The sequence below is a fragment of the Bradyrhizobium sp. UFLA06-24 genome, from assembly GCF_054967145.1.
On record NZ_JADFUE010000003.1, the window covers coordinates 172449 to 227968 of the forward strand.

The following is a 55520-nucleotide window of genomic DNA, read 5'->3' on the forward strand; positions in this document are numbered from 1 at the left end:
CAAGTACACCGGTCTCCGCCCGACCTATTACGGCGCGCAGGCCTATGACGCCGCGCAGCTCATCAACAGCGCGGTGGTCGCCGCCGGCGGCGACACGTCGAAGAAGGATGCGATGAAGGCCGAGATGGAGAAGGCCAACTTCAAGTCGCTGCGCGGCGCGTTCAAGTACGGCAACAACCACATCCCGATCCAGAATTTCTATCTGCAGGACGTAGTGAAAGGCGCCGGTGGCGAGCTTTCGCTGAAAACCGTCGCCACCATCGTCACCGATGACCAGGACCGCTTCCACGACAAGTGCCCGATGAAGTGAGGTCTTCTCCCTCTTCCCGCGTTTGTCCGTCGAAGCTTCAGCGAAGGCAGATGCGGGGAGAGGGGCTCTCAGTTCTCCCGCAATGACGACGTGGATAGAGCGCTACACCCGTGGCATGCTCGCCGGCCGCACCTCGCGGGCCTGCGCCGCGAGCCTGATGCCGGCATTGGCTGCGCCAAACCCCTGATAGCTCCTGCGCTCGACGATCTCGAAGAAGAAGCGCTCGTCGAAAATATGGGTGTAGACCTGGAAGAATTCGCTGTCGCCCTCGCGGTCGTACAGGATGTGGTTGGCGCGGAGCTGCGCCATGACATCGGGCGCGAGGTCGTATTTGGCTTCGACGTCGTCGTAATAATTATCGGGAATATCGAGAAAGCCCGCGCCGCGGGCGCGCATCGCGGCGACGGTGGCGAAGATGTCTTTGCAAGCAAACGCGACGTGCTGCACGCCTGAGCCGAAAAACTCCGAGATGAAGCGGGCCGGCAGCGTGCGATTGGCGGAGGAGCCGTTGAGCACGAAGCGCAGGCTCTGGTCGCCATTGATGACAGCCTGGCTCTGCACGAGGCCTCTGGGGTCGGCGATCTCGATCTGCGGCAGCCGCTTCAGGTCGAGGATGCCGGTGTAGAACAGCAGCCAGGACAACATCTCGTCGTAGGGCATCGACTGCGCGATGTGGTCGACCGCGAGCAGCGCATCGCCACTGGCGTCGCTTGCGATAGATGCGAAATCCGTGTCCCAGTTCTTGCCGGCCTGATCGAGGAAGTAGAGCAGGCTGCCGCCGACGCCGTGGATCGCGGGAATTTCCAGCTCGCCCGGTCCGACCGGCTGATAGAAGGTGCGCGCCTTCAGCGTCTCGGCCCGCTGCATGGCAAGGCCGGCATTGTCCACGTCGAGCGCGATGGCGCAGACGCCGGGGCCATGCGTGACATAGTGCGAATGCGCAAAGCCGTCGGTCTCCGAATTGATCACCAGCTCGACCTTGCCCTGCGACCAGCGCTCCACCGCCTTGCTGCGATGCTTACCGGTCTTCCGGAAGCCGAGCTGTGAAAACAGATGCGCGAGCTCGCCGGCCTTGGTCTCGTTGACGGCGAACTCGATGAAGCCGGTGCCGCGGCTCTTGGCCTTCGGCGCCAGCGGCTCGCCGACGAGCTTCGGCCAGTCCGGAGCAAGTTGGTCTTGCAGCAGGATCAGCGAGCGCAGTCCGTCGAGCGCGGTCTGTGCAGCCGAGCCGGCGCGGAATTGGTCGTTGAAGATTTCCAGCGACCACGGGCCGGAATAGCCGGTCGCGGCGATCGCCTGCATGAATGCGCCGACCGGCAGGTCGCCCTGGCCGGGGAACGAGCGGAAGTGCCGGCTCCACGACAGGATGTCGAGCTCAAGCTTCGGTGCGTCGGCGAGCTGCACCAGAAAGATCTTGTCGCCTGGGATCGAGGCCATCGCGCGGGTCGGAAAGCCCGGCGCCAGGGCATGAAAGCTGTCGAGGATGACGCCGATCGCCGGATGATCGGCGCGCCGTACGATCTCCCAGGCATCGCGGTAATCGTTGACGTGGCGGCCCCAGGCCAGCGCCTCATAGCCGACGCGCAAGCCGCGCTTGGCGGCGAGATCGCCGAGCTCACGAAAATCATCGGCGGCGCGGTCGATGCCGCCGAGCGAGGCGGGCGACACGTTGGAACAGATCAGCAGCAGATCGGTGCCGAGTTCCTGCATCAGATCGAACTTGCGCATCGCGCGGGCAAAGTTGCGCGAGCGCTGCGGCTCCGGCATGCCCTCGAAATCGCGGAACGGCTGGAACGCGCAGATCTCGAGATTGAGGTCCTTGCAGAGCTTTGCGATCTCGCGCGGGCCCGCGCCGAACGACAGCAGATCGTTCTCGAAGATCTCGACCGCCTCGAAACCGGCCGACGCGATGGCACGGAGCTTTTCGTCCAGCGCCCCGGAGAGAGAGACGGTTGCGATCGAACGCTTGTTCATGCTGCCTGCTCCATTAACCGGCCCGGCGATATCTTTTGACCCGTGCGTGCCGCCTCGCTGACGGCTTCGACGACCGCGAGCGTGCCCATCGCATCCTCCACCGGGATCAGTGGTTGTTCCCGACCCGCGATCACGGCAATGAAATGCCGGAGCTGCTCGGCCAGCGGATCGAGTGCCGCCGGCGCGATCGCCTCGCGCGACAGCGGCATATACCAGCCGGGCTGCTGGGCGTAGGACCAAAGCTCCATGTTCGGCACGGCCAGCGAGCCCGCGGTGCCGGAGAAGAAGTAACAAGGCTGGCCCTGCTTCGGATACGCAGCGTTCTCGCCCGAGGAGAGCTCCCAACTCCACGGCGCCGGCGTCGTATCCGACACGGTCACCGTTGCCAGCGCGCCGCCGGCGAAGCGCAGCAGCAGGGCGGCGGTATCCTCGACGGTGAACCCGCGCGCCTCGTTCGAGGTCATCGCCTGCACCTCGGTGATCTCCCCGCAGATGAAACGAAGATTGTCGATGTCGTGAATGAGGTTGATGAGCAGCGGGCCCCCGCCGTGCTCACGCCGCCAGGCCACGTTGAAGTAATCATCGGGCTTCTTCAGCAGCCATAGTCCGGCCACGGCCGTGAGCCGGCCGAGCTTGCCGTTCGCCACGGTCTCGCGCGCGGCCTTGATGATCGGATTGTGGCGGCGGTGATGGCCGACCAGCATCGGCACGCCGGTCCGCCTGACCGCCGCACACAGGCGCTGCGCGGCGGCGACCGTGTCGGTCACCGGCTTCTCGATCAGTGCAGGCACGCCGGCCTGCGCGCAGTCGAGCGCCATCTGCAGATGCAGTGCGTTCGGGGAGGCGACGACCATGCCATCAGGTTTTTCCTGCTCCAGCAGGGCCCGATGATCTGCGTACCATCCGACGCCGCAGGCTCCAGCAAGCTCCATGGCCGCTGGCGCGGGGTCGGCGATGCCGGCGAGCACGCAGTTCGGCGAAGCGTCGATCAACTCCAGATGGCGGCGCCCGATCAGGCCGGCGCCGGCAACGGCGATGCGCAGGGGCGCGTTCATGCCGCGCTCTCCTCCATGGCGCCGCCGAGGAAGAGCTGGCCGATCCTGGGATCATTCAAGATGCGCTCGGCCTTGTCGACCATGCGGGTCTGGCCGAGCTCGAGCACGATGCCGATATCGGAGATCTCCAGCGCCGAGCGCGCGTTCTGCTCGATCATCAGGATGGTGACGCCGCGGTCACGCAGGCTCTTTAGAATATCAAAAGTCTGCTGCACCATCAGCGGCGACAGGCCGATCGAGGGCTCGTCGATCAGCACGAGCTTTGGCTCGAGCAGCAGCGAGCGGGCGATCTCGAGCTGCTTCTGCTCGCCGCCCGACAGCGTCGAGGCCTGCTGCGCGGCCTTGCGGCGCAGCGCCGGGAACAGGTCGAGCGCGGCCTCGATCCGCGTCGGCAGGTCGATGCCTTTTCCGGCCGCGACGCCGCCGAGTTCGATGTTGTGGCGCACCGAGAGCTCGGGAAAGATGTTACGACCCTGCGGCACGTAGCAGATGCCGGCATTGAGCAGCGCGCGTTGGCTCAAGTTCGTCACGTCGCGGCCGGCGAAACTGATCTTGCCCTCGCGCAACTTCAACAGGCCGAAGATCGCCTTGAACACCGTAGACTTGCCGGCGCCGTTCGGGCCGATGATCGTGGTGATGGTCGCTGGCGGCACCGAGAACGTCGTGCCGTTCAGGATCGTCATCTTGCCGTAGCCGCCGACGAGGTTGTGAACCGAGAGGATGGGATCGGTCATCGTTTAATGTCCCAAATAGGCTTCGATCACGGCCGGATTTTTGCGGACCTCGTCCGGCCGCCCCATCGCCAGCACCTTGCCTTCCGCCATCACCATCACGCGCGAGCACAGCGACATCACGAACTCCATGTTGTGCTCGATCACGACGAAGGTGGCATTCTTCTCGCGATTGATCGCGACCAGCCGCTCCTTCAGGTCAGACAGCATCGTCGGGTTGACGCCGCCGGCGGGCTCGTCGAGCAGCACCAGGCGCGGGCCGCCCATGAAGGCCATGGCGGCATCGAGCAGCTTTTGCTGCCCATAGGAGAGGCCGCCGGCAGGCTCGGCTGCGAGATGATCGAGCTTGAAGAAACCGATCATCTGGTTGGCGGCATCCGTCAGCCCGGCGTCGGAGCGGCCGATCAGGCGCGAGGCCATGTTGCCCTGGTGCTCCTGCCCGGCGAGGATCAGGTTCTCGCGCACCGAGAGCTTTGGGAAGACCTGAAGGAGCTGGAAGGTGCGGCTGACGCCGAGCTTGTTCAGCTCCGACGGGCGCAAGCCGGTGACCACCTTGCCGTCGAGCTTGACCTCGCCGTCCGTCGGCGTGAGCTGACCAAGGATGCAATTGAACAGGGTTGACTTGCCGCAGCCGTTCGGGCCGATCAGGCCAAGGATCTCGCCCTCCCGCACGTCGAAGGACACGCCGTCGACGGCGCTGATGCCACCGAAGTTCTTCTTGATGTTGGTGACTTCGAGCACCGCGCTCATTGTGCCGTCTCCAGGCGGGACTTTGCGACGGCGCGCAGCGCCGAGGCCGCCTTGGTGCGCCGTGCGGCAAGGTAACGGTCGAGGATCCCGAGAATGCCGGTCGGCGACCAGACCAGCAGTCCCATCACCGCGATCGCGTAGAGCATCAGATAATAGCCTTCGGTGAAGCGCAGCCATTCCGGCAGCAGCACCGCGATCATCGCCCCCAGGAAGGGACCGAAATAGAAGCCGGCGCCGCCGACGATCACCATCATCAGCAGATCAAGCGAGAGCTGCAGGTTGAAGGGAACAGGGTCGATGTATTGCGTCAGCGGCGCATAGAGCGCGCCGGCGACGCCGCCGAGCGCCGAGCCGATCGCGAACGCCATCAATGTGTAGCGGCGGGTGTCGATGCCGAGCGATTGCGCGCGCAGCGGGTTCTCGCGCAGTGCCATGAAGGCGCGGCCCCAGGGCGAGCGGATCAGCCACCAGACCGCCACAGACACCATCGCGAGCGAGCCGAGGCAGACATAGTAGAACGGCAGCGGCTTGTTGGTTGCGATTCCGAAGATGTGTGGGCGCGGAATGTTGGAGATGCCGTAGATGCCGCCGGTGAGCCAGCTCTCGTTGCGGAACACCAGGAACGCCAGGGTCGAGAAAGCCAGCGTGACGAAGGCGAGGTAGTGGTGCTGCACGCGCAGCGCGGGATAGCCGAGCACCCAGCCGACGCCGAAGCTCAAGACGATCGCAATCAGGATGGCGACCGGCAGGGGCCAGCCATGCGTCGTCATGATGGCGGCTGCATAAGCCCCTATGCCGACGAAAGCGCCCTGCGCCAGCGAGACCTGTCCGGCATAGCCGAGCGTGAGGTTGAGCCCCATCGCGGCGATCGTCATCACCGCCCACTGGCTCAGGATGAACAGACCGTAGCGATTGAAGTTCATGGGAATGACGATCAGGCCGCCGATGACGATGAGCCCGAGCGCGATCTTCAGGGGTTTGGCAAAACCGCTCATACCGTGCGCTCCTCGGCGCGGCCGAGCAGTCCTTGCGGCCGGAACAGGATGACGACGATGAGGAAGATCATCGGCACTGCGGCGCGATACTGGGTCGAGACGTAGGCGGCCGCCAGGTTGTCGAGCACGCCGATCAACAAGCCGCCGGCGATCGCGCCGCGGACCTGGTTGAAGCCCCCGACGATCGCCGCGATGAAGGCCGCCTGGCCGAGCACTTCACCGGAGGAGAATTTGGCCAGATAGATCGGCGTGATCAGCAGCGAGGCCAACGCGACCAGGAAGGCGTTGATCAGGAAGGTCAGCAGGATCATGCGCTCGACGGGAACGCCGATGATGCGTGCCACGGTCGGGTTCTGGGCTGCCGCCTGCATCTGATGGCCGAGCGAGGTGCGGTTGAGCAACGCGGTCAGGCCGAACACGGCGAGGATCGCGACGACGAGGACGCCGATGCTTTGCAGCGAGACGACGTGTCCGAGCACAGTGATGTCGCCGGTGGGCACGATCGACGGGAAGGGCGAAGCCTCCGCGCTGAAGAACTGTTTCACGGCTTCCTTGATGCCGATCGCCAGCGCCATGGTCGCGATCGCCAGCGGCAGCACGCCATGGCGCATCATCGGATCGACCAGCAGCATCTTGAAGGCGAAGCCGAGCAGGACCATCGAGAGCAGGATGCCGAGGATGATCGCGAGCCAGAACGGTGCGCCGACATGCATCGCCGCCAGCATCAGAAACGCCGGCAGCATCACGAACTCGCCTTGCGCGAAATTGATGGTCTGCGAGGTCTGCCACAACAGGGTGAACCCAACTGCGACCAGTGCATAGATCGCGCCGGTGGCCAGTCCCGCGACCAGAAGATCGAACAGATTGGACATGGGTCTTCTTTGATCGTTGGAGCTCGAGTAACTTGACGCCCATTCAGGTCTATCGCTCCCTCTCCCCGCGAAGAGCAGGGAGAGGAAGAAGGTCAGAGCCTCACTTCAGCTTGGGCAGCACCTGCTTCACCACCTGCTTGCCTTCGACGACCTCGACCAGGAAGCTCTGGCGATCGATGTCCCCGTTCTGATCGAAGGTGACGTCCATCAGAATGCCCGGTTCGTCCGCAGCCTTGATGGTCAGGCCGTGCAGCGTGTCGGCGAAGGCCTTGGAATCGACCTTGCCCATCTTCTCGGTGGTGGCCTTTACCATGTAGACGGCGAGATAGCCCTTCAGTCCGTTGTGGTCGGGGACATAATTGTACTTCTTCGAGAAGCGCTCGCGAAAACCCTTGATCAGGTCGACCGGCGCATCGGTGGTGAGGCCGACATGGCCGCGGGCGCCGTTGGCGGCATCGCCGGCAAGCTCGATCACCTTCTGGCCGATCAGCGTGGTCTCGCCCATCAGCGGCGCAGTGACGCCCTGGCGCTTCAGCTCCTTGAGGATGCGCGCGCTCTCTTCCTCGTTGAGATAGATGAAGACGGCGTCAGGATTGGCCGCCTTGATCTTGCCGACATCGGCGGCGAAATCGGCCTGGCCCGCCTCGGTGGAGAGATCGGCCACGACCTTGGTGCCACGAGCTTCGAGGTCCTTGATGATGACGTCGCGGCCGCCCTTGCCGAAATCGTTGTTGACCCAGACGACTGCGACCGTCTTCGCCTTCATGTCGTCGTGGATGTATTTTGCGACTTTCGGCATCGACGACTGCTGGCCGAACGAGGTGCGGAACAGGAACTTGTTGCCGGCCTGCGTCAGCTCGGCGGCTTCGCCGCCCATGATCTGCGTGATGCCGGCTTCAGCGGCGAGCGGGGCGGTCACCTTCACCGAGCCGGAATAGCCGGGTCCGAGCAGCACATAGGGCTCGGCGTCGAGCGCCTTCTGCACCTGGGCGCGGGCAACGCCCGGGTTCGATTGCGAGTCGGCGTGGGTGACCTCGAGCTTGCGGCCGAGCACGCCGCCCTTGGCGTTGATCTCCTCGATCGCGAGGTCGATGCCGTTCTTCCAGTTGGTGCCGACGGTGGCGCCGCCGCCCGAGAGCTCGGCGACGTCGGCGAGCTTGATCGCCTGGGCGTGGACGCCGGTTGCAGTCGCGAAGGCCAGCAGGGCGCCTGCCAATAGTGTGGATTTCATCTCATTCCTCCCTTTCGATGTTCGGTTCTGGTGGCGGCCTTGTATCCGACCGCTTCGGTTACGCTGCGTAATAGGCAGAGCTTCTTGCCGCCATCACCTCGTCAAAAGCCTCTCCCATGACTTGGGTCGACGGGGCAAGGCCGGTGAACAGCTCGAACGCGTCAGCCGCCTGGTAGATCGCGAGCTCTCGCCCGGTCATGATCCGCGCGCCCTTGGCTCGGGCTGCGGTCAGCAGCGGCGTGATCAGCGGCGAATAGACGGCGTCGGCGACCCACAGGTTTTCGCGCAGCAGCGAGGCCGGCACGGGGGTATCGCGGTTCGGCAGCATGCCGACCGGCGTGCCGTTGACGAGGCCGGTTGCTCCGTCGAGCGCGTCCTTGACGCTTCCGGCCACCCGCGCGCCGCCATGCCGGGCCAGCAGCGCGGCGAGCTTTTCGGCGCGGGCCGGCTCGCTGTCGAAGATACGGAGGTCGGCCACTTTCAGGCTCGCCAGCGCAAAGGCGATCGCCTTGCCGACGCCGCCGGTGCCGATCACGGCGACCGCGTTCCCCGTGGGCGCCAGCAGCGGCGCGACGGCACGTGCAAAACCCGTGGTGTCGGTGTTGTGGCCGATCAGCCTGTTATCCCTGACGACGATCGTGTTGACCGCGCCCATTGCGGCTGCACCCGGTGCCAATTCGTCGAGCAGCGGCACCACCGCTTCCTTGTAGGGAAATGTGACGTTGACGCCGGCAAAGCCGAGGCGCCGCACGCCCTCCAGCATCATGCGGAGCCCGGCCGCGTCCGCGCCGGCGACCTCGATGAGCTGATAATGGCCGCGCAGGCCGAGGGCCTCAGCGGCGTGCTCATGCATGGCGGGGGAGGCGGAATGCGCGATCGGCGCGCCGATCAGGCCGGTGAGGAGCTTTTTGCTGGCGGCGTATCCGCGTTTTGACATGGTTCGCTATCGTCTGGTGGGCGCATTCGGACCCAGCATGAGTGGAGAAATCCGCGTTATTCCAAGGGCGACGATAATCATTCCCCCGGCTAACACAATTACCCTTTTGTCCCGCAAACCTAACGTCATGTTATTTCTTCCGTCCGCGCCCCGCAGCAGCCTTGCCGTTGCCGCGGGAAGGCTCGACCGCGCGCATCTCGGCGCGAAGGGATTCGATGAAATACTCGACATGCAGCGACAGCGGCGCGCCACGCTTGACCGCAATGTAGGTGTCGAAACGGGTCGGCTCGGTGATCTTCAGGAGTTCGATCCCGGGATAGCCGCCATGAGCCACCGTGAACTGGTCGATGATGGCGATGCCGAGCCCCGCCTTCACCAGCGCGCAGACCGTGGTGCCGAAGCGGGCGCGGATGGTGATGTTGTAGTCGAGCCGGTTGCGCGCAAAGATCTCGGCCATGATCCTGCCGTAGGGATCGTTCGGATCGATCCCGATCAATGGATAGCGGGTGATCTCGGCGGCCGAGACCTGCTTGCGGCCGGCGAGTTCGTGGCCGGGCGGTACGATGCAATAGAGTTCGCCGGAGGCGAGCGGCATGAAGTCGAGTCCGGAGTGCTCCAGCCGGTAGCTCATCGCGACGCACTCGCCGCGGCCGAGCATGAGATAGTCGATCGCTTCCTCGAGCTTGAGGATATTGATGTCGATGCCGAGATCGGGATAGCGGCGGCGCACGCGCTCGATCGCGCGCGGCACCATCACCTGCGAGATGCTCGGCACCGAGCCGATGCGCAGCTCGGACAACCCGCCGCGCCCGATCTTGGAGATGATCTCGGAGAGATCGTCGACCTTCTTGTAGACGCCGTTGATCTGCTCGAAAATGTTCTCGGCTTCCGGCGTCGGGAAGTAGCGGCCGTTCTGGCGCTGGAAGAAGCGGATGCCGAGCGAACGCTCGGTGTATTTGACCAGCCGGCTGATGCCCGGGGCCGACACGTTCAGCAGCTTGGCCGCGCCGCCAATGGTGCCCGTCACCATCACGGCACGGATCACTTCAACCTGTCGCAGCGTCATCATGGTCCTGGCATCCGAAAGACGATCGTGGCGACGATCATCTCACGACAGCCGTCATGTCATCCAGCGGCAAGTGGAGCCTTGATGGGAGGGAAGAAGGACGGGTAACTTCGCAGTCACGCTGTTTCGAGAAAGACCAGTCCTCACATCGAAGGGTATCGTCGCGCGACCGGTCGCATCGGCGTCGTCTGCTGCCGCCCGCGTGCTAGCGCGCAGGGCTTTCCGGCGAAGCGCTGTCGACGAGCCTGGGGCGCTCGCTCTGCAGCACCTCGCGCGCGAACTCGATGATCTTCTGCTTGTTTGCCGTGTCGCGGACGGCGAAAAACACGCGGTTCAATTCCAGGCCGAGCACGCTGTCGAGGGCGATGTTCTCGTCTTCCATCGTGGCTCTCCCACTCCAGACGCCGTAGCTGTATCTGCACGCCACTTCCTCCACAAGTAGATTAAATCTTCGGTGCCAGCGCCACACCGGGATATTACGGACGCGGTGAATTGAGGCAGGCCGCCAAGACGTGCTATAGGGAGCGACGAGGGGCAGGGAACGCACCGATGTCCGCCGTGGATTATGGCCGCGAAGCGCTGGACTTCATCGAAGGGCTGGGAGCCTATGACAGGGTCCCGGAGGCCATGGATGCGCTCGAAACCGCGTTCGGTCGTTTCGGCTTTGAAACCATCATCGTGACCGGTCTGCCGAATCCTGACCAACGGTTCGCGCAGATGGTGCTCGCCAAGCGCTGGCCTGCGGGGTGGTTCAGCCTTTATACCAAGAACAATTACGACCGGGCCGATCCGGTGGTGCGGCTATGCCGGCTATCGGTCAACCCGTTTGAATGGTCGGAAGCGCCGTATGATGCGGAACGCGAGCCTGACGCGGCCGAGGTGATGAACCGCGCCACCGATTTTCGAATGTCGCGCGGCTTCATCGTGCCGATCCATGGGCTCACCGGGTATGAGGCCGCGGTGTCGCTCGGTGGCGTCCATCTTGATCTCAATACCCGCAGCAAGCCGGCTCTGCATTTGATGGCGATGTACGGCTTCGACCACATTCGCCGTCTGCTCGCGCCGTCGCCGCATCCGTCGACCCGCCTGACCCCGCGCGAGCGCGAGGTGATCGCGTGGGCGTCGCGGGGAAAATCCGCCTGGGAGATCGGCGAAATCCTGCACATCACTCAGCGTACCGCCGAAGAGCATCTTGCAACTGCTGCGCGCAAGTTGGGTGCGGTCAACCGTACGCATGCAGTTGCGCTCGCGATTCGTCACAAGATCATCAGTCCTTAGGCGATGTACTGGGAAATTTCCCAATACCGAATCCGCGCCTTTTCGCCGAGGTTACCCCCATTGAGGCCGAATGGGGGATTTCATGATTCACGCAATTTCCGCGCTGAACCGCCACCTTTACGAAGACGTGCTTGAGCAGCATTTCCGGTTGCGCCACGACATATTCGTCGAGGAACGGCACTGGGAGACGTTGCGCAAGCCGGATCGCCGCGAGATCGATTCCTATGACAACGAGGACACGGTCTATCTGCTCGCGTTGGAAGGGCGCCGCGTTCTCGGCGGGCACCGGCTTTATCCCACGACCAAGCCTTCCATGATGAGCGAGGTGTTCCCGCATCTCGCGGCCGTGCGCGGCTGTCCTTCGAATCCGCTGGTCTGGGAGTGGTCGCGCTATTTCGTCGTACGCGAACGCCGCGACGGCGCCCTCAATTTGCAATTGATGGCCGCCGTGCAGGAGTTCTGTCTGCATCAGGGTATCGCACAGGTCAGCGCGATCATGGAGACGTGGTGGTTGCCGCGCTTCCACGAGGCCGGCTTCGTCGTGACGCCGCTTGGCCTGCCTGCGCTGGTGGAGAATGCCTGGACAATGGCGGCGACCATCGACATTCGCCAGGCGACGGTCGATGCCCTGCATGATCGCATCGGCATGGCCTCGGTCGTCCATCAGGATGGACCCCGCCTCAATTGCATTGCCCGTGCCAACCTCTGCGGCCGCACCGCCGCGCAACGAAAGAGCGCCTGAGATGTCGAACATGATGCGAGACAGCCAGATCATGGCGCAGACCAAGGACGAGAATCTCGGCTACATGTCCGACATGGCGCTCGAGCTGGCGCAGATGGCGGAGGACACTGGGCTGGCGACCCTGGCCTATCTGTTCCGGATGGCCGCGCTGGAGGCCTCCACCGCCAACAGCGAGCTCAACGAGCCGGACGATCTCCCTCACCAGGTCACGTCGCACTAGACGTTCCCATCGCTTCGACAGGTGAATCACCCTCTCCCCGGCAACGGGAGGGGGTGATCGTTTGGGTGCGGCAGGCTGACCCAGCCGGTGCGGCTGTCTTCTCGCTGGGCCGGGCTTCGCAAGGCGGGCTTTGATCACATGCATCGGCATGCAACAAAGTGCATGTTTGGTGTCGAATCGCTCTTGCCTCGGAACGATACTGCCATTACCCATTTTTCCGCCTTGAAGAGGCAGGGGGAGCTCTTTCACTGATGGCGACCGTGTTCGAACATCGGCGCGCGTGCGCATGCGCCTGAAAGAGTTTTGATGCTGCTCGTCGTCGAACAGTTCTTGAACGGATTGCAGTTCGGTCTGCTGCTGTTCCTGCTCGCCGCCGGCCTGACGCTGGTGTTCGGGATCATGGATCTCGTCAACCTCGCTCACGGCTCGCTCTACATGATGGGCGCCTATTTCGCCGCGACTTTCGCGGCGTGGACCGGCAGCTTCCTGCTTGGCGCGCTGCTGGCACTGGGTGCGACATTGGTGCTCGGCATCGTGCTGGAAACGAGCGCGCTGCGGCATCTCTATGGACGCGACCATCTCGACCACGTGCTCGCGACGTTCGGCCTGATCCTGTTCTTCAACGAGGCCGTGCGTCTGATCTGGGGGCCGGCCGGCCTGGCGCTGCCGCTGCCGGCCTGGCTCACCGTGCCGGTGCCGATCCTGCCCGGCATTCACTATCCCGCCTATCGCCTCGCCATCATCGTCGTGGCTCTGCTGGTGGCGCTTTTGCTGTATCTCGGCGTGATGCGGACACGCATCGGCATGCTGATCCGCGCCGGCGCCTCCAACCGCGAGATGATCGGCGCGCTCGGCATCAACATCAAGCTGCTCTATACGCTGGTGTTCGGCCTGGGAGCCGCGCTCGCCGGTCTTGCCGGGCTGATGCAGGCGCCGATTCTCACCGTGCAGATCGGCATGGGCGAGAACATCCTGATCCTCGCCTTCGTCATCATCGTGATCGGCGGCATCGGCTCCGTTCGCGGCGCATTCCTCGCCGCGATCTTCGTCGGCATGATCGATACGCTCGGCCGCGCCTTTCTGCCCAATTTGTTGCGGCAAGTGCTGAGCGGCGCAGCCGCTTCCACCGCCGCGCCCGCCCTGTCCTCCATGCTGATCTATCTCCTGATGGCGATCGTGCTGGTGGTGCGGCCGGAGGGGCTGTTTCCGGCCAATCGACGATGAAGAGCTTGCGTCGATGAAGGGTTTGAGTGTGAGCAAGGCCGTCACGGCCCTGATGCTGGCAGGCCTCGTGCTGCTGCCGCTCTATTCGCATCTGTCCGGCAACATCTTCATCCTGACGCTGTTCACCCGCATCGTCATCCTGGCGCTCGCGGCGGCCAGCCTCAACTTGATCATGGGCTTTGGCGGCATGATGAGCTTTGGCCACGCCGCCTATCTCGGCATCGGCGGTTACGCCGTCGGCATGCTCGCGCAGGAAGGCGTCGGCTCCGGCTTCATCCAGTTTCCGGTCGCGCTGGCAGCCTCCGCGCTCTATGCGCTGGTGATCGGCGCGCTGTCTTTGCGCACCCGCGGCGTCTACTTCATCATGATCACGCTCGCCTTCGCGCAGATGGCCTATTACGTCGCCTCGGGGCTGGCGCGCTACGGCGGCGATGACGGCCTCACCGTCTACAACCGCAGCGAATTCTCCGGCCTCGTCAACCTGTCGAACCGCACGCAGTTTTACTACCTCTGCCTTGCCTGCCTGTTTGGGGTGATCTTCCTGATCTGGCGCATCGTCAATTCGCGCTTCGGTCTCGTCGTGCAGGGCCTGCGCTCCAACGAGCAGCGCATGCAGGCGATCGGCTTTCCCGCAAAGCGCTATCAGCTCGCCTGCTTCGTCATCTCGGGGACGATGTGCGGCCTTGCCGGCGCGCTGCTCGCCAACAACACCGACTTCGTCAGTCCCGCCGTGATGTACTGGACCCGTTCCGGCGACCTCATGGTGATGGTCATCCTCGGCGGCATGGGTACGCTGTTCGGCCCCGTCATCGGGGCGGTGGTCTATCTGCTGCTGGAGGAGTTCCTGTCGCAGATCACCGAATATTGGGCCCTGATCATGGGCCCGCTCTTGCTGCTGATCGTGCTGTTCGGCCGCGGCGGCATCATGGGTCTGCTCGGGAGGGCCAGTCGTGGCTGAGCCGCTGCTCCGCGTCGAAAAGCTGGTGCGCCGGTTCGGCGGCATCGTCGCCACCGACCACGTCTCGCTCGACGTCGCGGCGGGTGAGCTGCACGCCATCATCGGCCCCAACGGGGCGGGCAAGACCACGCTGATCAGCCAGCTGACCGGACACCTCGAGCCGCATTCCGGTAGCGTCACGCTCGCGGGGCGCGACATCACCTATCTGCCGGCCTACCGCCGCTGTGCGCTGGGACTTGCACGTTCCTTCCAGATCACCTCGCTGCTGCTCGACTTCACGGCCGCCGACAATGTCGCGCTGGCGGCGCAGGCCCATGCCGGCACCTCTTTCCGCTTCTTCGCCAATGCGCGGAAAGAGCAGGGCCTGCGTGATGCGGCTCACGCGGCGCTCGACCGCGTCGGCTTGCTGGATCGTGCCGATGTTGTGGTCAGCAGGCTGAGCCATGGCGAGCGGCGCCAGATCGAGCTTGCGGTCGCGCTCGCCAGCAAGCCGAAGCTGCTCCTGCTCGACGAGCCCATGGCGGGCCTTGGTGTGACCGAATCCCAGCGCATGGTGAAGCTGCTCCAGGAGTTGCGCAAAGAGGTCTCGATCGTGCTGGTCGAGCACGACATGCCGGCGGTGTTCGCGCTCGCCGACCGCATCTCGGTGCTGGTCTATGGCCGTGTTATCGCCTCCGGCGATCCCGCCACGATCCGTGCCAACGAAGACGTCAAACGCGCCTATCTCGGCGACCAGCATGTGGTGACGCACCATGGCTGACACGCTGCTCGACGTCGAAGGCATCGAGACCTGTTACGGCCTGTCCCAGGTGCTGTTCGGCCTGTCCCTGTCGATCAAATCAGGCGAGATGGTCTCGCTGATGGGGCGCAACGGCATGGGAAAGACCACGACCATCCGCTCCATCATGGGCCTGACGCCGGCACGCGCGGGCAGCATTCGCTTTACGGGCACGGAGGTCAGGCAGCTCCCATCCTACCGGATCGCCAAGCTCGGCATCGGCCTCGTGCCGGAGGGGCGGCAGATTTTCCCGAACCTGACCGTCCGCGAAAATCTGGTCGCGGCCGCCGCGGATCGCTTCGGCAGCGCCAATCCCTGGACGTTGGCTGCGATCTACGTGCTGTTCCCGCGACTCGCCGAGCGCGCTTCCAACATGGGCAACCAGCTCTCCGGCGGCGAGCAGCAGATGCTCGCCATCGGCCGCGCGCTGATGACCAACCCGAAGCTTCTCATCCTCGACGAAGCCACCGAAGGACTGGCGCCGCTGATCCGCGAGGAGATCTGGAGCTGCCTGTCGCTGCTGAAGAGCAGGGGGCAATCGATCCTGGTCGTCGACAAGAACGTCGACCATCTCGCCCGGATCTGCGACCGCCACACCATCATCGAGCGTGGCAGGACCGTGTGGAGCGGCACGTCGGATGAGCTGATGGCCGAGCCTGATCTGCAGCATAAGTATCTGGGAATCTGAGCTCCTGCTCTCTCCACCCGTCATTGCGAGCGCAGCGAAGCAATCCAGACTGTCTCTGCAGTGACAGTCTGGATTGCTTCGTCGCCAGCGCAAAATTGCTTCGCAATTTTGTCGCGTTCTCCTCGCAATGACAGAGCAGACGTGCGATCTTCAAAACATCTCGAAATATTCGCGATGTTCCCAGTCGGTTACCTCCGACAGGAAACGGTCGATCTCCGCGTTCTTGATGTGGGTGTAATAGTCGACGAACTCCGCGCCGAATTTTTCGCGGAAGAACGGATCGTCCTTGAGCGCGGCGACCGCGTCGCGCAGGCTCTTCGGCAGCAGCGGCGCCTTGGTCTCGTAAGGCGTGTCGGCTGACGGGCCGGGATCAAGCTTGCGGTCTACGCCGTCGAGGCCCGACAGGATTTGCGAGGCCATGTAGAGATAAGGATTGGCGGCCGGTTCGCCGACGCGGTTTTCGAGACGCGTCGCGGCGTCGTCCGCGCCACCGAGCACGCGGATCATCACGCCTCTGTTGTCGCGGCCCCAGATCGCGCGATCGGGCGCCAAGGAATATGAGCGGTAGCGCTTGTAGCCGTTGATGGTCGGCGTGGTGAACACGGTGGCCGCGCGGGCGTGATCGAGCAGGCCGGCGAGATAGGCGCGGCCGAACGCGCTGAGCGGCTGGCCGGCCTCTTTGGCCATGAACAGGTTTTCGCCACTCGTGCGCGAGACGACCGATTGATGCAGGTGCCAGCCGCTCGCGAACAGGTTCGGCAGTTTCGGCCGGCACATGAAGGTGGCGTGATAGCCATGCCTGCGCGCGATCTGCTTCACCGCGGAGCGAAACAGCACCATGTTGTCGGCAGGCTCCAGGCCCTTCTTCGGCGCGAAGGTGAATTCGCACTGGCTCGGCCCGAACTCGACCTCGACCGAGCGCAACGGCAGCCCGAGCGCAACGATGTCGCGGCGCAGAATCTCCAGCACAGGCTCCATTTGGTCGAAACGCTGCTCGGTGAGATACTGATAGCCGTGGCTGAGCAGGCTCACCGACGGCGGCGTGCCCGGCTGCCCGGCGTCCTCCGCGCGCATATGCGGGTCGTCGAGCCTGAAGATGTGGAACTCGACTTCGAGCCCGGCGACGAAATCATGGCCACGATTTCCGAGCTCGTCGACCACCCTGCGATAGAGCCCGCGCGTCGCGAACGGCACGGGGCGGCCGTCATTGAAATAGAGATCGCACAGCACCCAGCCTGTCGCCGGCGCCCAGGGCAGCACGCGGAACGTGGTGGTATCAGGCACCATCAGCACGTCGGCCGCGCCCTCCATCTCCTTCATGCCGAAGCCGCCGCCTGACGTGAACACCGGAAACACTGTGCGATGCGAGGTGTCCTTGGCGAGCATTGTGGTGGTGATGGAGCAGCCGCTTTCGAGCGAGGCAATCGCCTCGGAGGCGATGATGGTCTTGCCGCGCAAGATGCCGTGCTGGTCCGGGAAGGCGAGGCGGATGACCTCGAGATTCCTCTCCTCGACGAGACGCCGCATGCGGGCCGCCGCGTCCTTCTGCTCATCCGACCACAGCGCATGGCGCGCGACGAAAGTCACTTTGGTTGCTCCTCAGTTCACGCTGTGCGATGGTCGCACGATGTCCGCCACAGGCTCCGTCACTGCGAGGAGCCCGCGACAAAATTGCGAAGCAATCTTGCGCTGTTGCGACGAAGCAATCCAGTATCTTTCTGCGGGCATATTCCTGGATTGCTTCGCTGCGCTCGCGATGACGAGAATAGAGCTCACTCCGCCGCCGTCAGCCGGTGCACCTTGTCCTCGATCTCCTTCGGCACCGGCGCGGTCCATGGCGCGCCGCGGCGGCGCTTGACGTCGACTTCCATCCAATATGTTTCCCAGCCGCGCGTCGGCCCAATGCCGTCCATCGTCGCCGGGCCCTGGATGCTGCGCGCATTGGCTTCGTCCAGGAACAGCATCGGCTTCTCGCCGCCACCGACCTTCTCGATCTCCTGCCGCAACAGGCGGCGATATTGCACGATCGCCTTGTCGCTCGAACCGAGATGCTCCTTGGTGCGGTCCTGGATCGCACCCATCGATTCCACCGCCCATTGGTCGTGGACGTTGATATCGTTGCCCATGCCGGTATAGGTCGCGGTTCGCTGCTCGTGCGGATCGAATCCGTAATCGTTGTTGCGGTTCTTGCGGGAGATGTAATCCGGCAGCTGATAGAGCTCGAGCCGCTGGTCGCGCATCTTCTGCTTGTCGACCGGGTTCGTGTAGCTGGTGAAGATCGCGTACCAGTAGCAGTTCTCGTCGTCGACAGGCACGTGCCATTGCGTGATCGTCATCTCCGTGCTCATGGGGATGACGAAGCCGTGCGGGAAGAGCTGGTTGGTGACGCGCACATGCGTGCGCTCCTCGTCGATCTCGCGCAGCGCGATCAGCCGCAAGCCGTATTCGGTGTGCTCGACATTGATGATCGGCCGATCGTATTCGCGCAGGATTTTCGTCATCGGCAGGTCGCTGCCGGCAGAGGCGCCGCGGAACTGCTTGCCGTAGGCGGTCGAGGTGTCTTCGTCCTCGAAGAAACGATGCAGGTAGGAGGCATGCGCGGGATCGATGCCGACCTCCAGCGCCTGCAGCCAGTTGCAGGCCATGTGGCCCTTGAAGGCGAATGTGTGGGAGCCTGGCGCGACGAAGCAGTCGATCTCCGGAAATGCCGGCGGCGCGCCTTCGCCGAGATAGGCCCAGAGGATGCCGCTCTTCTCCACCACGGGATAAGAGCGCTGGCGGATGTTCTGGCAGAGCTTCGAATCCTTCGGCTCTGCCGGCGTCTCGATGCACTGGCCTGATGCGTCGAACAGCCAGCCATGGAAGGCGCAGCGCAGGCCACCATGCTCGAGCCGTCCGAAGGCGAGATCGGCGCCGCGATGGGCGCAGTGACGATCCATCAGGCCGTAGCGCCCGGACTCGTCGCGAAACAGCACCAGGTTTTCGCCGAGCAATTTGACCGGACGGATCGGCCGCGCCCCCTCAAGTTCATCGACGAGGGCCGCCGGCTGCCAGTAGCTCCGCATCAGCCTGCCACACGGATCTTTCGGGCCGGTGCGGGTGATCAGGTCGTTCTGTTCCTGGCTCATCATGGCGAGTGCATCCTCTGTGGGTTCGCGTCTGTTCGCCTATTGAACGAATGGGCGAATTATGACATGCCTTGGATCGGCAGCAAGCACTATTTTGCAGGATGATCGCGGCCTCATGCCCAAGCTGAAGCGGAGCGAGACTGGCGAGCGCGCGACGGATTTCGTCGAAGCTCTCGATCGCGGCCTGCGCTTGCTGCAGTGCTTCGGCACCAATGCAGGCCCGATGACGCTCAGCGATCTGGCCCGCGCTGCCGATCTGCCGCGTGCGACGGCGCGGCGCATGCTCTTCACGCTCCAGCGCGGCGGCTTTGTCAGTGGCGATGGAAAACTGTTCTCGCTGACGCCGCATGTGCTGACGCTGGCAACGTCCTATCTGCGCTCCAACCAGCTGGTCACCGTGCTGCAACCGGTACTCGATCGCGTCGCAACGGCCGCGAACGAAATCTCCTCACTCGCGGTGCTCGACGGCGACGACGTGGTGTTCGTTGCCCGCAGCAGCCCGGCGCGGATGTTCTCAGGCGGATTGGAGATCGGCTACCGGCTGCCGGCATTCTGCACGTCGGTCGGCCGCGCCATGCTGGGCCAGCTCGACGATGCCGATTTGCGCGCCCGCCTGAAGACGATGAGGCGCGAGGCGCTGACGACGCAGACGGTCACCGACCCCCACACACTGCTCGCGCGCATCGCACAGGATCGGGCTCAAGGCTATTCGCTGGTCGATCGCGAGGCCGAGCCGCATTTCCGCTCGATCTCCGTGCCCGTGCGCCGCTACGACAACGTGATCGTCGCCGCCATCAACATGGGCGCTCATGTCGATCGCGTGCCGAGGCAAGAACTGATCGACCGCTTCCTGCCGCTGTTGCGGGACAGCGCGGAGGCGGTGCGATCGCAGCTGCTATAGCCCGGAGATCGCTTCGCTCATCCAGGCTACGGCTCCGTGCTCTATCGCGCTTCCGCCTCGCGCTCCATGTCGCGGCCGGACAGGTCCTCGCCTTGCATGTTGGCATAGTCACGCGCCATCTCACGCATCAGGAACTTCGCCGGGACGTCATGGTAGCTGCCGCGGTCGTTGACGTATTGCATGTAGGCCCGCCCTTCGCCGTCGAAGGGATGCAGCAGCGCGTCGGTGTGACCGTCGAAATCGAGCGGCGCCACGCCGACCTTGGCGCATAACGTGTCATTGAAGGTCGGCGTCGCCTTGCGCCAGGCGCCGTCGACATGCACTTCCGTAAAGCCGTGCCAGGTAAAGATGTCCGTCCCCATGCTCGCGCGCAGCTTCTCGGTGGTGAGATGGTTTTTTACGTCGGCAAAGCCGACCCGTGCGGGAATGCCGTGGACGCGGCAGGCGGCGGCATAGAGCGCGGCCTTGCCGACGCAATAGCCCTGGCCCGCAACGAGCACGCTCGAGGCGCGAAAGGTCTCCGCGGCGCGCATGTTGACGTAGGGGTTATAGCGGATGCCGTCGCGCACAGCCTTGTAGAGCAGGCTTGCCTTCTCGCGCGCACTCGCCTCCGCGCGCACGGCATCCCTCGCGAATTGCTGCACGCTGGGATGGTCGCTGTCGATGTACTCGCCGGGATCGGTGTAGAGGCGGCGGATGGTGTCGGGAAAGATGTCGGTCATGCCGGGAGCTTAGCAGGCGATTTGCTCGGAACTCAATTCATCCGATGCATGCCGCGTCGCGCCAGAATTTGCGTTGACGCGCTGCCGCCGTATCAAGGCCGGTTGCGCATCCAGTCGGCGAGGCCCGATATCGCGCGATCGAGGTCCTGCCGTGCGGCGGCGTCCGTCACCGTCTCTTCCATCGCACCTCGCATGCAGAGCATCCAGGCATCGCGCTCGGCATCGCCGATGGCAAAACCGAAATGGCGCTGACGCAGCCGCGGATGGCCCTTTTCGGGGGTGTAGAGGCGCGGGCCGCCGGTCCATTCGGTGAGATAGCGTTTCAGCACGTCCCTGATGAGGCCGAGGTCATCCGCATGCATGGCGCGGATCACCTTCGCCTCCGGCAGCGTATCCATGCGGTCGTAGAAGCGGTCGACCAGACGTTCGATCGTGGCACTGCCGCCGATCCGCTCGAACATGGACGTGGTGACGTCGCTATCCGTCATCTCTACAGCGCCACGCTACGCAGCCCGAAGCTGCGGGCTTCGTTCTGCAGCACCGGGCGCACCGCATCGATCAGCCGTGCCGCCGCCGCGTCGACGCTGAGCCCGGCGGTATCCACCACCGCCGTCGCGCGCGCATAGAGTGGTTCGCGGCTGAGCAGGATGTTGCGGAGCTCGGCCATGGCGGAGCGGTCGTCGGCCATCGGCCGCAGATCGCCCTGGCGGCGGACGCGGGCCATGTGTTCCTCCGGCTCGGCTTTGAGCCAGATCGTGTAGAACGAGGTCAGGATCTGGTCGAAGGTCAGCGGCTCCGAGACGATGCCGCCGCCGGTCGCCAGCACCATCAGCTCGTTGCGCGCAAGCAGCTGTTGCAGCGCTGCCTGCTCCATGCGCCGAAAGCCTTCCTGGCCGTAGAGCGCGATAATCTCGGCGACGGAGAGCCCGTTCTGCTGCTCGACTTCCTTGTTGAGCTCGACGAAGCTCCAGCCGATCTTCTTTGCCAGGATCTTGCCGAGCGTGGATTTGCCGGCGCCGCGCAGGCCGATCAGCGCGATGCCGCAGAACGGCGCGCGCCGGGCTGCGGTTGCGCTGCCGCCGGCGAGCAGGTCCTTTGCTTGCGCGATCTGTGCCGGCGTCGCTTTGCGCAGGAGATCGCGAAACATCTGCCAGTCCGGCGTCGGATCGGCCGAGGGGAGCAGATCTTCCAGATGCGCGCCCATCGCGCCGGAGACGCGGCGCAACAGCACGATCGAGACGTTGCCCTTGCCGCTCTCCAGCTGAGCGATGTAGCGCTCCGAAATCCCTGATACCTTGGCGAGCACTTTGCGCGACATGCCGCGCACCGCGCGCATGGTGCGCACGCGCTGGCCCAGTTGTTCGAGGAATTGGGATTCGGCGTCGGGACTGTCGGTCATGAGCCTTCTTTACAGGTGTCCTGCGGCGCGTTTTAATGAAACATAGTGCCTGCTGGCATTGACAGCAAGCCGCCGCAGTGTCTTTCTATGAATTATAATTCTAAATTCGGGGGAGACGACCGTGAGCGAGGGATCCTACAACGCGGTGACCTGGCTGCTCGACCGCAATGTCGAGGAAGGCAGGGGAGGCAAGCTCGCCTTCGATGACACCGTCTCGCGGCTCACCTATGGCGAGCTCCAGCAACAGACGCGGCGCGCCGCCAACATGCTGCGCCGGCTCGGCGTCCGCCGCGAGGAGCGCGTGGCGGTGATCATGCTGGATACGGTCGACTTCCCGGTCGTGTTCCTGGGTGCGATCCGCGCCGGCATCGTCCCGGTGCCACTCAACACGCTGCTGACGTCAGATCAATACGCCTACATTCTGGCCGACTGCCGCGCCCGCGTGCTGTTCGTCTCCGAGGCGCTCTATCCCGTCATCAAGGACGTGGTCGGCCGCATGCCCGATCTCGAACATGTCGTGGTCTCCGGCGCCAAGCAGAACGGCCACAAGCAGCTCAAGGAAGAGCTCGCCGGCGAGAGCGAGCAGTTCACCACCGCCGCGACGCATCCGGATGAGCCGGCATTCTGGCTCTATTCGTCCGGCTCGACCGGCATGCCCAAGGGCGTGCGCCACATCCATTCGAATTTGCAGGCGACCGCCGACACCTACGCCAAGCAGGTGCTGGGCATCCGCGAGAGCGACGTCTGCCTCTCCGCGGCAAAACTGTTCTTCGCCTATGGCCTCGGCAATGCGCTGACCTTCCCGATGTCGGTCGGCGCCAGCGTGATCCTGAACAGCGAGCGGCCGACGCCGGCGCGCATGTTCGACCTGATGAACCGCTACAACCCGTCGATCTTCTACGGCGTGCCCACATTGTTCGCGGCGATGCTGAACGACGAGGCGATGAAGGCCGAGCGCGGCGGCAAGGCGCTGCGCATCTGCACCTCCGCCGGTGAAGCGCTGCCGGAATCGGTCGGCAACAGCTGGAAGGCGCGCTTCGGCGTCGACATTCTCGACGGCGTCGGCTCGACCGAGCTCCTGCATATCTTCCTGTCGAATGCGCCGGGCGACATCAAATACGGCTCATCGGGCAAGCCGGTGCCGGGCTATGCGGTGCGGCTCGTCAACGAAGCCGGGCAAGACGTGGCCGACGGCGAGGTCGGGGAACTGCTGGTCGATGCGCCCTCCGCAGGCGAGGGCTACTGGAATCAGCGCCACAAGAGCCGCCGCACGTTCGAGGGCCCGTGGACCCGCACCGGCGACAAATATGTTCGCGACGCCGATGGCCGCTACACGTTCTGCGGCCGCGCCGATGACATGTTCAAGGTGTCAGGCATCTGGGTCTCGCCCTTCGAGGTCGAGAGCGCGCTGATCACGCATCCGGCCGTGCTGGAAGCCGCGGTCGTGCCTGAAGCCGATCCGGAAGGGCTGTTGAAGCCGAAGGCCTTTGTTGTGCTGCGCCCAGGTGCCAAGCCGACGGACCTGCAGGAGATGCTGAAGGAGCACGTCAAGCAGAAGATCGGCCCATGGAAATATCCGCGCTGGATCGACGTGGTGGACTCGCTGCCGAAGACGGCGACGGGAAAAATCCAGCGGTTCAAATTGCGCGAGGTTGCGAACTAATCGCATATCTCACGGCGCGACTGAATCAGAGTGACAGCATGATCCATCTCCTTCCCACCGGCTTTCTCAGCATCGATGGCGCTGATCTCGAATACAAGTGGCTCGCGCCGCAGGTCGCCGACGCGCCGACCATCGTCATGCTGCACGAAGGCCTCGGCTCAGTCGGCTTGTGGGGCGACTTCCCCGAGAAGCTTCAACAGGCCACCGGCGCCGGCATCTTCGCCTATTCGCGCGCCGGCTACGGCCGGTCGAGCGCTGTCGCGTTGCCGCGTCCGCTCGATTACATGCAGCGTGAGGCGCTGGAGGTGCTGCCAAAGGTGCTCGACGCGATTCCCTTCAAGCGCGGCCTGCTGCTCGGCCATTCCGACGGCGCCTCGATCGCAGCGATCTATGCCGGCTCACATCAGGATCATCGCTTGCGAGGCATCGCGCTGATCGCGCCGCATTTCATCGTCGAAGACATCTCGGTGAAATCCATCGCCGCGATCAAGACGACCTATGAGACCACGGACCTCAGGACAAAACTGGCGCGCTGGCACAAGGATGTCGACAACGCGTTCTATGGCTGGAACGGCGCCTGGCTCGATCCGAAATTCCGCGACTGGGATATCTCGGACTTTCTCGCCTACATCCGCGTGCCCGTGATGGTTCTGCAAGGCGTGGACGACCAGTACGGTACGCTGCGCCAGGCCGAGATCGCGCAGGAGGAATGCTACTGCCCGGTCGATCTGAAGATCATTGCGGGTGCAGCCCATTCGCCGCATCGCGAGGCGGCTGGGCCGACGCTCGAAGCTATCGCGCAGTTTGCGAAGGCCGCCTTGCGGGACGATCCCGGCCTGCAGGCGGCATGAGGCTCATCGGATGGATGAAGCAAAGTGCATATAAGTCCCAAATTCGGGACTAGACTTACTTAAGAAGATGCATTATTGTGCATCTAACGCTCCAGACCGCATAATCAAGCTCAAGGGTGGCCCATGGCCGGGGAAGATCGTCGTCTCGCAGGCGGCGCGACATTCATCGATTTCCAGACCGAACCGTCCCGCTACAAGCACTGGAAGCTGGCGGTCGAAGGTAGCGTCGCGACGCTGACCATGGACGTCGACGAGAATGGCGGCCTGTTCGAAGGCTATCTGCTCAAGCTCAATTCCTACGATCTCGGCGTCGACATCGAACTCGCCGACGCGCTTCAGCGGCTCCGCTTCGAGTATCCCGAGGTGAAGGTCGTGGTGATACGCTCGGCCAAGAACCGCGTGTTCTGCGCCGGTGCCAATATCCGCATGCTGGCGGGCTCCACGCACGCCCACAAGGTGAACTTCTGCAAGTTCACCAACGAGACCCGCAACGGCATGGAGGACTCGTCTGAGAATTCCGGCCAGCGCTTCATCACTGTGGTAAACGGCTCCGCCGCCGGCGGAGGCTATGAGCTGGCGCTTGCGACCGACCACATCATCCTCGCCGACGACGGCGCCTCTGCCGTCGCGCTGCCGGAGGTGCCGCTGCTCGCGGTGCTGCCCGGCACCGGCGGTCTCACCCGCGTCGTCGACAAGCGCAAGGTGCGCCGCGACCACGCCGATTTCTTCTGCACCATCGAGGAGGGCGTCAAGGGCAAGCGTGCCGTGCAATGGCGCCTCGTCGACGAGATCGCGCCGAATTCGAAGCTCGAGGCGAAGATCGCCGAGCGTGCCAAGGAGTTCGCGGGCGCTTCGAAGCGCCAGGGCAGCGGCAAGGGCGTCGCGCTGACCCCGCTCAAGCGCGTGATCGACGAAAACAGCATCCGCTATGGCTTCGTCAACGTCGACATCGATCGCGCCGCACGTATCGCGACCATCTCGATCAAGGCGCCAGAGGTCGCGCCGCCCTCCGACATCGACGGCATGATGGCGCAGGGTGCCTCGTTCTGGCCGCTGCAAGTGGCGCGCGAGCTCGACGACGCCATCCTGCACCTGCGCATCAACGAGCTCGAGATCGCCATGCTGGTGTTCAAGAGCCATGGTGACCGCGCCCATGTGCTCGCATCCGACGCCTTCCTCGAAGCCAACAAGGCGCATTGGCTGGTCAACGAGATCAGACATTACTGGAAGCGCGTGCTCAAGCGCATCGATGTCACCTCGCGCACGCTGGTGACGCTGGTCGAGCCGGGTTCGTGCTTTGCCGGCACGCTCGCCGAGCTCGTTTTCGCCGCCGACCGCTCCTACATGCTGATCGGCACGCGTCAGGGCGACAATCAGCCGCCGCCATCGATCGAATTGTCGGCGATGAACTTTGGCCCCTACCCGATGAGCCACGGCCTGACGCGGCTGCAGTCGCGCTTCCAGGCCGATCCATCGGACGTAGAGCGTGCGGAAGCCACGATCGGGACGAGCCTGGACGCGGAGGAGGCCGAAGAGCTCGGCCTCGTCACCTTCGCGCTCGACGATATCGACTGGGACGACGAGGTCCGCGTGTTCCTGGAGGAACGCGCCAGCTTTTCGCCCGACAGTCTCACCGGCATGGAAGCGAGCCTGCGTTTCGTCGGTCCTGAAACCATGGAATCAAAAATCTTCGCGCGCCTGACCGCCTGGCAGAACTGGATCTTCCAGCGCCCCAACGCGGTCGGCGAAGAAGGCGCGCTGCGCCGCTACGGCAGCGGCCAGAAGCCGAAATTCGATATGACGCGGGTTTAAGGAGAGCACGGCCATGAACATGAACATCATGAACGTCGACTACTCGACCAAGATTCCGAACAATGTGAATCTCGCCGAAGACCGCCAGGTGCTCAAGGCACTGGAAGGCTGGCATCCCGGCTATATGGATTGGTGGAGCGACATGGGGCCGGAAGGCTTCCAGGAATCGCTGGTCTATTTGCGTACCGCTTACTCCGTCGATCCGCGCGGCTGGGCCAAGTTCGATTACGTCCGCATGCCCGAATATCGCTGGGGCATTCTGCTGGCGCCGCAGGAAGAAAATCGCGTCGTGCCGTTCGGCGAGCATTATGGCGAGCCGGCCTGGCAGGAAGTCCCCGGCGAGCATCGCGCCATGCTGCGCCGCCTGATCGTGATCCAGGGCGACACCGAACCCGCCTCGGTCGAGCAACAGCGCCATCTCGGCAAGACCGCGCCCTCGCTCTACGACATGCGCAATTTGTTCCAGGTCAACGTGGAGGAAGGCCGTCACCTCTGGGCGATGGTCTATCTGCTGCAGAAATACTTTGGCCGCGACGGCCGCGAAGAGGCCGACGAGTTGTTGCGCCGTCGCTCGGGCGATGCCGATGCGCCGCGCATGCTGGGCGCCTTCAACGAGGCGACGCCGGACTGGCTGTCCTTCTTCATGTTCACTTACTTCACCGACCGCGACGGCAAGATGCAGCTGCACTCACTGGCGCAGTCGGGCTTCGATCCCCTGTCGCGCACCTGCCGTTTCATGCTGACCGAAGAAGCGCACCACATGTTCGTCGGCGAGACCGGCATCACCCGCGTCGTGCAGCGCACCTGCGAGGCGATGAAAGCCGCAGGCATCACCGATCCCACCGACATCGCGAAGGTCCGCGCGCTTGGCGTCATCGATCTCCCGACCATCCAGAAGAAGCTGAACCTGCACTACACGCTGTCGCTCGACCTGTTCGGCTCGGAAGTCTCGACCAACGCGGCGAATGCCTTCAACGCCGGCATCAAGGGCCGCTACCACGAGACCCAGATCGAGGACGATCATCAGCTCAAGAATTCCACCTATCCGGTGCTCAAGCTGATCAATGGCGAGATCAAGCTGGTCGACGAGCCGGCGCTGACCGCGCTCAACATGCGCCTGCGCGACGATTACAGCCAGGATTGCGTCAAGGGCCTGCTGCGCTGGAACAAGGTGATTTCGACCGCGGGCTATGACTTCAAGCTGACCCTGCCCAATGTCGCCTTCCACCGCCACATCGGCGAGTTCAAGGACGTGCACGCCACGCCCGACGGCATCCTGATCGACAATGCCACCTGGGCCAAGCGCAAGGACGAGTGGCTGCCCTCGAAGAGCGACGGCGACTTCATCACCTCGCTGATGCAGCCGGTCACCGAAAGCGGCAAGTTCGCCTCGTGGATCTCGCCCCCGAAGGTCGGCATCGACAACAAGCCGGGCGATTTCGAATACGTGAAGATCGAGTCGTAAGCGTTAGGGTCGACGTCCTCGCAGCACAAATGGTGTCATCACCCGCGAAAGCGGGTGATCCAGTATTCCAGAGGCCGCAGTGATCGAGCCGATGGACCGCGGCGTACTGGATGCCCCGCCTTCGCGGGGCATGAAAGCGTGCGTGGAGCGGGTGGGCCGCGCCGAGCCCCTTTACCCCGCGATCTCCAATCCGGCATTCGCATACACAACACCGCCGTCGACCGCGATGGTGTTGCCGACGACGTAATCGCCCGCGCGCGAGGCGAGATAGATCGCCACGCCCGCCATATCCTCGTCGGTGCCGATGCGCCGCGCCGGAATGCGTTTTGCGACCTCATCCGAATGATCGCGCGCGGCGCGGTTCATGTCTGACTTGAACGCACCCGGTGCGATCGCGGTGACGTTGATGTTGTCCTTGATCAGCTTCGTTGCCATGCGCCGCGTCAGATGAATCACCGCGGCCTTGCTCGCGGCATAGGAGTAGGTCTCGCCGGGATTGACGAAGATGCCGTCGACCGAGGCGATGTTGATGACCTTGGCGGGCCGCTCGTGCGAGGCCGCGGCGCGCAGCGGCTTTGCCAGCGCCTTGGTCAGGAAGAACAGCGATTTGACGTTGAGGTCCATCACCTTGTCCCAGCCGCTTTCGGGGAATTCGTCGAACTCAGCGCCCCAGGCTGCGCCGGCATTGTTGACGAGGATGTCGAGCTTCGGCTCCAGCTTGATGATCTCGGAAGCCAGCTTGTTGCAGCCTTCGACGGTCGAGATGTCGATCGGCAGCGCGATGCATTCGCCGTCATATTGCGCCGAGAGCTCTTTCGCGGTGGCTTCGCAGGGACCGGCCTTGCGCGCGGTGATGTAGACCTTCGCGGCGCCGGCACCGAGAAATCCGGCCGCGATCATCTTGCCGATGCCGCGCGAGCCGCCGGTCACGAGTGCGATGCGGCCTTTGAGCGAGAACAGATCGTTGGACATGGTGCCTCCCTTGGTTGACGACGTTTTGAGCGCCGCGGGGAGGGGAGTCAACTCGGCGTCGTTCCGGCCCGCGCCGGGACGATCATCAAGCCGCCGCGATCCGGCGGAAGCCGTTCCACATCGCGGTCGCGGCGCCAGAGGTCAGCACCGGCAGAATGCGTGCGTCCTGATAATTTCCGTTGAGCGAAACGCGCGGCAGCGCGGTCATGTGCCCCGCGTTCTCGGCGAACAGCATGCCGGGTCGTGTCGTCACTGCGGTCTTGAAGCCGGCGGATGCGGCCAGTGCGAATTCGCGCGCCCCCGCGGCCTCGCGGTCGCCATAGGGGTAGGCGAGATGGAGCACGTCGCGGTCCAGCGCCTGCGCGATCCGCGCCCGGCTCACGGCCATCTCCTGCGCGGCGATCTCCTCGCTTTGCTTGGCGAGATTGCAATGGCTGACGCTGTGAGCGCCGATCGTGATCAGCGGATCGGTCGCGAGCCGTTTCACCTCGTCCCAGGACAGGCAGAGGCTGCGGCACACGGCTTCCATGTCGATGCCATGGGCGGCGCACAGCGCCTCGATCTCGCGCTTCAGATCATGCTCGCCCGGCAACGCGCGCAGCCAATCGTGCAGGTGATCGAATGTCGCCTGCTTTGCGGCCGGCGTCGATGCATCGAGCCGAAGCGCGGAATGGCCGATCTTGACGTCGACCTGCCCGGCCTTGGCGACGACCGCTTCCAGAGCGACCCACCACAACCGTCCAGTGCCCTCGGCGAAGTCGCTGGCGACATAGATGGTCGCCGGCGCGTCGAATTCGCGCAGCACCGGCAATGCATGGTCCCGGTTGTCGCGATAACCGTCGTCGAGGGTGAACGCCGCGAAGCGGCGATCGAACCGGCCCTGAACCAGCCGCTCGTGCAGCTCGTCCATGCTGACGATGTCGATCTCGCGCGAACGCAGATGGCACAGGGTTGCCCGCAGGAAATCGGGGGTGACCTCGAGATGCCGGTTCGGCTGAAACGCGCCCTCTCGGGCCGGCCGCACATGGTGCAGCATGAAAATCGCGCCGACGCCCGACAGCAGCGGACGCAGCAGATGATGCGCCCCGCTGAAGTAAAGTGCACCCAGCCCGGCGCGAATGACGTTGTTACGGAGTTGTTTCATACCGGCCGGCCGGCCCCCTGGGCATTTCGCCGTCAATTTAAGGAACGACCCTTGAAGAAAAAGTTATTCCAATTGTTTCACGCGCAGTCCCCTAAACGGCCCCATTTCCGGTTTGACAGCCTGCCAAGGGTTTGTTTTGTCTCCGGTTCCAGAGTTCGGGTCGTCGAATGCAGATGCTTTTCAGGTGGGCCAGCAAATGGTGGCCGGGGCTGATTCCCCTGGCCGTCATGTGGGGATTTGCGGCCTGGAATAACACCTTGCCTGTGGAGGCCGACCTGTCGGCCCGTAGCTCGGCCGCACTCAAGGACACCGTCCTGGACAAGACCCGGATCGCAGTCGACGGCCGTGACGTAAGCCTGGCCGCGGATGCCTTTTCCGAGGAGGGGCGCCGCGATGCCGTGACCACGGTCGAGATGGTGCCGGGCGTGCGGCTGGTCGACGACCAGACCCGCCTTGTTCCCGAAGCAAAACCCTTCGTCTGGAACGCCGAGCGTGACGTGGTGCGGGTGACGCTGTCGGGCTCCGCCCCGTTGCCGTCGATGAAGGCGCGACTCACAGAGGCCGCGCGCAAAGAGGTCAACGGGACCGAGGTCGCCGATCAGATGGGCCTGGCCCGCGGCGCACCGCCGCGCTTCGAGGCGGCCGCGATGCTGCTGCTCGACCAGATCGGCAAGCTCAAGGACGGCAAGATCACGATCTCGGACACCAAGGTCACCCTATCGGGCATGGCGCGCGATCTCGGCGGCCGCGAGGCGATCGCCGCGGCGCTGAAGAATCTCCCCGAAGGCTTCTCGATCGCCGCCAACGAGATTAAGGCGCCCCCTTATATCTTCCAGGCCTACAAGGATCCGGTTGCCGCCACCGTGACGCTGACCGGCTACGTGCCCGACAACACCGTGCACGCAGCGATCGCAACCAGCGCCTCGCGAAAGTTCTTCGCGGAGAAGGTGGTCGACAATCTCAAGGCCAGCATCGGCGCGCCCAGCTCTTTCAATACTGCCGTGGTCGCAGCGCTCGGCGCGCTGTCGCGGCTGTCGACCGGCACGCTCGTGGTATCCGATCGCGAGGTCAAGCTGTCAGGAGATGCGTTGTACGAAGGCGCCGCCAACGACATTCGCGCCGGTCTCGGCAAGGACTTTCCGAAGACCTGGCAATACAAGCCCGAAATCACCGTGAAGCCCGCGGCGGGGCCTGTCGACGGCACCGTCTGCCAGCAATTGTTTTCCGAACTGCTGGCCAAGGGCAAGATCCGCTTCGAGCCCAAGCGCGCCGACATCGATCCTGACTCCGCCGGCATTCTCGATCATCTGATCGAGACGGCGTTGCGTTGCCCGACCACCAATATCGAGGTCGCGGGTCATACCGATGCCGACGGCGAGGATTCCTTCAACCAGGCGCTGTCCGAAAAGCGCGCGCAGGCGGTGATCGCTTATCTGGTCAAGGCCGGCCTGCCGGCCGATCGCTTCACCGCCGTCGGTTACGGCAGCACGCAGCCTGTCGCCGGCAACGACACCGACGACGGCAAGGCGCAAAACCGCCGCATCGAATTTCTGGTGAGGTGACGATGCCCTATCTCGTCTCGTTCCATATGGGCTGGCTGATCGGCTCGGCTCTGCTGGGCTTCTGCATGGGCTGGATCTCGGTGGTCCAGCGCGGCAACGGCACCTCGAAAGTCACGGCGCGCTGGCTCGCGGCGTTGGTTGCGGGCCTGGTTGCGGCCTCCTTTGCGCATGTCGTCCCAGGCCGTTTCGGCTACTGGCTCGATCTCGGGCTGGTCTTGTTCGCGTGCTACCTCGTCGGCTGCACCATCGGCGCTTGGCTGCGTTATTGGGTGGTCTCGCGCAGCCAGCCTGTGGCACCAAAAATTCTATAATCAATTGATCTCAAACGGGATTGTCGAGATAATATGTCTTCGCTTGACATCAATACGTACGTACGTATTATATTCCCTATGCCAAAGCCATCGCTCAAAGACGCCATCCTCGACGCCGGCCTGAAGGTCATGTTCCGGACCGGCTATCACGGTACCAGCGTGCGCGACGTCACCGCTGCAGCGGGCGCTCCGCAGGGGTCCTTCACCAACCATTTCCGCTCCAAGGAGGCGTTCGCCTCCGAGGTGCTCGACCGCTATTTCGCTGTCACCAGGGGGCTGGTCGCGGAGGCGCTCGAGGACACCTCGCTGACGCCGCGCGCGCGGCTGAAGCGCTATCTCGACATCATCACTGGCCGTCTCGAGGCCGACGGCTACGGTCGTGGCTGCCTGATCGGCGATCTCAGCCTGGAAGCGACCGGCAGCAGCGAGCTGCTGCGCGCGCGTCTGGCGCAGATCTTTGCCGAATGGCGCGTGCCGTTCGCCGCCTGCATCAGGGATGCCCAGACCTGCGGCGAGATCGCCTCCGATTTCCCGCCCGAGGAGCTTGCCGATTTCCTGCTTGCGTCCTGGCAGGGCGCGATCCTGCGCATGAAGGTCGATCGCAACCCCCAGGCGCTCGAGCGTTTCAAGACCATCGCATTCCAAACCGTGTTCAAGGAGCTGACATGACCAAGCAGATCGAGATTCAGATTCGCAAAGCGTCCGTCCTCGGAAGCAGCATGGCCTATCGCGAGACCGGCGCGGAGGACGCGCCCGTCGCGCTCTTCCTGCACGGCAATCCGACATCGTCGCACATCTGGCGCAACATTCTGCCGCTGGTGGCGCCGGTCGCGCATTGCATCGCGCCCGACAACATCGGCTTCGGCCAATCCGACAAGCCGGACATCGCCTATCGCTTCTTCGACCTCGCCCGCTATCTCGATGCCTTCATCGAACAGCGAGGTATAACGTCCGCCTATCTCGTCGCGCAGGATTGGGGCACGGCGCTCGCTCTTCACCTTGCTGCGCGCCGGCCGGACCTCGTGCGCGGCCTCGCCTTCATGGAGTTCATTCGCCCGATGCCGAGCTGGCAGGATTTCCATCATACCGAGGTCGCCGAAGAGCAGGACCACGCAGAGGCTGCGCGGGCGGCCTTCCGCAAGTTCAGGACGCCGGGCGAGGGCGAGGCCATGATCCTGGAGGCCAATGCCTTCATCGAGCGCGTGCTGCCCGGCGGCATCGTGCGAAAGCTCAGCGACGAGGAGATGGCGCCGTACCGCGCGCCCTTCCCGACCCCGGAGAGCCGCCGACCCGTTCTCGCACTTCCGCGCGAGCTGCCGATCGCGGGCGACCCCGCCGATGTCTACGCGACACTTCAGTCGGCGCATGCGGCGCTCGCCGCATCGTCCTATCCCAAGCTGCTGTTCTCAGGTGCGCCCGGCGCCATCGTCTCGCCCGCCTATGCGGAGGCGTTCGCAGCCTCGCTGAAGCATTGCGCTCACGTGCATCTCGGCCCCGGCCTGCACTTCCTTCAGGAGGATCACCCCGAGGCGATCGGCCGCTCCGTCGCGGGCTGGATCGCCGGCATCGAAGCAATGCGCCCGCAGCTTGCAGCGTGAAGGAGCGCGAAATGTCTGACGTGACCATTATCTATTGCCGTCCATGCGGCTACGAAAAGCATGCAAGAGAAGCGGCCGCGGCGCTGCGCCGGCAACTGGCTTTGGAACCGGATCTCGTGCCAGGCAAGGGAGGCGTCTTTCAGGTCAAGCTTGGCGAGCGGATTGTCGCAAGCCGCAGCAAGGGCCACTTCCCGGGCAGTGACGAAATCGTCGCTGCAGTCATCGCGGCGCGGCGCTGAAGCGGGGAGACGTGGCCGATGTCAATTGTCTGGACCGACGATCCCGCCGGCATCAGCTGGGATGAGCTCTCCGCGCTTTACCGGGTTGCCCCGCTCGGCAACAAGGCGCCCGCCGATCTCGCGCTCGTGTTCGGTAACAGCATGTTTCTCGCCTTCGCCCATGACGAAGGCCGCCTTGTCGGCGCCGGACGTGCGCTGGCCGATGGCCGCGATTGCGCTCATCTGTGTGATGTCGCAGTGCACCCGGACTATCAGGGGCAAGGTCTCGGCCGCGAGCTCGTCGCGCGGCTGCTGGCGCGATGCCGTGGACATCGCAAGATCATCCTCTATTCGGTACCGGGCAAGGAAGGCTTCTACGAACGCCTCGGATTCCGCCGGATGACGACGGCCATGGCGATTTTCGACGACCAGGCCAGCGCGTATCAGCGCGGCTATCTGACCGCGCCTTAGGTGGTCCTGCGTCCTGGGCTCGCTGCGCCGCACCCAGCGGCGCACTGCCCCTCTTTCAACAGGCCGGCCCCATTCATAGATTGATTTCTGCTTAAGGCGTGACGGAACATTGTCGGGCCGAAATCATCAAAACTTCATGGCGTCTGCGCAGGATCGCCATGGAGATTCGCGCCGAGTCTTGCCGCCGAAAGCGCCAAACCGTGCATCAGGAGCCTGCAGCCTGCCTAAAACATTGAAGGCACGTGATTTTGTTCACATTGGCGAATTCCACTCCGCCGCAAAACGCGCTAGTGGAGGGGCGGGGGGCATGCGCGATGCCGGAGCCGGCGGCGAGGGACCGTCGAGCGCCTGTGCGTCATCCGCCCGTTCGCTGGCCACCCCGGCCGCTGAAGCGTTGTTCGAGGTCTAGATGCTGGAAGCCATACGCAGGGCGATGACGTTTCTGCGCCAGAAGCAAATCCTGCATAAGCTTGGAGTTGTGATCAGCGTCGCGGTCATCGGCATCGCTTGCTATGTGCTCTACCACATGCTGCGCGGCATCGACGTCAACGAGGTGATCGAAGCCATCAAGAGCACCGAGCCGAGCCAGATTGCGATGGCAGGCCTGTTCGTCGCTGCGGGCTATTTCACCCTGACCTTCTACGACCTCTTCGCGGTGCGTGCGATCGGCCATTCCGAAGTGCCCTACCGCATCAACGCGCTCGCCGCCTTCACCAGCTATTCCATTGGCCACAATGTCGGCGCATCCGTCTTCACCGGCGGCGCGGTGCGCTATCGCATCTATTCGGCCTATGGCCTCAACGCGATCGACGTCGCAAAGATCTGCTTCCTCGCCGGCCTCACCTTCTGGCTCGGCAATGCCGCCGTGCTCGGCCTCGGCATCTCCTATCATCCCGAGGCCGCCGCCTCGATCGACCTGCTGCCGCCCTGGCTCAACCGGACCATCGCGATGATGATCATCGCCGCGCTGGTGGGATACGTGGTCTGGGTCTGGACCCAGCCGCGGGTGGTTGGACGCGGCCCCTGGACTGTCGTGCTGCCGGGTGGCCCGCTGACGCTGCTCCAGATCACGATCGGCATCATCGACCTCGGCTTCTGCGCGCTCGCGATGTATGTGCTGGTTCCGGACGAGCCCAATCTCGGCTTCGTCGTGGTTGCCGTCATCTTCGTCTCGGCGACCCTGCTCGGCTTCGCCAGCCACTCGCCCGGAGGGCTTGGCGTGTTCGATGCCGCCATGCTGGTCGGCCTCTGGCAGATGGACCGGGAGGAGCTGCTCGGCGGCATGCTGCTGTTCCGGGTGCTCTATTATCTCTCCCCTTTCGTCATCTCTGTAATCTTGCTGACGTTTCGCGAGGTTATCATCGGCGCTCGATCGAAGCGCCTGCAGCAGGCGGCCCTCAAGCTCGACCCCGGCCCACCACGGGAAGCCGCTTATGTCAGAAAGCGCAGCGACGGCGGCGCCTGACCGGCGCAGGTCTCGAATCTAGACTCCCTAGGAGAAGTCCGCCCCGATGGCGATCGACGCCCCATCTTCTCCCCCCGCTCAGCCCTGGTCCGACCGGCTGCGGCACTCGACAATTATCCTGATTGCCGCTGCGCTGGCGCTGTCGACCGTAGTTTCGCTCGGCGAATTGTCGGCGCTGCACGCCGCGATCATCTTCCTCTGCATCGCGGCTGCGGCGCTGATCCCGTGGCGGCTGCATGATACCGTCGCCTCGCGCGAAGACGTCAGGCGCGTCAATCCTGTTGAGACCGCCGCGGTGGCCGCTGTCGTCGCCGGCATGCCCGATCCCGCCGTGCTGCTCGACCGCGCCGGTCGCGTCATCCACCTCAACGCCGCCGCGGCCCAGCTTGCGCCGGCACTGCGCAAGAACGAGCTCGCCCAATTCGCGCTTCGCTCGCCTGAAATCATCACCGCGCTGCGCGAGTCCATTGCGACAACCGAGCCGCGGCGTGCGACCTACCTCGACCATGTGCCGGTGGATCGCTGGATGGAGCTGATCATCACCCCGGTGCCGGTGCCGACCAATTTCGGCGGCGCCGATAAATGCATGCTGATGACCTTCCACGACCAGACGCCGCTGCGCCGGGTCGAGGAGATGCGCGCCGATTTCGTCGCCAATGCCAGCCACGAGCTGCGCACGCCGCTCGCCGCGCTGTCCGGCTTCATTGACACGCTGCAGGGCCAGGCCAAGGACGACCCCAAGGCGCGCGAGCGCTTCCTCGGCATCATGCACAATCAGGCCACGCGCATGGCGCGCCTGATCGACGATCTCTTGTCGCTGTCGCGGGTGGAGCTGTCGGCCCATGTGCGGCCGGATACCCTGGTCGACCTGCTGCCGATCATTCGTCAGGTCGCCGATGGGCTCGAGCCGCTGGCGCGCGAGCGCCAGGTCGAGGTCGAGACCCATCTGCCTGATGACCCGGTGATGATCGCCGGCGATCGCGAAGAACTGCTGCGGCTGTTCGAGAACCTGATCGAGAACGCGCTCAAATACGGCGCTTCCGGAGGACGCGTCATCGTGTCGCTCACCACGACGCCAACGACTGATGGAACTCAGGAGATCCGAGCCACGGTGCGCGATTTCGGTCCCGGCATCGCACCCGAGCACCTGCCGCGCCTGACCGAGCGCTTCTATCGGGTGGATGTCGGCGACAGCCGCTCGCAGGGCGGAACCGGGCTCGGATTATCGCTGGTGAAACATATTCTTAACCGCCACCGCGGTCGCCTTGTGATCGAAAGCGTGCCCAAACAGGGCGCCACTTTCACTGCCTGTTTTCCCTCGGCCAAGACTTTAGTATAAGACAAAAATGCAAGCGATTTCAATCGCTTGATGGTGTCATCCGACTGTCACGAAACCTTCGTAAAAGCTCAGCCGACCGCTCCTAAAGGGGCGGCGCGGGGAGCGCGATCGGGCGCGGATGGCGCTTCGCTCCCCTGTATGGAGACCAGCATGAATTTCATCAAGACGATCGTCGCTGCCGGCTTGGTCGCCGCCACGACGACGGCGGCCTTTGCAGCCGACATCACCGGTGCCGGCGCGACGTTCCCGTTCCCGATCTATTCGAAATGGGCTGATGCCTACAAGAAGGAGACCGGCAACGGCTTGAACTACCAGTCGATCGGTTCCGGCGGCGGCATCAAGCAGATCCAGGCCAAGACCGTGACCTTCGGCGCGACCGACATGCCGCTCAAGGCCGAGCAGCTCGAGAAGGACGGTCTCGCGCAGTGGCCGATGGTGATGGGCGCGATCGTTCCCGTCGTCAACCTTGAAGGCGTCAAGGCCGGCGAGATGGTGTTTGACGGCGAGACCCTCGCCAACATCTATCTCGGCAAGATCACCAAGTGGGACGACGCCGCGATCAAGAAGCTCAATCCCAACGTGAAGCTGCCGTCGGAGGCGATCACCGTGGTTCGCCGCTCGGACGGTTCGGGCACCACCTTCAACTTCACCAACTATCTCTCCAAGGTCAGCGCCGACTGGAAGAGCAAGGTCGGTGAGGGCACCGCCGTCGAGTGGCCGGTTGGCGTCGGCGCCAAGGGCAATGAAGGCGTGTCGGGCAACATCAGCCAGACCAAGAACTCGATCGGTTACGTCGAGTACGCCTACGCCAAGCAGAACAAGCTGACCTACACCAAGTTGGTCAACAAGGGCGGCAAGACCGTTGAGCCCACCACCGAGGCGTTCCAGGCGGCCGCAGCCAACGCCGACTGGTCCAAGGCGCCCGGCTATTACGTCATCCTGACCGACCAGCCCGGCGACAAGTCCTGGCCGATCACGGCGGCGACCTTCATCCTCATGCACAAGGATGCCACCGACAAGGCGGCCTCGCAGGAAGCCATCAAGTTCTTCCGCTGGGCCTTCAAGAACGGCGCCAAGGCGGCCGAGGAGCTCGACTACATCCCGATGCCGGACAGCGTTGTCCAGCAGATCGAGAAGACCTGGTCTGCCGAGATCAAGAGCTGAGCCCAGGCTCCCGTGTCCCGGACGCGGTGCGGCATGAAATGACGCACCGCTGAGCCGGGACCCACAAGAGGTGGCCCCGGATCTGCGTCGCACCGCTTACGCGCTGCGCCGCGTCCGGGGCACGAGACCGATCAAACAAGAACGAGTAAATTGGTACAGGGGATCGGCGTGGCAGAGATGGCTGTTCAGAGCGACGTAATCGACGACGCCGGACCGTATGACCGCGCCAAGGCCTTGAGCGCGTTCAAGCTCGGCGATGTCACCTTCTATTGGATCACCCGGCTCTCCGCGATCTCAGTTCTCCTCATCCTCGGCGGCATCATCCTGTCGCTGATCGTCGGCGCCTTTCCGGCGATGAAGGAATACGGCTTCGCGTTCCTGTGGACGCAGCGCTGGGCGCCCTCGGCGGATCCGCCCGTGCTCGGCGCGCTCGGGCCGATGTACGGTACGCTCGTTACCTCCTTCATCGCGATGCTGATTGCCATTCCCGTCGGTCTCGGCATTGCGATCTTCCTGACCGAGCTCTGCCCGCAATGGCTGCGCCGTCCGATCGGCATGGCCGTGGAGCTGCTCGCCGGCATTCCCTCGATCATCTACGGCATGTGGGGCTTCTTCGTGCTGGGCCCGTTCCTGGCCAACACCTTCCAGCCCTTCATGATCAAGATCTTCGACGGTGTCCCCGTGCTCGGCGCGATCTTCGCCGGCCCGCCGTCTTACCTCAGCCTGTTCAATGCCGCGCTGATCCTCGCCATCATGGTGCTGCCCTTCATCACCTCGATCTCGGTCGACGTGTTCAAGACCGTGCCGCCGGTGCTGAAGGAGGCCGCCTACGGGGTCGGCTGCACCACCTGGGAGGTCGTGCGCAGCGTGGTGATCCCCTACACCCGCGTCGGCATCATCGGCGGCGTCATGCTGGCGCTGGGCCGCGCGCTCGGCGAGACCATGGCGGTGACCTTCATCATCGGCAACTCGTTCCGCATCTCGTCCTCGATCTTCGCGCCGGGCACCACGATCTCGGCGGCGATCGCCTCCGAATTCGCCGAGAGCGACGGCCTGCACCAATCCGGCCTGATCCTGCTCGGCCTGCTGCTGTTCGTGCTGACGTTCTTCGTGCTCGCGGGCGCCCGGCTGATGCTGATGCGATTGGAAAAGAAGGCGGGGACCTGACGCCATGAACCCGATTTATGCGAGCCGCCGCCGCAAGGACATCGTCGTCCGCGGCCTGTGTATTGCAGCCGCCGCCTTCGGTGTCACTTGGCTGGCGCTGATCCTAATGACGTTGCTCTATAACGGGGTCTCGGGCCTGAATGTCGAGCTGTTTGCAGCAGACACGCCACCTCCGGGCTCGACTGAAGGGGGCCTGCGCAACGCGATCGTCGGTTCGATCATCATGACAGTGATCGGCGTTGGCATCGGCGCGCCGCTCGGCCTGTTCGCCGGCACCTATCTCGCCGAGTACGGTCGCAACGACAAGCTGACCTCGGTGATCCGCTTCATCAACGACATCCTGCTCTCGGCGCCCTCGATCATCATCGGCCTGTTCATCTATGGCGCGGTGGTGGTGCCCATGCGCGGCTTCTCGGCGATCGCAGGCTCGCTCGCGCTCGCCGTGATCGTTATCCCAGTGGTGCTGCGCACGACGGAGGACATGCTGCTGCTGGTGCCGAATGCGCTGCGCGAGGCGGCCTCGGCGCTCGGCCTGCCGCGCTCGCTGGTGATCAAGCGGATCGCCTACCGCGCCGCGCGCTCCGGCCTCATCACCGGGGTGCTGCTCGCGACCGCCCGCGTCGCCGGCGAAACCGCGCCGCTGCTCTTCACCGCGCTGTCGAACCAGTTCTTCAGTCTCGGCCTGAACAAGACGATGGCGAACCTGCCCGTCACCATCAACAACTTCGTCCAGAGCCCCTACGCCTATTGGAAGCAGCTCGCCTGGAGCGGTGCGCTGCTGATCACGCTCACCGTGCTTGCCCTGAACATTGGCGCCCGCATCCTCGGCGCCGAGAGGACCGCAAAATGACCGACCTGTCCGTATCCGTGAGCTCCAACGCTCATCTGGCCTCGCAGCAGCCGCTGCCGGAAGCGCCGGCGAAGGTGACAGTGCGCAACCTCAACTTCTATTACGGCGAGCACCACGCGCTGAAGAACATCAACCTGACGCTCGGCACCAACCGAGTCACCGCCTTCATCGGCCCGTCCGGCTGCGGCAAGTCGACCCTGCTGCGCATCTTCAACCGGATGTACGACCTCTATCCGGGCCAGCGCGTCACCGGCCAGTTGATGCTCGACCAGACCAACATCCTCGACCCCAAGCTCGACCTCAACCTGCTGCGCGCCCGCGTCGGCATGGTGTTCCAGAAGCCGACGCCGTTCCCGATGACGATCTACGAGAACATCGCCTTCGGCATCCGTCTCTACGAGAAGATCTCGAAGTCCGAGATGGACGACCGCGTCGAGAAGGCGCTGCGCGGCGGCGCGCTGTGGAACGAGGTCAAGGACAAGCTCAACGCCTCCGGCCTGTCGCTTTCCGGCGGGCAGCAGCAGCGTCTCTGCATCGCCCGCACCGTGGCGGTGCGGCCCGAAGTGATTCTGTTCGACGAGCCCTGCTCGGCGCTCGATCCGATCTCGACCGCCAAGGTCGAAGAGCTGATCCAGGAACTGTCCGAGAACTACACGATTGCGATCGTCACCCACAACATGCAGCAGGCGGCCCGCGTCTCCGACAAGACCGCCTTCATGTATCTCGGCGAGCTGATCGAGTTCGACGACACCAGCAAGATCTTCACGTCGCCATCCGACCGGCGTACGCAGGATTACATCACCGGCCGGTTCGGCTGAGGAGACGGAACATGGGTTCTGAACATACCGCAAAGGCCTTCGACACCGACCTCCAGGAGCTCACCCGTCTGGTCGCCGAGATGGGCGGCATCGCCGAGCGCATGATCGTCGATTCCGTCGATGCGCTGATCCGCCGCGACGTCGCGCTCGGTCAGCGGGTCGTCACCATCGACGCCGAGCTCGACACGCTGCAGAGGAAGATCGAGGAGCGCGCCGTGCTCACCATCGCGCGCCGCCAGCCGATGGCGGTCGATCTGCGCGAGATCGTCGGCGCGATGCGCGTTGCCACCGATCTCGAGCGCATCGGCGACCTCGCCAAGAACATGGGCAAGCGCGTCGCGGCGCTGGAGACCGACTTCCATCCGCTCAAGCTGTTCCGCGGCCTCGAGCACATGACCGACCTCGTGCAGCAGCAGGTCAAGTCGGTGCTGGACGCCTATGCGGCGCATGATCTGCCGGCGGCGATGGCGGTGTGGAAGGGGGACGAGGAGGTCGACGCCATCTGCACCTCCCTGTTCCGCGAGCTCCTCACCTACATGATGGAGGATCCGCGCAACATCTCGTTCTGCATCCACCTGATGTTCTGCGCCAAGAACATCGAGCGGATCGGCGACCACGCCACCAATATCGCCGAGACCGTGTTCTACATGATCGAAGGCCAGGCCATCACCGACAAGCGGCCGAAGGGCGACATGACGACGTTCGCCACGACGGTCCCGAACACCTGATTACGCAAGGAGCGACGACCCGATGGGCGCACGCATCATGGTGGTTGAGGACGAGGAAGCTCTGACCGAGCTTCTCCGCTACAACCTCGAAGGCGACGGCTATGACGTCGAGACGGTGATGCGCGGCGACGACGCCGACACCCGTCTCAAGGAGCACATCCCCGATCTGATCGTGCTCGACTGGATGCTGCCGGGGCTGTCCGGCATCGAGCTGTGCCGCCGGCTGCGGACGCGGTCCGACACCAAGCAGCTGCCGATCATCATGCTCACCGCGCGCGGCGAGGAGAGCGAGCGGGTGCGGGGGCTCGCCACCGGCGCCGACGATTACATCGTCAAGCCGTTCTCGGTGCCCGAGCTCTTGGCGCGCGTGAAGGGCCTGCTCCGCCGCGCAAGCCCCGAGCGGCTCGCAACCGTCCTCGCCTTCGGCGACATCGAGCTTGATCGCGAGAAGCGCCGCGTGGCGCGCTCGGGCCGTCCGATCGATCTCGGCCCGACCGAATACCGCCTTTTGGAGTTCTTCCTCGAGCATCCCGGCCGCGTGTTCTCGCGCGAGCAGCTGCTCGACAGCGTCTGGGGCCGCGACATCTATATCGACGAGCGCACCGTCGACGTTCATATCGGCCGGCTGCGCAAGCTGCTCAATCTCGGCCGCGAGCAGGACCCCATCCGCACCGTCCGCGGTGCCGGCTATGCGCTGGACGATCGCTTTGCGAAGGCCGAGCAGACGTAGGTTTGCGCAGGTGAGTTGCGTACGACGGCTGCGGCGGTCTCAGCCGTCGCCGACACCGAGTCCGTTGAGCCGTGATCGTGTCACGGCTGTCGTCGTTGTCAGCTAAATTCGTTCAGCTCACCGCGCGCCCGGCTTCGCCGGCGCACGCCGGCGATCGGCGGCCGGCTGATACGCAACCCGCGAGTGCTGGGCGCAGTAGGGCAGGCCGGACAGCGCCTTTCCGCCGCAGAAGAAGAAATCCGGGCTCGAGGGATCGCCGACCGGCCAGTGGCAGGTGGCCTCGTTCAGCTCGAGCAGCGACAGCCGCTGGCTCATCGGCACCACGTTGTCGTAAGTGACGGGCTCTGCCTCGACCTCGACCTCGAAGGCCTGCGCCAGCGCGGTGTTGCCGCGCGCCATCGGCCGGCTCACCCGCATCATGTGCTGCGCGGGCCGCGCTTTGCGCGGCCGTGGAGCTGCCGACGTCGGGCTCTTGGCGCGGCCGGACAGGCCGAGCCTGTGCACCTTGCCGATCACGGCGTTACGGGTGACATTCCCAAGCTCGGCGGCGATCTGGCTGGCCGAAAGTCCGGCCTCCCAGAGCTTTTTCAGCTGCTCGACGCGATCGTCGGACCAGGTCAAAACCGTCATTGCACCCTTTCCTTCGCCGCGCGCCGCCATCTTCGGGGCGGCACGACGAATGCCTAAGTCTCGAAAAACCCGTGCCGTCAGAATCCCTTAAGGCTCGCCGGGCGCGCGAGATGCGCCCGAACGTTTACGCCGGTACATGAGGACTTCTGGGATCAGGACTGCTGCACGAGATGTCGTATCTGACAAGCCAAACGCTACAATATGGCGCGACTCACGCGCAAGAGTCCGCCGACTCGCTTCCACATGTTCCGTGGCGAAATTCCCGCAAAAACGCCACCGCAAGACTACGGAATCAGCGTTTCGCGAGGCTTTCCGGGCGGCATTGACACCGGTTTCACCAGGCCTAAGATAGTCGCGCGTGCCGCCCTTAAAAGGCGGCACGTTTCGTTTTCCGGGCCGGTCAATGGTGCGTTGCGCAATGCACCCTTCACCGTCCGCAACAATCAAGTGATCGTCATGACCAGCAGCGCAGCGCCGCATTTGCTCCCCGTTTTCGCCAGGGCCGACATTGGTTTTGAGCGCGGCGAAGGCGTCTGGTTGATCGCGACCAACGGCGATCGCTATCTCGATTTCACCTCGGGCGTCGCGGTGAATGCGCTCGGCCATGCCCATCCTGCGCTGGTCAAGGCGTTGCAGGAGCAGGCAACCAAGCTCTGGCACATGTCGAACCTGTTCCAGAGCCCTGATGGCGAGAAGCTCGCCGCGCGCCTGTGCAGCGAGAGCTTTGCGGACTTCGTTTTCTTCTGCAATTCCGGCGCCGAGGCGCTGGAGGGCGTCATCAAGCTGGTGCGCCACCATCACTTCTCCAAGGGGCACCCGGAGCGCTACCGCATCATCACGTTCGAGGGCGCCTTCCATGGCCGCACGCTGGCGACGCTCGCCGCGACGGGCTCTGCAAAATATCTCGAAGGCTTTGGTCCGCCGATGGACGGCTTCGACCAGGTGCCGCATGGCGACCTCGAGGCCGTCAAGAAGGCGATCGGCCCGCACACCGCCGGTATCCTGATCGAGCCGATCCAGGGTGAGGGCGGCGTGCGTTCGGCGCAATCAGGCTTTCTCAAGGCGCTGCGTCAGCTCTGCGATGAGAAGGGTCTGCTGCTCGCGTTCGACGAGGTGCAGACCGGCATGGGCCGCACCGGCGATCTCTTTGCTCACCGGCGCACGGGCGTCACGCCCGACGTGATGTCGCTGGCGAAAGCGCTCGGCGGCGGCTTCCCGATCGGCGCGATACTGGCGACCGCCGATGCTGCCGCCGGCATGGGCCCCGGCTCGCACGGTTCGACTTTCGGGGGCAATCCGCTGGCGATTGCGGCCGCGAATGCCGTGCTCGACGTCATGCTCAAGCCCGGGTTCTTCGACCACGTGCAGAAGATGTCGTTGCTGCTCAAGCAGAAGCTCGCCTCCGTGATCGACCGCCACCCCGATGTCGTCAGCGAAGTGCGCGGCGAGGGGCTCCTGATCGGCATCAAGGCCGTGGTGCCCTCCGGCGACCTGGTCGCAGCGCTCCGCAACGAGAAGCTGCTCACCGTCAGCGCCGGCGACAATGTCGTGCGCTTCCTGCCGCCGTTGATCGTCACCGAAGCCGAGATCGAGGACAGCGTCGTCAGGCTCGAACGCGCCTGCACGGCGCTGTCCGGCAACAAGCGGGCGGCAAGCTGATGAGCAAGTCACCCAAGCACTTCCTCGATATCAACGAGCTGCCGCTGTCGGAGCTCAAGAGCATGCTCGCGGCCTCCTCCGCCATGAAGGCGAAGCAGAAGGCGCATCAGCCGGTCAGGCCGCTCGAAGGCAAGACGCTGGCGATGATCTTCGAGCGGCCGTCGACCCGCACCCGCGTCTCGTTCGATGTCGCCATGCGCCAGCTCGGCGGCGAGCCCATCATGCTCACCGGCGCCGAGATGCAGCTCGGCCGCGGCGAAACCATCGCCGACACCGCGCGCGTGCTGTCGCGTTATGTCGATGCCATCATGATCCGCATCCTCAATCACGAGGCGCTGCTGGAGCTCGCGGCGAACGCCACGGTGCCTGTCATCAACGGCCTGACACGGCGCTCGCATCCCTGTCAGGTGATGGCAGATCTGATGACCTTCGAGGAGCATCGCGGCCCCATCGAAGGTCGGACGGTGGCCTGGACCGGCGACGACAACAACGTGCTGGCGTCCTGGGCCCATGCCGCCGAGCGTTTCAAGTTCAAGCTCAATGTCGCGACACCGCCGGAACTCGCTCCGAAGAAGGTGATGCGCGACTTCATCAAGGCCACCGGCGCATCGATCGTGATCGGTACCGATCCGGAAGCCGCCGTGAAGGGCGCCGATTGCGTCGTCACGGACACCTGGGTGTCGATGGGCGACAAGGAAGGCGAGCACCGCCACAACGTGCTCAAGCCCTATCAGGTCAATGCCAAACTGATGTCGCTGGCCAAGCCCGATGCGCTGTTCATGCACTGCTTGCCCGCCCATCGCGGCGAGGAGGTCACCGACGAAGTGATCGACGGCCCGCAATCGGTCGTGTTCGACGAGGCCGAAAACCGCCTGCACGCGCAGAAGGGCATTCTGGCCTGGTGCTTTGACGCGGTGAAGTAGCCTTCCTTGTAGCCCGGATGGAGCGCAGCGAAATCGGGGGGCCGGGGATGGACTAGTCCCGGATTGCGCTGCGCTCCATCCGGGCTACGCAGGCCGTCGTTCCATCGACGGAATGCGGGCGTACCTCTTTCATTTTGCATCGACCGATCCCAGATAGAGCGCCATGGTTTCCCAATCCCCCGACATGAAAACCGGACCCGAGGGCCCGGTTCGCGCGCCTTCGGCGGTTCCGATCGACGATGCCGTGCTGCCTTACGAGGTCGACGCGCTCGACGTCCGCGGCCGCCTGGTGCGGCTCGGCCCCGCGCTCGACGACATCCTGACCAAGCACGATTATCCTGCCCCGGTCGGCAAGCTGCTCGGCGAGGCCATCGTGCTCACGACGCTGCTCGGCTCTGCGCTGAAATTCGAGGGCCGCTTCATCCTGCAGGCCCAGACCGACGGTCCGGTGTCGTTCCTGGTGGTGGATTATCAGGCGCCGGATCGCCTGCGCGCCTATGCGCGCTTCGATGCCGAGCGTCTCGGCGATGCCAAGGATTCCGGCGCGCTGCTCGGCCGCGGCCATCTCGCCATGACCATCGATCAGGGGCCCGACATGAGCCGCTACCAGGGCCTGGTCGCGCTCGACGGCGGCAGCCTGGAAGATGCCGCGCACGAATATTTCCTGCGCTCCGAGCAGATCCCGACGCGCGTGCGTCTTGCGGTCGGCGAGGAGTGGCGCTCGAGCGACGGTGGCAAGCATCGCTGGCGTGCCGGCGGCATGCTGATGCAGTTCTTGCCGAAGGCGCCTGAGCGCGCGCGGCAGGCCGACCTGCATCCCGGCGACGCGCCCGAAGGCGCCGAGGTGCATAGCATCGCCGAGGATGATGCCTGGGTCGAGGCGCGCTCGCTGATCGAGACTGTCGAGGACGTCGAGCTGATCGATCCCGATCTCTCCGGCGAGCGGCTGCTCTACCGCCTGTTCCACGAACGCGGCGTGCGCGTGTTCAACCCGCTTGTGCTGAAGGCGCAATGCTCCTGTTCGCGCGACGCGGTTGCGTCGATGCTGAAGAGCTTCTCGCCGGATGATCGCATCGCGATGGTCAAGGACGACAAGGTCGTCGTGACCTGCGAGTTCTGCAGCTCGGTCTACCAGTTCACGCCGCACGAGGCGGGCGTGGAGAGCGCCTAGGCGCCACGTACGTCATTGCGCACCATATACTTGGTGTCATCGCCCGACTTGATCGGGCGATCCAGTACTCCGAGACGGTAGCGATGAAATCGAGAGGCCGCGACGTACTGGATGCCCCGGTCAAGCCCGGGCATGACAGTTGTGGGTGCCGTCCGCTCTAGTTCAACACCCGCTTGTTGTCAGGGCTGTCGAGCGAGAACGTCGGCACCTCGATCTCGAAACGCTCGCCGGTCTCGCTGACCATCTGGTAGCGGCCGGTCATGAAGCCGGAGGCGGTCGAGAGCGGGACGCCCGAGGTGTATTCGAAGCGCTCGCCGGGGGCGAGGGTCGGCTGCTCGCCGACGACGCCTTCGCCCTTGACCTCCTGCTGCCGGCCGGAGGCGTCGGTGATGATCCAATGCCGCGTCTTGAGCTGCACGGTCTCCTCGCCGGAATTGGTGATGACGATGGTGTAGGACCAGAAATAGCGCGAGCGGTCGGCCGACGACTGCTCCGGAACAAAGTTCGGCTCGACGGTCACTTCGATCTGGCGGGTCACGGCGCGGTACATGGTTGCCATCATAACGAAATCCTCGTCCGGAACCAAATGCCGCGGGGGCTTTGGCGACATCGTCCCGCCAGAATTAACGGGGAAGTACACCCCCAAGATACACCCGTATGTGATCCGGCCGCTTTGCGAGGCGGCGACCGGACCGATACACTCCCTTAGAAACGTCGCGATTTGCGGAAGGGTTTTTGGGCCCCGATGACCATTGCCGATCAAGTGACGGGATCGATCGCAGGAACCGCAAGCGCCACCCCCGCGGGTGCCAAGCCCGTGGAGGCGAAGCTGCGTGCGCCGGCGATCACGCTGCCCGCCATCGGCGAGCGCGAGCTCAGGCTCGACCTTTTTCGCGGCCTGGCGCTGTGGCTGATCTTCATCGACCATCTGCCGCCGAATTTGCTGACCTGGTTCACGATCCGCAATTACGGCTTCAGCGACGCCACCGAGATCTTCATCTTCATCTCCGGCTACACCGCCGCGTTCGTCTACGGCCGCGCCATGCTGGAGAACAGCTTCGTGGTCGCCACCGCGCGCATCCTGCGCCGGGTCTGGCAGATCTATGTCGCCCACGTCTTCCTGTTCACGATCTTCCTCGCCGAGATCTCCTATGTGGCGACCAGCTTCGAGAACCCGCTCTACACCGAAGAGATGGGCATCATGGATTTCCTCAAGCAGCCCGACATCACCATCGTGCAGGCGCTGCTCTTGCGCTTCCGTCCCGTCAACATGGACGTGCTGCCGCTCTATATCGTGCTGATGCTGGCGCTGCCGCTGATCCTGTGGTCGATGAAGTGGAAGCCGGACGTCACGCTGGCGCTGTCGGCCCTGCTCTACGCGGCGACGTGGGAGTTCGACCTCTACTTCTCGGCCTATCCGAACGGATTCTGGGCGTTCAATCCGCTGGCATGGCAATTGCTGTTCGTGTTCGGGGCCTGGTGCGCGCTCGGAGGTGCGCGACGCATGTCGCGCATTCTCGCCTCCCCGGTGACGATGTGGATCTCGATTGCCTATCTCGTCGCAGCGTTCTGCGTGACGCTGACCTGGTACGTGCCGCAGCTGTCGCACTACATGCCGAAGCGGCTCGAGCAGTGGATGTATCCGATCGACAAGACCGACCTGGACGTGCTGCGCTTCACGCATTTCCTGGCGCTGGCGGCGCTCACCGTGCGCTTCCTGCCGCGTGAGTGGCCGGGCCTGAAATCGCCGTGGCTGCGGCCGCTGATCCTGTGCGGCCAGCATTCCCTGGAGATCTTCTGTCTCGGCGTCTTCCTGGCCTTTGCCGGCCATTTCATCCTGGCCGAGGTCTCCGGTGGACCGGCCATGCATGCGCTGATCAGTCTCGCCGGAATCCTGATCATGTGGGCGGTGGCTTGGGTGATTTCGTGGTACAAGCGCGTGGCTGACAAAAGCGGTGCGAAAACCAAAAACGCCGTCGGCAACGCCGATCTGGCGGGAGGGGGCTGATGAAGGCGAAGGTACTCCTGAGCCTGATCCTGCTGTGCGGTGGCCTCGCCGCGCCGTCGGCGCGCGCCGAGGATGCTGCGCCTGCTGCTCCGACCCTGCCCGCGGCGTGCGAATTGCCGTCCTACCTGCTGACAAGCGAAAGCCAGCTCCACAAGGTCGCCGACACCGTCAAATCAGGCAAACCGCTCGAAATCCTGGTCGTCGGAAGCCGCTCGACGACCATTCCGTCGTCGGAGAGCAGCTCCTATCCGGCGCGCATGGAGGCGATCCTCAAGGAGAAGCTGCCGCCGTCGGAGGTCGTGCACGTCTCCGTAGAAATACAGAGCAAGAAGACCGCGGAGGAGACTGCCGGAAGCTTCGTTAAGCTGATGGAAGCAAAAACGCCTACTTTGGTGATCTGGCAGACCGGGACCGTGGATGCTATCCGATCCATCGATCCCGACGAGTTTCGCAACGCGGTGACCGAAGGGGTCGCTGCGTTGCAAAATGCAGGGGCTGACGTCGTCTTGATGAATTTGCAGTACAGCCCCCGCACCGAAACCATGATCTCGGCGCCGCCTTATCTTGATAATATGCGGGTGGTGGCGCAGGAGCATGATATCCCGCTGTTCGACCGTTTCGCGATGATGCGGCAGTGGAATGATCAGGGTCAGTTCGACCTGTTCAGCCCGACCCGCGGCCCAGAGCTGGCGAAGCAGGTCCATGATTGCATCGGCCGGGCGTTGGCACAGTTCGTGATCGACGCCGCCCATCTGGGGCCGGCCGAGCAGCAAAATTGAGGTCTAGCGTTAATGAGTTCTCTCCGCCCTTTTTGCCTGTCGACACGGCTGGCTGCGCCCGCAGCGGCGGCGCTGCTGATGCTGATGCCCATCGTGCAGACACCCGCTCGCGCGCAAGCCGCGCAGACGACAGCTGCTCCACAGCAGGCGGCTGATCCCGCTCCGCCGTCACCGTCCCAGACGACCGTCGCCGCAACCGGCCAGCCGGCAGGCGAGCAGCGCGGTCTCACCTCGCGCGCCATCGACAAGGTGAAGCAGGTCGCGAAATCCGCCGGCGATATTTTCAGCCGCGTGCCCTGCCTGTCGCCGAAGGGCGTCTCGAAGACCATGGGCTCCTTGCCGCATGTCGCGAACAAGCTCATTGCCGGCAAGCCCGTCGTGATCGTCGCGTTCGGCTCGTCCTCGACCGCGGGCTTTGGCGCGAGCTCGCCGGACTTCAACTATCCGAACCGCCTCGCCGTGCAATTGCGTCGGCAATATCCGACCGCCGATATCACCGTCATCAATGCCGGTGTCGGTGGCGAGGACGCGCCCGAGATGATGAAGCGCCTCCAGAAGGAGGTGATCGACGTGCATCCTGACATGGTGATCTGGCAGGTCGGTACCAATGCCGTGCTGCGTAACCTCGATCCCGGCGATACGGCGAAAACAGTGGAAGAAGGCATCAGCCGGATCCAGGCCGCCGACGAGGCCGACATCGTGCTGGTCGATCCGCAATATTCACCTGCCGTCAACAAGCGCGCCGAGAGCGCGGGCAAGATGGTGAAGTTGCTCGGCAAGGTCGCCGAGCTGCGTCACGTCGGCATTTTTCCGCGCTTCGAGGTGATGCGCGACTGGCACGAGAAGCAGGCGCTGCCGGTCGAGAGCTTCGTCATCGCCGACGGCCTGCACATGAACGATTGGGGCTATGCCTGCTTCGCCCAGTTGCTCGGCGACGACATCATCCGCTCGGTCGGCCAGATCAAGCTTGGCGTCAACGTGCCGGCGGATGTGCGGACCTATCGGCCGATGTAGGCACGGGTGCCGCAAGGTGGGCAAAGGCGCGCTCCTCGCGCGCCGTGCCTGCCGTCTCTCAGCTTAATCGCCGCAATTGGTGGGCACGCTGCGCTTTGCCCACCCTACAGAACTCGTTTCTCACGCCTTCTCCAGCGCCGCGGTCAAATCCTCGATCAGATCATCCGGATGCTCGAGCCCGGCCGAGAAGCGGATGAATCCCTCGCCGATCCCGAGCTCGGCGCGTACCTCGGGCTTCAACCGCTGATGTGTCGTCGTCGCCGGATGGGTCACGAGGCTCTTGGCATCGCCGAGATTGTTCGAGATCTTCGCGAGCTTGAGCTCGTTGAGCACGCGGAAGGCCGCGGCCTTGCCGCCCTTCACCTCGAAGCCGACCAGCGTCGAGCCGCCTCGCATCTGCTTCTTGACCAGCGCCGCCTGCGGATGATCCTCGCGGCCGGGATAGACCAGCCGCGCAATCTTTGGATGGCTTGCCAGCACGTCGGCGATGCGCGCGGCGGTGTCGGTCTGCGCGCGCACGCGCACGCCGAGCGTCTCCAGTCCCTTGAGCAAAACCCAGGCGTTGAACGGCGAGATCGACGGGCCGGTCTGGCGCATGAAATTGTGGATGTGCTCGGCGATGAAGGCTTCCGACGACAGGATGATGCCGCCGAGGCAGCGGCCCTGGCCGTCGATATGCTTGGTCGCGGAGTAGACGACGACGTCGGCCCCGAGCGCGAGCGGGCTCTGCCAGATCGGCGTTGCGAACACGTTGTCGACGATCAGCCGCGCGCCGGCCTGGTGCGCGATCTCGGCAATGCCAGGAATGTCGAGCACGTCGAGCGTCGGGTTGGTCGGGCTTTCCAGGAAGAACGTCTTGGTATTGGGTTTCGCCGCCAGCTGCCATTCGTCGAGATTGGCACCGTCGACCAGGGTGGTCTCGATACCGTAGCGCGGCAGCAGGTCCTGCAACACATAGAGATTGGAGCCGAACAGCGCGCGCGACGCCACCACGTGATCACCGGCCTTGAGCGGCGCCAGGATCGCCGTCGTCACTGCCGCCATGCCGGTCGCAGCCGATCGCGCGGCCTCGGCGCCTTCGAGCTCGATCATGCGGCGCTCGAACATTGCGATCGTCGGGTTCGAATAGCGCGAGTAAATGAAGCCGGGGTCCTCGCCCTTGAACCGCGCCTCGCACTCCTCGGCGCTGTTGTAGACGTAGCCCTGCGTCAGGAACAGCGACTCCGACGTCTCGCCATATTGCGAGCGCAGCGTGCCGGAATGGACCAGACGGGTTTCGGGGCGGTAAGCAGCAGGCGACTTCGACATAGGACCCTCCGATATGACCGTCTCGTCAAAAACGGTCACAAAAAAAACCGGCCTGGATATCTCCACGGGCCGGGATCACAGAGGTCCCCGGCCTGTTTAGCGACTTATTTAACGTGGCTGCAAGCCGGCCGGCTCAAATCACCACGGGATAAGTGATGCTCATATTCCGCAATGCCCTTTCCGTCAAGGCGTCCATCGGATAGCCGTAAATGCTGGTATTTTCGCATGTCCGGATGCGTTTGCCCCCTGACGAGGATTCCCGGTTGAGTTTCACGGTCGCCGCCGACGCCAATGGTATCCTGCCCGACCGCATGATCGCGGCGATGGCGGAAGAGGGCCTTATCCTGCCCGCCTACGATTTCGTCGAAAGCCAGATCCAGCCGGCGAGCCTCGATCTGCGCCTCGGCGACATCGCCTATCGCGTGCGCGCGAGCTTCCTGCCCGGTCCCGGCGCCACCGTCGCCGAGCGCATCGACCAGTTGAAGCTGCACGAGTTCAGCCTCGCCGACGGCGCGGTGCTGGAGACCAACTGCGTCTACATCGTGCCGCTGCTGGAGAGTCTCGCGCTGCCGCCGGAGATCGTCGCTGCCGCGAACCCCAAAAGCTCCACCGGCCGCCTCGATGTCTTCACCCGCGTGATCGCCGATGGCACCCGCCGCTTCGACATGATCGGCGCCGGCTATCACGGTCCGCTCTACGCCGAGATCAGTCCGAAGACGTTCCCGGTGCTGGTGCGCGAGGGCTCGCGCCTCAGCCAGGTGCGCTTCCGCACCGGCGATGCCATCCTCACTGCCGACGAGCTCGATGGCCTGCATGCCGCCGAGCGCCTGGTCGATGTCGACGATGCCGATCTCACGGGCGGCGTCGCCGTCTCCGTCGATCTCTCCGGCGAGAAGGGCAGTGGCTTCGTCGGCTATCGCGCCAAACGTCACACCGGCGTCGTCGATGTCGATCGTCGTTCGGGCTATGCGGTGGAAGATTTCTGGGAGCCGATCTCGGCGCGCCCCGACGGCAGCCTGATCCTCGATCCCGGTGAGTTCTATATCCTCGCCTCGAAGGAAGCGGTGCAGGTGCCGCCCGATTATGCCGCGGAGATGGTTCCGTTCGATCCGCTGGTCGGCGAGTTCCGCGTGCATTACGCCGGATTCTTCGATCCCGGCTTCGGCTATGCAGGTGCCGGCGGGCAAGGATCGCGCGCCGTGCTGGAAGTGCGCTCACGCGAAGTGCCGTTCATCCTCGAGCACGGCCAGATCGTCGGCCGCCTCGTCTACGAGAAGATGCTGTCTCGCCCCGATGCCATGTACGGCCAGCGCATCGGTTCCAACTACCAGGCGCAGGGCCTGAAGCTGAGCAAGCATTTCCGGGTGTAGTGTGAGCCTCGCGCTCCGCTGTCATTCCCCGCGAAAGCGTCGCGAAAGCGGGGAATCCAGTACGCCGCGGCTTCTCGACTTGATCACCGCCGTCTCGGAGTACTGGATCGCCCGATCAAGTCGGGCCATGACACCGAATTTGTGTCAGGATGTATGAAATCCAACGAGGTCTCGCCATGACCGATCAACTCGACGCACACATCCTCAACGACGTCGCCGATGCGCTGATCTATTCGGATCGCTCCGGCACCATCATGCGATGGAATCGCGCATCCGCCGCACTGTTCGGCTTCGCGGCAGACGAAGCGCTCGGCCAGAATCTCGATCTGATCATCCCCGAGCATCTGCGCGCCGCGCACTGGAAGGGCTTTGAGGCCGCGCTCGCCAGCGGCGCGATGAAGCTTGCGGGCAAGCCGACGCTGACCCGCGCGCTGCACAAGAGCGGACGCAAGCTCTACATCGAAATGACCTTCGCGCTGGTGCGTGACGCGGGCGGCAACGTGCTCGGATCGGTCGCGATGGCGCGCGACGTCACCGAGCGCGTCGAACGCGAGCGCGCCGCCAAAGCTTCGTAAAATTGAAGCTTCGCTAAACTAAGGCTCCGCAATCGGGCCGTCGCAAAATTCGTGATGCGGAGTTGACCCAGGACCGCAATTCCACGGGCCGAAATGCGCTGCCGCAGAGCACGCCTGCACCTGACGCAGGAGGAATCGGCGGCCGGCGTGCTAACAATTGCCGGACGCGCCTTTCGCGCGAGTGAATTGATTAGCACACCTATGCATTGCCGCGCCGCAGATGGCGCATTTGCCCGGGAGACGAAATGACGGACATCGCCGAGATCCCGGTCGATGAGCAGGAACGTCCGCTGCCGCCGTCCCCGCGCCCCGTGCGGAGTGCGCTGACCGACGGGCCGATCCTGCGCACGCTGCTGGGGCTCGCCTGGCCGAACGTCGTCGCGCTGTCCGCCGGCACCTGCGTGGTGATCGCGGAGACCTCCTATATCGGACGTCTCGGCGTCGAAGCGCTGGCCGCGATGGCGCTGGTGTTTCCGACCGTGATCCTGACCATGACGATGTCGGGCGGCGCCATGGGCGGTGCCGTAGCTTCCGCCATCGCACGCGCGCTCGGCGCCGGCGACCGCGAGCGTGCTGGGACGCTGGCCGCGCATGCACTCCTGATCGGCATCACCTTCGGTCTCGTGTTCATGCTGGGCATGCTGATCTTCGGGTCCCAGGTGCTCACCATGCTCGGCGGGCGCGGCAATGTGCTGACTCATGCGATCGCCTACACGCAGGTGTTCTTCGGCGGGGCGGTGCTGCCCTGGCTGCTCAACACCATGGCTGGCGTGCTGCGCGGCACCGGCAACATGAAGCTGCCGTCGCTGTTGATCCTCAACTCCGCGGTCTGGCAGATCGTGCTCGGCGGCACCTTGGGCCTCGGGCTCGGACCCGTCCCGCAGCTCGGCATGCGCGGCGTCGCGGCCGGTGCGCTGATCGCCTATTCCATGAACATCTGCATCATGGGCTGGTATCTGTTCTCGGGCCGCGCGCGCGTCGTCCCCAAGCTGCGCGGGCTTCGCATCCAATGGGCGATGTTCTTCGACATCCTGAAGGTCGGCGCCATCGCCTGCTTCTCGCCGCTGCAATCGGTGCTGACGATCTCGATCTTCACCCACTTGCTGGCGAAGTTCGGTACCGCGATCCTTGCCGGCTACGGCATTGGCGCGCGGCTGGAATTTCTGCTGACGTCGATCGCGTTCTCGTTCGGCATCGCCTCCGTGCCGATGATCGGCATGGCGGTCGGCGCCGGCCGCATCGCCCGTGCCCGCCGCATCGCCTGGATCGCGGGCGCGAGCGCCTTCGTTGCCGTCGGCACGCCCGCCTGCCTCGTCGCACTGTTCCCCGATCTCTGGGTCAACATCTTCACCCACAGTGCCAATGTGCGCGCGACCAGCCATCAATATCTGTCGACGGTAGCGCCGTTCTACGCCTTCATCGGCCTCGCCTCGACGATGTACTTCTCGTCGCAGGGAGCGGCCAAGGTGATCGGTCCGGTGCTGGCGCAGACCGCGCGGCTGATCTACATCGCGACCTGCGGCTGGTGGCTGTCGACGCACGAAGCCACCGCGCAAAACTTCTTCTGGCTCGCCGCAAGCTCGATGGTCGTGCTCGGCCTGCTCTCGAGCTCCAGCGTGGTGCTGACCCGCTGGGGTCCGCGCGAGGCGAAGCCGGCGGTTCGTCCGGCGCTCTCGGCCGCCGATTAGCGGTTCCTGTGGCGGCGATGGCCGCAACAGCTGACCTCGGGGGATCGGACAAGGCTAGCCCGACGGAAACGCCTTGTGCATGGCGGTCACGGCCGCCTTGGTCTGCTC

Annotated in this window: 57 protein-coding genes and 1 riboswitch (2 of these 58 cut by a window edge); of the genes, 36 read left to right on the forward strand and 21 right to left on the reverse strand. The window is 64.3% G+C overall.

The genetic code is table 11. The features are described 5' to 3' along the window. Window positions 1-310: the 3' portion of an ABC transporter substrate-binding protein gene (locus IF809_RS04710; RefSeq protein WP_462836958.1), read on the forward strand. 863 nt of this gene lie to the left of the window's left edge; only the last 310 of its 1173 coding nucleotides appear in the window; its start codon lies beyond the left edge, outside the window; it ends in the stop codon at window positions 308-310. A gap of 102 nt (window positions 311-412) precedes the next feature. On the opposite strand, the gene IF809_RS04715 is transcribed toward IF809_RS04710, so the two are convergent. The 10 genes from IF809_RS04715 to IF809_RS04760 all read right to left on the reverse strand — a co-directional run bounded on the left by IF809_RS04715 (window position 413) and on the right by IF809_RS04760 (window position 10303). After that, the gene (locus IF809_RS04715) at window positions 413-2284 is read right to left on the reverse strand and encodes a bifunctional sugar phosphate isomerase/epimerase/4-hydroxyphenylpyruvate dioxygenase family protein (RefSeq protein WP_128968912.1); all 1872 of its coding nucleotides are present in this window, start codon (window positions 2282-2284) and stop codon (window positions 413-415) included. Next, a complete protein-coding gene (locus IF809_RS04720; RefSeq protein ID WP_462836959.1) occupies window positions 2281-3339 on the reverse strand; it encodes a Gfo/Idh/MocA family protein in 1059 nt (352 codons plus the stop codon). The genes IF809_RS04715 and IF809_RS04720 overlap by 4 nt, the downstream gene beginning before the upstream one ends. Next, window positions 3336-4073: an ABC transporter ATP-binding protein gene (locus tag IF809_RS04725; RefSeq protein ID WP_462836960.1), complete on the reverse strand. Its 738-nt coding sequence runs from the start codon at window positions 4071-4073 to the stop codon at window positions 3336-3338. Before IF809_RS04725 ends, IF809_RS04720 begins: the two co-directional genes overlap by 4 nt. 3 nt (window positions 4074-4076) lie before the next feature. Further along, complete coding sequence (locus IF809_RS04730) at window positions 4077-4820, reverse strand: ABC transporter ATP-binding protein (protein WP_462836961.1); 744 nt, start codon at window positions 4818-4820, stop codon at window positions 4077-4079. Continuing rightward, complete coding sequence (locus IF809_RS04735) at window positions 4817-5815, reverse strand: branched-chain amino acid ABC transporter permease (protein WP_462836962.1); 999 nt, start codon at window positions 5813-5815, stop codon at window positions 4817-4819. Before IF809_RS04735 ends, IF809_RS04730 begins: the two co-directional genes overlap by 4 nt. Beyond that, complete coding sequence (locus tag IF809_RS04740) at window positions 5812-6687, reverse strand: branched-chain amino acid ABC transporter permease (protein WP_128968907.1); 876 nt, start codon at window positions 6685-6687, stop codon at window positions 5812-5814. Before IF809_RS04740 ends, IF809_RS04735 begins: the two co-directional genes overlap by 4 nt. A 100-nt stretch (window positions 6688-6787) precedes the next feature. Continuing rightward, window positions 6788-7918, reverse strand: coding sequence for an ABC transporter substrate-binding protein (locus IF809_RS04745; protein ID WP_462836963.1), 1131 nt, complete (start codon window positions 7916-7918; stop codon window positions 6788-6790). A 58-nt stretch (window positions 7919-7976) separates the two neighbouring features. Continuing rightward, window positions 7977-8855, reverse strand: coding sequence for a shikimate dehydrogenase (locus IF809_RS04750; RefSeq protein ID WP_462836964.1), 879 nt, complete (start codon window positions 8853-8855; stop codon window positions 7977-7979). A 130-nt stretch (window positions 8856-8985) separates the two neighbouring features. After that, window positions 8986-9924, reverse strand: a complete 939-nt coding sequence (locus IF809_RS04755; protein ID WP_128968904.1) for a LysR family transcriptional regulator — start codon at window positions 9922-9924, stop codon at window positions 8986-8988. A gap of 202 nt (window positions 9925-10126) precedes the next feature. Further along, entirely contained in the window at window positions 10127-10303 is a 177-nt protein-coding gene (locus IF809_RS04760) for a hypothetical protein (protein ID WP_128968903.1), read from the reverse strand. A 167-nt stretch (window positions 10304-10470) separates the two neighbouring features. Between IF809_RS04760 and IF809_RS04765 the strand changes: the two genes are divergently transcribed. From IF809_RS04765 to IF809_RS04795, 7 genes are all read left to right on the forward strand, one after another. Continuing rightward, a complete protein-coding gene (locus IF809_RS04765) occupies window positions 10471-11199 on the forward strand; it encodes a helix-turn-helix transcriptional regulator (protein ID WP_128968902.1) in 729 nt (242 codons plus the stop codon). An 82-nt stretch (window positions 11200-11281) separates the two neighbouring features. Next, a complete protein-coding gene (locus tag IF809_RS04770) occupies window positions 11282-11941 on the forward strand; it encodes an acyl-homoserine-lactone synthase (protein WP_462836965.1) in 660 nt (219 codons plus the stop codon). A gap of 1 nt (window position 11942) precedes the next feature. Continuing rightward, a complete protein-coding gene (locus IF809_RS04775; RefSeq protein ID WP_128968900.1) occupies window positions 11943-12161 on the forward strand; it encodes a hypothetical protein in 219 nt (72 codons plus the stop codon). A gap of 306 nt (window positions 12162-12467) precedes the next feature. Further along, entirely contained in the window at window positions 12468-13385 is a 918-nt protein-coding gene (locus IF809_RS04780) for a branched-chain amino acid ABC transporter permease (RefSeq protein WP_462836966.1), read from the forward strand. A 13-nt stretch (window positions 13386-13398) separates the two neighbouring features. Then, entirely contained in the window at window positions 13399-14343 is a 945-nt protein-coding gene (locus IF809_RS04785; RefSeq protein ID WP_462836967.1) for a branched-chain amino acid ABC transporter permease, read from the forward strand. Next, window positions 14336-15103, forward strand: coding sequence for an ABC transporter ATP-binding protein (locus IF809_RS04790; RefSeq protein WP_453980960.1), 768 nt, complete (start codon window positions 14336-14338; stop codon window positions 15101-15103). Before IF809_RS04785 ends, IF809_RS04790 begins: the two co-directional genes overlap by 8 nt. Next, window positions 15096-15809: an ABC transporter ATP-binding protein gene (locus IF809_RS04795; protein WP_462836968.1), complete on the forward strand. Its 714-nt coding sequence runs from the start codon at window positions 15096-15098 to the stop codon at window positions 15807-15809. The genes IF809_RS04790 and IF809_RS04795 overlap by 8 nt, the downstream gene beginning before the upstream one ends. A gap of 150 nt (window positions 15810-15959) precedes the next feature. Here IF809_RS04795 and IF809_RS04800 read toward each other — a convergent pair whose 3' ends face one another. Beyond that, window positions 15960-17396 (reverse strand): glutamine synthetase family protein, encoded by a 1437-nt coding sequence (locus tag IF809_RS04800; RefSeq protein ID WP_462836969.1) that lies wholly within the window; start codon window positions 17394-17396, stop codon window positions 15960-15962. A gap of 185 nt (window positions 17397-17581) precedes the next feature. Beyond that, complete coding sequence (locus tag IF809_RS04805) at window positions 17582-18940, reverse strand: aromatic ring-hydroxylating dioxygenase subunit alpha (RefSeq protein WP_462836970.1); 1359 nt, start codon at window positions 18938-18940, stop codon at window positions 17582-17584. 112 nt (window positions 18941-19052) lie between these two features. Between IF809_RS04805 and IF809_RS04810 the strand changes: the two genes are divergently transcribed. Then, window positions 19053-19838 (forward strand): IclR family transcriptional regulator domain-containing protein, encoded by a 786-nt coding sequence (locus IF809_RS04810; protein ID WP_453980956.1) that lies wholly within the window; start codon window positions 19053-19055, stop codon window positions 19836-19838. A gap of 41 nt (window positions 19839-19879) precedes the next feature. Here the strand turns inward: IF809_RS04810 and IF809_RS04815 are convergent, their stop codons facing one another. The 3 genes from IF809_RS04815 to IF809_RS04825 all read right to left on the reverse strand — a co-directional run bounded on the left by IF809_RS04815 (window position 19880) and on the right by IF809_RS04825 (window position 21959). Continuing rightward, window positions 19880-20560, reverse strand: a complete 681-nt coding sequence (locus IF809_RS04815) for a transglutaminase-like domain-containing protein (protein WP_462836971.1) — start codon at window positions 20558-20560, stop codon at window positions 19880-19882. 92 nt (window positions 20561-20652) lie between these two features. Beyond that, window positions 20653-21048: a group II truncated hemoglobin gene (locus tag IF809_RS04820; RefSeq protein ID WP_453980955.1), complete on the reverse strand. Its 396-nt coding sequence runs from the start codon at window positions 21046-21048 to the stop codon at window positions 20653-20655. A gap of 2 nt (window positions 21049-21050) precedes the next feature. Next, complete coding sequence (locus tag IF809_RS04825) at window positions 21051-21959, reverse strand: helix-turn-helix transcriptional regulator (RefSeq protein ID WP_128968890.1); 909 nt, start codon at window positions 21957-21959, stop codon at window positions 21051-21053. A gap of 121 nt (window positions 21960-22080) precedes the next feature. Between IF809_RS04825 and IF809_RS04830 the strand changes: the two genes are divergently transcribed. The 4 genes from IF809_RS04830 to boxB all read left to right on the forward strand — a co-directional run bounded on the left by IF809_RS04830 (window position 22081) and on the right by boxB (window position 27750). Beyond that, a complete protein-coding gene (locus IF809_RS04830; protein ID WP_462836972.1) occupies window positions 22081-23622 on the forward strand; it encodes a benzoate-CoA ligase family protein in 1542 nt (513 codons plus the stop codon). Window positions 23623-23660: 38 nt separating this feature from the next. Further along, the gene (locus IF809_RS04835; RefSeq protein WP_462836973.1) at window positions 23661-24473 is read left to right on the forward strand and encodes an alpha/beta fold hydrolase; all 813 of its coding nucleotides are present in this window, start codon (window positions 23661-23663) and stop codon (window positions 24471-24473) included. Window positions 24474-24596: 123 nt separating this feature from the next. Next, on the forward strand, window positions 24597-26285 hold the full coding sequence (boxC, locus tag IF809_RS04840) for a 2,3-epoxybenzoyl-CoA dihydrolase (RefSeq protein ID WP_462836974.1): 1689 nt from the start codon (window positions 24597-24599) through the stop codon (window positions 26283-26285). A 13-nt stretch (window positions 26286-26298) separates the two neighbouring features. Next, a complete protein-coding gene (gene boxB, locus IF809_RS04845; RefSeq protein ID WP_128968887.1) occupies window positions 26299-27750 on the forward strand; it encodes a benzoyl-CoA 2,3-epoxidase subunit BoxB in 1452 nt (483 codons plus the stop codon). Between the two features lie 171 nt (window positions 27751-27921). Here boxB and IF809_RS04850 read toward each other — a convergent pair whose 3' ends face one another. Next, the gene (locus IF809_RS04850) at window positions 27922-28722 is read right to left on the reverse strand and encodes an SDR family oxidoreductase (protein ID WP_128968886.1); all 801 of its coding nucleotides are present in this window, start codon (window positions 28720-28722) and stop codon (window positions 27922-27924) included. Window positions 28723-28807: 85 nt separating this feature from the next. Continuing rightward, window positions 28808-29866, reverse strand: coding sequence for a polysaccharide deacetylase family protein (locus tag IF809_RS04855; RefSeq protein WP_462836975.1), 1059 nt, complete (start codon window positions 29864-29866; stop codon window positions 28808-28810). A 167-nt stretch (window positions 29867-30033) separates the two neighbouring features. Here IF809_RS04855 and IF809_RS04860 point away from each other — a divergent pair, with 167 nt between their 5' ends. The 14 genes from IF809_RS04860 to phoB all read left to right on the forward strand — a co-directional run bounded on the left by IF809_RS04860 (window position 30034) and on the right by phoB (window position 42287). Continuing rightward, the gene (locus IF809_RS04860) at window positions 30034-31428 is read left to right on the forward strand and encodes an OmpA family protein (RefSeq protein ID WP_128968884.1); all 1395 of its coding nucleotides are present in this window, start codon (window positions 30034-30036) and stop codon (window positions 31426-31428) included. A 2-nt stretch (window positions 31429-31430) separates the two neighbouring features. After that, entirely contained in the window at window positions 31431-31739 is a 309-nt protein-coding gene (locus IF809_RS04865) for a hypothetical protein (protein ID WP_462836976.1), read from the forward strand. Window positions 31740-31817: 78 nt separating this feature from the next. After that, window positions 31818-32408: a TetR/AcrR family transcriptional regulator gene (locus IF809_RS04870; protein ID WP_462836977.1), complete on the forward strand. Its 591-nt coding sequence runs from the start codon at window positions 31818-31820 to the stop codon at window positions 32406-32408. Next, entirely contained in the window at window positions 32405-33337 is a 933-nt protein-coding gene (locus IF809_RS04875; RefSeq protein ID WP_462836978.1) for a haloalkane dehalogenase, read from the forward strand. Before IF809_RS04870 ends, IF809_RS04875 begins: the two co-directional genes overlap by 4 nt. 11 nt (window positions 33338-33348) lie before the next feature. After that, window positions 33349-33576 (forward strand): SelT/SelW/SelH family protein, encoded by a 228-nt coding sequence (locus tag IF809_RS04880; protein ID WP_128968880.1) that lies wholly within the window; start codon window positions 33349-33351, stop codon window positions 33574-33576. A gap of 18 nt (window positions 33577-33594) precedes the next feature. Further along, on the forward strand, window positions 33595-34026 hold the full coding sequence (locus IF809_RS04885; RefSeq protein ID WP_462836979.1) for a GNAT family N-acetyltransferase: 432 nt from the start codon (window positions 33595-33597) through the stop codon (window positions 34024-34026). Window positions 34027-34435: 409 nt separating this feature from the next. Next, entirely contained in the window at window positions 34436-35491 is a 1056-nt protein-coding gene (locus IF809_RS04890) for a UPF0104 family protein (protein WP_462836980.1), read from the forward strand. Between the two features lie 46 nt (window positions 35492-35537). Then, entirely contained in the window at window positions 35538-36830 is a 1293-nt protein-coding gene (locus IF809_RS04895; protein WP_462836981.1) for an ATP-binding protein, read from the forward strand. A gap of 150 nt (window positions 36831-36980) precedes the next feature. Beyond that, window positions 36981-37994, forward strand: a complete 1014-nt coding sequence (gene pstS, locus IF809_RS04900; protein WP_462836982.1) for a phosphate ABC transporter substrate-binding protein PstS — start codon at window positions 36981-36983, stop codon at window positions 37992-37994. A gap of 177 nt (window positions 37995-38171) precedes the next feature. Next, window positions 38172-39161 carry a phosphate ABC transporter permease subunit PstC gene (pstC, locus tag IF809_RS04905; RefSeq protein ID WP_453983750.1) on the forward strand — a complete coding sequence of 330 codons (990 nt, stop codon included), beginning with the start codon at window positions 38172-38174 and terminating at the stop codon, window positions 39159-39161. A gap of 4 nt (window positions 39162-39165) precedes the next feature. Continuing rightward, complete coding sequence (gene pstA / locus IF809_RS04910; RefSeq protein ID WP_128968874.1) at window positions 39166-40011, forward strand: phosphate ABC transporter permease PstA; 846 nt, start codon at window positions 39166-39168, stop codon at window positions 40009-40011. Next, the gene (gene pstB, locus IF809_RS04915; RefSeq protein ID WP_080133537.1) at window positions 40008-40829 is read left to right on the forward strand and encodes a phosphate ABC transporter ATP-binding protein PstB; all 822 of its coding nucleotides are present in this window, start codon (window positions 40008-40010) and stop codon (window positions 40827-40829) included. The genes pstA and pstB overlap by 4 nt, the downstream gene beginning before the upstream one ends. 11 nt (window positions 40830-40840) lie before the next feature. Beyond that, on the forward strand, window positions 40841-41557 hold the full coding sequence (gene phoU / locus IF809_RS04920) for a phosphate signaling complex protein PhoU (protein WP_128968872.1): 717 nt from the start codon (window positions 40841-40843) through the stop codon (window positions 41555-41557). Between the two features lie 22 nt (window positions 41558-41579). Next, window positions 41580-42287, forward strand: a complete 708-nt coding sequence (gene phoB, locus IF809_RS04925) for a phosphate regulon transcriptional regulator PhoB (protein WP_092289108.1) — start codon at window positions 41580-41582, stop codon at window positions 42285-42287. Between the two features lie 117 nt (window positions 42288-42404). Here the strand turns inward: phoB and IF809_RS04930 are convergent, their stop codons facing one another. Beyond that, complete coding sequence (locus tag IF809_RS04930; protein ID WP_128968871.1) at window positions 42405-42917, reverse strand: GcrA family cell cycle regulator; 513 nt, start codon at window positions 42915-42917, stop codon at window positions 42405-42407. 456 nt (window positions 42918-43373) lie between these two features. Here IF809_RS04930 and IF809_RS04935 point away from each other — a divergent pair, with 456 nt between their 5' ends. The 3 genes from IF809_RS04935 (at window position 43374) to IF809_RS04945 (ending at window position 46670) form a co-directional block, all read left to right on the forward strand. Next, complete coding sequence (locus tag IF809_RS04935; protein WP_462836983.1) at window positions 43374-44576, forward strand: acetylornithine transaminase; 1203 nt, start codon at window positions 43374-43376, stop codon at window positions 44574-44576. Beyond that, window positions 44576-45499, forward strand: a complete 924-nt coding sequence (gene argF / locus IF809_RS04940) for an ornithine carbamoyltransferase (protein WP_128968870.1) — start codon at window positions 44576-44578, stop codon at window positions 45497-45499. Before IF809_RS04935 ends, argF begins: the two co-directional genes overlap by 1 nt. A 163-nt stretch (window positions 45500-45662) precedes the next feature. Next, the gene (locus IF809_RS04945) at window positions 45663-46670 is read left to right on the forward strand and encodes an Hsp33 family molecular chaperone (protein ID WP_128968869.1); all 1008 of its coding nucleotides are present in this window, start codon (window positions 45663-45665) and stop codon (window positions 46668-46670) included. Window positions 46671-46827: 157 nt separating this feature from the next. On the opposite strand, the gene apaG is transcribed toward IF809_RS04945, so the two are convergent. Beyond that, window positions 46828-47220: a Co2+/Mg2+ efflux protein ApaG gene (gene apaG, locus IF809_RS04950; RefSeq protein ID WP_164939076.1), complete on the reverse strand. Its 393-nt coding sequence runs from the start codon at window positions 47218-47220 to the stop codon at window positions 46828-46830. A 195-nt stretch (window positions 47221-47415) separates the two neighbouring features. Between apaG and IF809_RS04955 the strand changes: the two genes are divergently transcribed. The 3 genes from IF809_RS04955 to IF809_RS04965 are packed head-to-tail and all read left to right on the forward strand — an operon-like array spanning window position 47416 to window position 50471. Further along, window positions 47416-48678, forward strand: a complete 1263-nt coding sequence (locus IF809_RS04955; protein WP_462836984.1) for an OpgC domain-containing protein — start codon at window positions 47416-47418, stop codon at window positions 48676-48678. Beyond that, window positions 48678-49457 carry an SGNH/GDSL hydrolase family protein gene (locus IF809_RS04960; RefSeq protein ID WP_128968866.1) on the forward strand — a complete coding sequence of 260 codons (780 nt, stop codon included), beginning with the start codon at window positions 48678-48680 and terminating at the stop codon, window positions 49455-49457. Before IF809_RS04955 ends, IF809_RS04960 begins: the two co-directional genes overlap by 1 nt. Window positions 49458-49469: 12 nt before the next feature. Continuing rightward, window positions 49470-50471: an SGNH/GDSL hydrolase family protein gene (locus IF809_RS04965; RefSeq protein ID WP_462836985.1), complete on the forward strand. Its 1002-nt coding sequence runs from the start codon at window positions 49470-49472 to the stop codon at window positions 50469-50471. A 120-nt stretch (window positions 50472-50591) separates the two neighbouring features. Here IF809_RS04965 and IF809_RS04970 read toward each other — a convergent pair whose 3' ends face one another. Next, window positions 50592-51779, reverse strand: coding sequence for an O-succinylhomoserine sulfhydrylase (locus IF809_RS04970; RefSeq protein ID WP_462836986.1), 1188 nt, complete (start codon window positions 51777-51779; stop codon window positions 50592-50594). A 75-nt stretch (window positions 51780-51854) separates the two neighbouring features. Beyond that, a riboswitch (SAM riboswitch) is annotated at window positions 51855-51934 on the reverse strand. 78 nt (window positions 51935-52012) lie between these two features. On the opposite strand from IF809_RS04970, the gene IF809_RS04975 reads away from it, so the two are divergent. The 3 genes from IF809_RS04975 to IF809_RS04985 all read left to right on the forward strand — a co-directional run bounded on the left by IF809_RS04975 (window position 52013) and on the right by IF809_RS04985 (window position 55412). Further along, a complete protein-coding gene (locus IF809_RS04975) occupies window positions 52013-53149 on the forward strand; it encodes a 2'-deoxycytidine 5'-triphosphate deaminase (RefSeq protein WP_128969512.1) in 1137 nt (378 codons plus the stop codon). Between the two features lie 176 nt (window positions 53150-53325). Continuing rightward, window positions 53326-53724, forward strand: coding sequence for a PAS domain S-box protein (locus IF809_RS04980; protein ID WP_462836987.1), 399 nt, complete (start codon window positions 53326-53328; stop codon window positions 53722-53724). A 245-nt stretch (window positions 53725-53969) separates the two neighbouring features. Continuing rightward, on the forward strand, window positions 53970-55412 hold the full coding sequence (locus IF809_RS04985; protein ID WP_462836988.1) for an MATE family efflux transporter: 1443 nt from the start codon (window positions 53970-53972) through the stop codon (window positions 55410-55412). A 54-nt stretch (window positions 55413-55466) separates the two neighbouring features. On the opposite strand, the gene IF809_RS04990 is transcribed toward IF809_RS04985, so the two are convergent. Continuing rightward, a protein-coding gene (locus tag IF809_RS04990; RefSeq protein WP_462836989.1) for an SRPBCC family protein crosses the window boundary here: on the reverse strand, window positions 55467-55520 show its 3' end. 342 nt of this gene lie beyond the right edge of the window; only the last 54 of its 396 coding nucleotides appear in the window; its start codon lies beyond the right edge, outside the window; its stop codon occupies window positions 55467-55469.

Bases quoted from the DNA above. Each gene is read 5' to 3' on its own strand.
- IF809_RS04970 (WP_462836986.1), bottom strand. From the start codon at position 51,779: ATGTCGAAGTCGCCTGCTGCTTACCGCCCCGAAACCCGTCTGGTCCAT.
- IF809_RS04875 (WP_462836978.1), top strand. From the start codon at position 32,405: ATGACCAAGCAGATCGAGATTCAGATTCGCAAAGCGTCCGTCCTCGGA.
- IF809_RS04935 (WP_462836983.1), top strand. From the start codon at position 43,374: ATGACCAGCAGCGCAGCGCCGCATTTGCTCCCCGTTTTCGCCAGGGCC.
- IF809_RS04870 (WP_462836977.1), top strand. From the start codon at position 31,818: ATGCCAAAGCCATCGCTCAAAGACGCCATCCTCGACGCCGGCCTGAAG.
- IF809_RS04765 (WP_128968902.1), top strand. From the start codon at position 10,471: ATGTCCGCCGTGGATTATGGCCGCGAAGCGCTGGACTTCATCGAAGGG.
- apaG (WP_164939076.1), bottom strand. From the start codon at position 47,220: ATGTACCGCGCCGTGACCCGCCAGATCGAAGTGACCGTCGAGCCGAAC.
- IF809_RS04715 (WP_128968912.1), bottom strand. From the start codon at position 2,284: ATGAACAAGCGTTCGATCGCAACCGTCTCTCTCTCCGGGGCGCTGGAC.
- IF809_RS04720 (WP_462836959.1), bottom strand. From the start codon at position 3,339: ATGAACGCGCCCCTGCGCATCGCCGTTGCCGGCGCCGGCCTGATCGGG.
- IF809_RS04810 (WP_453980956.1), top strand. From the start codon at position 19,053: ATGCCCAAGCTGAAGCGGAGCGAGACTGGCGAGCGCGCGACGGATTTC.
- IF809_RS04930 (WP_128968871.1), bottom strand. From the start codon at position 42,917: ATGACGGTTTTGACCTGGTCCGACGATCGCGTCGAGCAGCTGAAAAAG.
- IF809_RS04890 (WP_462836980.1), top strand. From the start codon at position 34,436: ATGCTGGAAGCCATACGCAGGGCGATGACGTTTCTGCGCCAGAAGCAA.
- pstC (WP_453983750.1), top strand. From the start codon at position 38,172: ATGGCTGTTCAGAGCGACGTAATCGACGACGCCGGACCGTATGACCGC.
- IF809_RS04735 (WP_462836962.1), bottom strand. From the start codon at position 5,815: ATGAGCGGTTTTGCCAAACCCCTGAAGATCGCGCTCGGGCTCATCGTC.
- IF809_RS04895 (WP_462836981.1), top strand. From the start codon at position 35,538: ATGGCGATCGACGCCCCATCTTCTCCCCCCGCTCAGCCCTGGTCCGAC.
- IF809_RS04775 (WP_128968900.1), top strand. From the start codon at position 11,943: ATGTCGAACATGATGCGAGACAGCCAGATCATGGCGCAGACCAAGGAC.
- IF809_RS04850 (WP_128968886.1), bottom strand. From the start codon at position 28,722: ATGTCCAACGATCTGTTCTCGCTCAAAGGCCGCATCGCACTCGTGACC.
- IF809_RS04815 (WP_462836971.1), bottom strand. From the start codon at position 20,560: ATGACCGACATCTTTCCCGACACCATCCGCCGCCTCTACACCGATCCC.
- IF809_RS04725 (WP_462836960.1), bottom strand. From the start codon at position 4,073: ATGACCGATCCCATCCTCTCGGTTCACAACCTCGTCGGCGGCTACGGC.
- IF809_RS04780 (WP_462836966.1), top strand. From the start codon at position 12,468: ATGCTGCTCGTCGTCGAACAGTTCTTGAACGGATTGCAGTTCGGTCTG.
- pstS (WP_462836982.1), top strand. From the start codon at position 36,981: ATGAATTTCATCAAGACGATCGTCGCTGCCGGCTTGGTCGCCGCCACG.
- IF809_RS04825 (WP_128968890.1), bottom strand. From the start codon at position 21,959: ATGACCGACAGTCCCGACGCCGAATCCCAATTCCTCGAACAACTGGGC.
- IF809_RS04730 (WP_462836961.1), bottom strand. From the start codon at position 4,820: ATGAGCGCGGTGCTCGAAGTCACCAACATCAAGAAGAACTTCGGTGGC.
- pstB (WP_080133537.1), top strand. From the start codon at position 40,008: ATGACCGACCTGTCCGTATCCGTGAGCTCCAACGCTCATCTGGCCTCG.
- IF809_RS04820 (WP_453980955.1), bottom strand. From the start codon at position 21,048: ATGACGGATAGCGACGTCACCACGTCCATGTTCGAGCGGATCGGCGGC.
- pstA (WP_128968874.1), top strand. From the start codon at position 39,166: ATGAACCCGATTTATGCGAGCCGCCGCCGCAAGGACATCGTCGTCCGC.
- IF809_RS04980 (WP_462836987.1), top strand. From the start codon at position 53,326: ATGACCGATCAACTCGACGCACACATCCTCAACGACGTCGCCGATGCG.
- boxC (WP_462836974.1), top strand. From the start codon at position 24,597: ATGGCCGGGGAAGATCGTCGTCTCGCAGGCGGCGCGACATTCATCGAT.
- IF809_RS04785 (WP_462836967.1), top strand. From the start codon at position 13,399: ATGAAGGGTTTGAGTGTGAGCAAGGCCGTCACGGCCCTGATGCTGGCA.
- IF809_RS04865 (WP_462836976.1), top strand. From the start codon at position 31,431: ATGCCCTATCTCGTCTCGTTCCATATGGGCTGGCTGATCGGCTCGGCT.
- IF809_RS04835 (WP_462836973.1), top strand. From the start codon at position 23,661: ATGATCCATCTCCTTCCCACCGGCTTTCTCAGCATCGATGGCGCTGAT.
- argF (WP_128968870.1), top strand. From the start codon at position 44,576: ATGAGCAAGTCACCCAAGCACTTCCTCGATATCAACGAGCTGCCGCTG.
- IF809_RS04755 (WP_128968904.1), bottom strand. From the start codon at position 9,924: ATGATGACGCTGCGACAGGTTGAAGTGATCCGTGCCGTGATGGTGACG.
- IF809_RS04760 (WP_128968903.1), bottom strand. From the start codon at position 10,303: ATGGAAGACGAGAACATCGCCCTCGACAGCGTGCTCGGCCTGGAATTG.
- IF809_RS04745 (WP_462836963.1), bottom strand. From the start codon at position 7,918: ATGAAATCCACACTATTGGCAGGCGCCCTGCTGGCCTTCGCGACTGCA.
- IF809_RS04860 (WP_128968884.1), top strand. From the start codon at position 30,034: ATGCAGATGCTTTTCAGGTGGGCCAGCAAATGGTGGCCGGGGCTGATT.
- IF809_RS04795 (WP_462836968.1), top strand. From the start codon at position 15,096: ATGGCTGACACGCTGCTCGACGTCGAAGGCATCGAGACCTGTTACGGC.
- IF809_RS04805 (WP_462836970.1), bottom strand. From the start codon at position 18,940: ATGATGAGCCAGGAACAGAACGACCTGATCACCCGCACCGGCCCGAAA.
- IF809_RS04965 (WP_462836985.1), top strand. From the start codon at position 49,470: ATGAGTTCTCTCCGCCCTTTTTGCCTGTCGACACGGCTGGCTGCGCCC.
- IF809_RS04740 (WP_128968907.1), bottom strand. From the start codon at position 6,687: ATGTCCAATCTGTTCGATCTTCTGGTCGCGGGACTGGCCACCGGCGCG.
- IF809_RS04975 (WP_128969512.1), top strand. From the start codon at position 52,013: ATGCGTTTGCCCCCTGACGAGGATTCCCGGTTGAGTTTCACGGTCGCC.
- phoB (WP_092289108.1), top strand. From the start codon at position 41,580: ATGGGCGCACGCATCATGGTGGTTGAGGACGAGGAAGCTCTGACCGAG.
- IF809_RS04985 (WP_462836988.1), top strand. From the start codon at position 53,970: ATGACGGACATCGCCGAGATCCCGGTCGATGAGCAGGAACGTCCGCTG.
- IF809_RS04960 (WP_128968866.1), top strand. From the start codon at position 48,678: ATGAAGGCGAAGGTACTCCTGAGCCTGATCCTGCTGTGCGGTGGCCTC.
- IF809_RS04885 (WP_462836979.1), top strand. From the start codon at position 33,595: ATGTCAATTGTCTGGACCGACGATCCCGCCGGCATCAGCTGGGATGAG.
- phoU (WP_128968872.1), top strand. From the start codon at position 40,841: ATGGGTTCTGAACATACCGCAAAGGCCTTCGACACCGACCTCCAGGAG.
- IF809_RS04945 (WP_128968869.1), top strand. From the start codon at position 45,663: ATGGTTTCCCAATCCCCCGACATGAAAACCGGACCCGAGGGCCCGGTT.
- boxB (WP_128968887.1), top strand. From the start codon at position 26,299: ATGAACATGAACATCATGAACGTCGACTACTCGACCAAGATTCCGAAC.
- IF809_RS04770 (WP_462836965.1), top strand. From the start codon at position 11,282: ATGATTCACGCAATTTCCGCGCTGAACCGCCACCTTTACGAAGACGTG.
- IF809_RS04880 (WP_128968880.1), top strand. From the start codon at position 33,349: ATGTCTGACGTGACCATTATCTATTGCCGTCCATGCGGCTACGAAAAG.
- IF809_RS04855 (WP_462836975.1), bottom strand. From the start codon at position 29,866: ATGAAACAACTCCGTAACAACGTCATTCGCGCCGGGCTGGGTGCACTT.
- IF809_RS04750 (WP_462836964.1), bottom strand. From the start codon at position 8,855: ATGTCAAAACGCGGATACGCCGCCAGCAAAAAGCTCCTCACCGGCCTG.
- IF809_RS04955 (WP_462836984.1), top strand. From the start codon at position 47,416: ATGACCATTGCCGATCAAGTGACGGGATCGATCGCAGGAACCGCAAGC.